The organism is Natronococcus pandeyae, assembly GCF_008122205.1.
GTDB lineage: Archaea > Halobacteriota > Halobacteria > Halobacteriales > Natrialbaceae > Natronococcus > Natronococcus pandeyae.
This window is the reverse complement of sequence record NZ_PHNJ01000004.1, coordinates 224,760-282,430: the sequence shown is the minus strand read 5'-3', so window position 1 is coordinate 282,430 and position 57,671 is coordinate 224,760. Positions and strand designations below refer to the sequence as shown.

Annotated in this window: 47 protein-coding genes (1 of these 47 only partly in view); 23 read left to right on the top strand and 24 right to left on the bottom strand. The window is 62.7% G+C overall.

The genetic code is table 11. The features are described 5' to 3' along the window. Positions 1-137: 137 nt before the first annotated feature. The 6 genes from CV102_RS10205 to CV102_RS10180 all read left to right on the top strand — a co-directional run bounded on the left by CV102_RS10205 (position 138) and on the right by CV102_RS10180 (position 6,237). Positions 138-425 carry a PqqD family protein gene (locus CV102_RS10205; protein WP_148857893.1) on the top strand — a complete coding sequence of 96 codons (288 nt, stop codon included), beginning with the start codon at positions 138-140 and terminating at the stop codon, positions 423-425. Continuing rightward, the gene (locus CV102_RS10200) at positions 418-864 is read left to right on the top strand and encodes a lasso peptide biosynthesis B2 protein (protein ID WP_148857892.1); all 447 of its coding nucleotides are present in this window, start codon (positions 418-420) and stop codon (positions 862-864) included. The genes CV102_RS10205 and CV102_RS10200 overlap by 8 nt, the downstream gene beginning before the upstream one ends. A 395-nt stretch (positions 865-1,259) precedes the next feature. Then, on the top strand, positions 1,260-2,129 hold the full coding sequence (locus CV102_RS10195; protein ID WP_148857891.1) for a hypothetical protein: 870 nt from the start codon (positions 1,260-1,262) through the stop codon (positions 2,127-2,129). A gap of 118 nt (positions 2,130-2,247) precedes the next feature. After that, positions 2,248-2,979 carry a UTP--glucose-1-phosphate uridylyltransferase AglF gene (gene aglF / locus CV102_RS10190; protein WP_148857890.1) on the top strand — a complete coding sequence of 244 codons (732 nt, stop codon included), beginning with the start codon at positions 2,248-2,250 and terminating at the stop codon, positions 2,977-2,979. 822 nt (positions 2,980-3,801) lie between these two features. Further along, complete coding sequence (locus CV102_RS10185; protein WP_148857889.1) at positions 3,802-4,785, top strand: sugar transferase; 984 nt, start codon at positions 3,802-3,804, stop codon at positions 4,783-4,785. Between the two features lie 348 nt (positions 4,786-5,133). Continuing rightward, positions 5,134-6,237 carry a DUF5305 family protein gene (locus CV102_RS10180; protein ID WP_148857888.1) on the top strand — a complete coding sequence of 368 codons (1,104 nt, stop codon included), beginning with the start codon at positions 5,134-5,136 and terminating at the stop codon, positions 6,235-6,237. Between the two features lie 188 nt (positions 6,238-6,425). Here the strand turns inward: CV102_RS10180 and CV102_RS10175 are convergent, their stop codons facing one another. After that, complete coding sequence (locus CV102_RS10175; protein WP_148857887.1) at positions 6,426-7,346, bottom strand: O-antigen ligase family protein; 921 nt, start codon at positions 7,344-7,346, stop codon at positions 6,426-6,428. 477 nt (positions 7,347-7,823) lie between these two features. After that, complete coding sequence (locus tag CV102_RS10170) at positions 7,824-8,975, bottom strand: glycosyltransferase family 4 protein (protein ID WP_187432925.1); 1,152 nt, start codon at positions 8,973-8,975, stop codon at positions 7,824-7,826. A gap of 191 nt (positions 8,976-9,166) precedes the next feature. On the opposite strand from CV102_RS10170, the gene CV102_RS10165 reads away from it, so the two are divergent. Beyond that, positions 9,167-9,982: an FkbM family methyltransferase gene (locus CV102_RS10165; protein ID WP_148857885.1), complete on the top strand. Its 816-nt coding sequence runs from the start codon at positions 9,167-9,169 to the stop codon at positions 9,980-9,982. Positions 9,983-10,013: 31 nt separating this feature from the next. Here CV102_RS10165 and CV102_RS10160 read toward each other — a convergent pair whose 3' ends face one another. Next, on the bottom strand, positions 10,014-11,174 hold the full coding sequence (locus CV102_RS10160; protein WP_148857884.1) for a glycosyltransferase family 4 protein: 1,161 nt from the start codon (positions 11,172-11,174) through the stop codon (positions 10,014-10,016). Further along, the gene (locus CV102_RS10155; protein WP_148857883.1) at positions 11,171-12,028 is read right to left on the bottom strand and encodes a hypothetical protein; all 858 of its coding nucleotides are present in this window, start codon (positions 12,026-12,028) and stop codon (positions 11,171-11,173) included. The genes CV102_RS10160 and CV102_RS10155 overlap by 4 nt, the downstream gene beginning before the upstream one ends. Before the next feature lie 403 nt (positions 12,029-12,431). On the opposite strand from CV102_RS10155, the gene CV102_RS10150 reads away from it, so the two are divergent. The 3 genes from CV102_RS10150 to CV102_RS10140 all read left to right on the top strand — a co-directional run bounded on the left by CV102_RS10150 (position 12,432) and on the right by CV102_RS10140 (position 15,454). Then, positions 12,432-13,445, top strand: coding sequence for a glycosyltransferase (locus CV102_RS10150; protein ID WP_148857882.1), 1,014 nt, complete (start codon positions 12,432-12,434; stop codon positions 13,443-13,445). A gap of 85 nt (positions 13,446-13,530) precedes the next feature. After that, positions 13,531-14,244 (top strand): phosphocholine cytidylyltransferase family protein, encoded by a 714-nt coding sequence (locus CV102_RS10145; RefSeq protein ID WP_187432924.1) that lies wholly within the window; start codon positions 13,531-13,533, stop codon positions 14,242-14,244. Positions 14,245-14,326: 82 nt separating this feature from the next. Next, the gene (locus tag CV102_RS10140; protein WP_187432923.1) at positions 14,327-15,454 is read left to right on the top strand and encodes a CDP-glycerol glycerophosphotransferase family protein; all 1,128 of its coding nucleotides are present in this window, start codon (positions 14,327-14,329) and stop codon (positions 15,452-15,454) included. A gap of 151 nt (positions 15,455-15,605) precedes the next feature. Here the strand turns inward: CV102_RS10140 and CV102_RS10135 are convergent, their stop codons facing one another. From CV102_RS10135 to CV102_RS10125, 3 genes are all read right to left on the bottom strand, one after another. Beyond that, positions 15,606-16,211: a hypothetical protein gene (locus CV102_RS10135; RefSeq protein ID WP_148857880.1), complete on the bottom strand. Its 606-nt coding sequence runs from the start codon at positions 16,209-16,211 to the stop codon at positions 15,606-15,608. 536 nt (positions 16,212-16,747) lie between these two features. Beyond that, positions 16,748-19,759, bottom strand: a complete 3,012-nt coding sequence (locus CV102_RS10130) for a bacterio-opsin activator domain-containing protein (protein WP_148857879.1) — start codon at positions 19,757-19,759, stop codon at positions 16,748-16,750. A gap of 206 nt (positions 19,760-19,965) precedes the next feature. Then, complete coding sequence (locus CV102_RS10125) at positions 19,966-20,571, bottom strand: hypothetical protein (RefSeq protein ID WP_148857878.1); 606 nt, start codon at positions 20,569-20,571, stop codon at positions 19,966-19,968. A 315-nt stretch (positions 20,572-20,886) separates the two neighbouring features. Between CV102_RS10125 and CV102_RS10120 the strand changes: the two genes are divergently transcribed. Both CV102_RS10120 and CV102_RS10115 read left to right on the top strand, forming a co-directional pair. Beyond that, entirely contained in the window at positions 20,887-22,770 is a 1,884-nt protein-coding gene (locus tag CV102_RS10120) for a hypothetical protein (RefSeq protein ID WP_148857877.1), read from the top strand. A 303-nt stretch (positions 22,771-23,073) separates the two neighbouring features. Continuing rightward, the gene (locus tag CV102_RS10115) at positions 23,074-24,360 is read left to right on the top strand and encodes a polysaccharide deacetylase family protein (protein ID WP_148857876.1); all 1,287 of its coding nucleotides are present in this window, start codon (positions 23,074-23,076) and stop codon (positions 24,358-24,360) included. A 90-nt stretch (positions 24,361-24,450) separates the two neighbouring features. Here the strand turns inward: CV102_RS10115 and CV102_RS10110 are convergent, their stop codons facing one another. The 3 genes from CV102_RS10110 to CV102_RS27000 all read right to left on the bottom strand — a co-directional run bounded on the left by CV102_RS10110 (position 24,451) and on the right by CV102_RS27000 (position 25,620). Beyond that, complete coding sequence (locus tag CV102_RS10110) at positions 24,451-24,717, bottom strand: hypothetical protein (protein ID WP_148857875.1); 267 nt, start codon at positions 24,715-24,717, stop codon at positions 24,451-24,453. Positions 24,718-24,802: 85 nt separating this feature from the next. Continuing rightward, a complete protein-coding gene (locus CV102_RS10105; protein ID WP_187432922.1) occupies positions 24,803-25,492 on the bottom strand; it encodes an FxLYD domain-containing protein in 690 nt (229 codons plus the stop codon). After that, positions 25,489-25,620 (bottom strand): hypothetical protein, encoded by a 132-nt coding sequence (locus CV102_RS27000; protein ID WP_267903119.1) that lies wholly within the window; start codon positions 25,618-25,620, stop codon positions 25,489-25,491. The genes CV102_RS10105 and CV102_RS27000 overlap by 4 nt, the downstream gene beginning before the upstream one ends. Before the next feature lie 311 nt (positions 25,621-25,931). Here CV102_RS27000 and CV102_RS10100 point away from each other — a divergent pair, with 311 nt between their 5' ends. Then, a complete protein-coding gene (locus CV102_RS10100) occupies positions 25,932-27,788 on the top strand; it encodes a hypothetical protein (RefSeq protein ID WP_148857873.1) in 1,857 nt (618 codons plus the stop codon). Between the two features lie 230 nt (positions 27,789-28,018). Next, entirely contained in the window at positions 28,019-29,092 is a 1,074-nt protein-coding gene (locus CV102_RS10095; protein ID WP_148857872.1) for a DUF4352 domain-containing protein, read from the top strand. A 278-nt stretch (positions 29,093-29,370) separates the two neighbouring features. On the opposite strand, the gene CV102_RS25900 is transcribed toward CV102_RS10095, so the two are convergent. Continuing rightward, complete coding sequence (locus CV102_RS25900; RefSeq protein ID WP_187432921.1) at positions 29,371-29,547, bottom strand: hypothetical protein; 177 nt, start codon at positions 29,545-29,547, stop codon at positions 29,371-29,373. A gap of 408 nt (positions 29,548-29,955) precedes the next feature. Further along, entirely contained in the window at positions 29,956-32,919 is a 2,964-nt protein-coding gene (locus CV102_RS10090; protein ID WP_148857871.1) for a bacterio-opsin activator domain-containing protein, read from the bottom strand. 586 nt (positions 32,920-33,505) lie between these two features. Between CV102_RS10090 and CV102_RS10085 the strand changes: the two genes are divergently transcribed. Together CV102_RS10085 and CV102_RS10080 are read left to right on the top strand one after the other, a co-directional pair. Then, positions 33,506-33,895 carry a hypothetical protein gene (locus tag CV102_RS10085; protein ID WP_148857870.1) on the top strand — a complete coding sequence of 130 codons (390 nt, stop codon included), beginning with the start codon at positions 33,506-33,508 and terminating at the stop codon, positions 33,893-33,895. A gap of 622 nt (positions 33,896-34,517) precedes the next feature. Next, positions 34,518-36,923 (top strand): S8 family serine peptidase, encoded by a 2,406-nt coding sequence (locus CV102_RS10080; RefSeq protein WP_148857869.1) that lies wholly within the window; start codon positions 34,518-34,520, stop codon positions 36,921-36,923. Positions 36,924-36,987: 64 nt separating this feature from the next. Here the strand turns inward: CV102_RS10080 and CV102_RS27380 are convergent, their stop codons facing one another. Continuing rightward, positions 36,988-37,098 carry a DUF7564 family protein gene (locus CV102_RS27380; protein WP_449289628.1) on the bottom strand — a complete coding sequence of 37 codons (111 nt, stop codon included), beginning with the start codon at positions 37,096-37,098 and terminating at the stop codon, positions 36,988-36,990. Positions 37,099-37,618: 520 nt separating this feature from the next. Between CV102_RS27380 and CV102_RS10075 the strand changes: the two genes are divergently transcribed. Next, positions 37,619-37,954 (top strand): hypothetical protein, encoded by a 336-nt coding sequence (locus tag CV102_RS10075; protein ID WP_148857868.1) that lies wholly within the window; start codon positions 37,619-37,621, stop codon positions 37,952-37,954. Between the two features lie 26 nt (positions 37,955-37,980). Here CV102_RS10075 and CV102_RS25895 read toward each other — a convergent pair whose 3' ends face one another. From CV102_RS25895 to CV102_RS10045, 7 genes are all read right to left on the bottom strand, one after another. After that, on the bottom strand, positions 37,981-38,151 hold the full coding sequence (locus tag CV102_RS25895; RefSeq protein WP_187432920.1) for a DUF7331 family protein: 171 nt from the start codon (positions 38,149-38,151) through the stop codon (positions 37,981-37,983). A gap of 599 nt (positions 38,152-38,750) precedes the next feature. After that, on the bottom strand, positions 38,751-39,050 hold the full coding sequence (locus tag CV102_RS10070; protein ID WP_148857867.1) for a HalOD1 output domain-containing protein: 300 nt from the start codon (positions 39,048-39,050) through the stop codon (positions 38,751-38,753). A 114-nt stretch (positions 39,051-39,164) separates the two neighbouring features. Next, entirely contained in the window at positions 39,165-42,302 is a 3,138-nt protein-coding gene (locus tag CV102_RS10065; protein ID WP_148857866.1) for a PAS domain S-box protein, read from the bottom strand. Between the two features lie 94 nt (positions 42,303-42,396). Further along, on the bottom strand, positions 42,397-44,064 hold the full coding sequence (gene ggt, locus CV102_RS10060) for a gamma-glutamyltransferase (RefSeq protein WP_148857865.1): 1,668 nt from the start codon (positions 44,062-44,064) through the stop codon (positions 42,397-42,399). A 55-nt stretch (positions 44,065-44,119) separates the two neighbouring features. Then, entirely contained in the window at positions 44,120-44,551 is a 432-nt protein-coding gene (locus CV102_RS10055) for a universal stress protein (protein WP_148857864.1), read from the bottom strand. 71 nt (positions 44,552-44,622) lie between these two features. Next, complete coding sequence (locus CV102_RS10050) at positions 44,623-45,681, bottom strand: DNA-methyltransferase (protein ID WP_148857863.1); 1,059 nt, start codon at positions 45,679-45,681, stop codon at positions 44,623-44,625. Positions 45,682-45,801: 120 nt separating this feature from the next. Continuing rightward, the gene (locus tag CV102_RS10045) at positions 45,802-46,356 is read right to left on the bottom strand and encodes a hypothetical protein (RefSeq protein WP_148857862.1); all 555 of its coding nucleotides are present in this window, start codon (positions 46,354-46,356) and stop codon (positions 45,802-45,804) included. A 248-nt stretch (positions 46,357-46,604) separates the two neighbouring features. Here CV102_RS10045 and CV102_RS10040 point away from each other — a divergent pair, with 248 nt between their 5' ends. Next, positions 46,605-47,249 carry a hypothetical protein gene (locus CV102_RS10040; protein ID WP_148857861.1) on the top strand — a complete coding sequence of 215 codons (645 nt, stop codon included), beginning with the start codon at positions 46,605-46,607 and terminating at the stop codon, positions 47,247-47,249. 88 nt (positions 47,250-47,337) lie between these two features. Here CV102_RS10040 and CV102_RS10035 read toward each other — a convergent pair whose 3' ends face one another. Beyond that, positions 47,338-47,925 carry an NADPH-dependent FMN reductase gene (locus CV102_RS10035; protein WP_148857860.1) on the bottom strand — a complete coding sequence of 196 codons (588 nt, stop codon included), beginning with the start codon at positions 47,923-47,925 and terminating at the stop codon, positions 47,338-47,340. Between the two features lie 160 nt (positions 47,926-48,085). Here CV102_RS10035 and CV102_RS10030 point away from each other — a divergent pair, with 160 nt between their 5' ends. Then, entirely contained in the window at positions 48,086-48,655 is a 570-nt protein-coding gene (locus CV102_RS10030; protein WP_148857859.1) for a hypothetical protein, read from the top strand. Between the two features lie 11 nt (positions 48,656-48,666). On the opposite strand, the gene CV102_RS10025 is transcribed toward CV102_RS10030, so the two are convergent. After that, positions 48,667-49,611 carry an A/G-specific adenine glycosylase gene (locus CV102_RS10025; RefSeq protein ID WP_148857858.1) on the bottom strand — a complete coding sequence of 315 codons (945 nt, stop codon included), beginning with the start codon at positions 49,609-49,611 and terminating at the stop codon, positions 48,667-48,669. 123 nt (positions 49,612-49,734) lie between these two features. Between CV102_RS10025 and CV102_RS10020 the strand changes: the two genes are divergently transcribed. After that, a complete protein-coding gene (locus CV102_RS10020) occupies positions 49,735-50,058 on the top strand; it encodes a hypothetical protein (RefSeq protein ID WP_148857857.1) in 324 nt (107 codons plus the stop codon). Positions 50,059-50,080: 22 nt separating this feature from the next. Here CV102_RS10020 and CV102_RS10015 read toward each other — a convergent pair whose 3' ends face one another. Together CV102_RS10015 and CV102_RS10010 are read right to left on the bottom strand one after the other, a co-directional pair. After that, positions 50,081-53,641 (bottom strand): PAS domain S-box protein, encoded by a 3,561-nt coding sequence (locus tag CV102_RS10015; RefSeq protein ID WP_148857856.1) that lies wholly within the window; start codon positions 53,639-53,641, stop codon positions 50,081-50,083. A 141-nt stretch (positions 53,642-53,782) separates the two neighbouring features. Beyond that, positions 53,783-55,687: a DHH family phosphoesterase gene (locus tag CV102_RS10010; RefSeq protein ID WP_148857855.1), complete on the bottom strand. Its 1,905-nt coding sequence runs from the start codon at positions 55,685-55,687 to the stop codon at positions 53,783-53,785. A gap of 116 nt (positions 55,688-55,803) precedes the next feature. Here CV102_RS10010 and CV102_RS10005 point away from each other — a divergent pair, with 116 nt between their 5' ends. From CV102_RS10005 to CV102_RS09995, 3 genes are all read left to right on the top strand, one after another. Further along, positions 55,804-56,301: a Mov34/MPN/PAD-1 family protein gene (locus CV102_RS10005; RefSeq protein ID WP_148857854.1), complete on the top strand. Its 498-nt coding sequence runs from the start codon at positions 55,804-55,806 to the stop codon at positions 56,299-56,301. A gap of 100 nt (positions 56,302-56,401) precedes the next feature. Beyond that, positions 56,402-56,833: an adenylyltransferase/cytidyltransferase family protein gene (locus CV102_RS10000; RefSeq protein ID WP_148857983.1), complete on the top strand. Its 432-nt coding sequence runs from the start codon at positions 56,402-56,404 to the stop codon at positions 56,831-56,833. A gap of 285 nt (positions 56,834-57,118) precedes the next feature. Continuing rightward, positions 57,119-57,671 carry the 5' portion of a YncE family protein gene (locus CV102_RS09995; RefSeq protein WP_148857853.1) on the top strand. Its footprint extends 830 nt past the window's final position, so only the first 553 of its 1,383 coding nucleotides appear in the window; it begins with the start codon at positions 57,119-57,121; its stop codon lies beyond the right edge, outside the window.

Below are 57,671 nucleotides of genomic sequence, written 5' to 3'. Positions count from 1 at the left end.
TGTATTTAACGGTTCTCTCGCTTTCGGGTAAACACCGTATTTACGGGAGGAACACTCCCGAGAGGATCTTTCAAAAACCTGCCTTCTGGTTAGGTTCTTGCCCCGTCGAATGGTTCGCTGTCACGGGGCCGATACCGATGGAAGCGTACTCAGCCGATGCGACCGTGAGAGCGGTACGCGATCACGTATCGACGGAACTCGAGGGTGAACAGGTCATCCTGCAACTCGAGACTGGCACGTACTACGGCGTCGACGGGATCGGCCCGTTCGTCTGGGAGCGGCTACAGGAACCGATAACCATCGACGAACTGTGTCGGAGCGTCGTTGTGGAGTACGACGTCGATCGACGACGCGTCGAGACGGATCTCGAGGCGTTACTCGTCGACCTCGAAAAGGCGCGGTTGATCGAACGAACGGATGGGTGACGGTCGACGCGTCGACCGACGGTTGACGGTAGTCGGGGCGGTGCTTTCGTTCGTCGCGAGCGCCGGCATGCGCGTATCGAACCTTTCGACGGTGACGCGAGTCACGACGACGATCGCACGGATCGGCACGTTCGGATCGACGAAACGGGCGCCGACCGATGTGGCCGCCACAGTAGTCGCTGTCGAGCGCCGGATACCAGGCTCGTCGTGTTTGACCACGGCGATCGTCGCCCGTTCACTCCTCGTCGCGTTCGGCTACGACGTCGACGTACGGATCGGCGTCCAGCGAAACGATCACGGTATATTCGCGCACGCGTGGGTCACAGTCGACGGTCGACCGATCGTCGGCGACGACGTTGATCTCGAGGAGTATGAACCCCTGGGCAGCGGAGGTCTCGGGGACTACTCGGCGCACCGAGATCACGAATCCGGAGCGTGAGCCGAGTCGAATCGGGTGCCCTCCGTGCGATCACGACGAGCGGCGTGTCGATCGACTAAACGGTCGAAAATGGTCGTTTTCGGTCGTCTCCGAACCGACAGTTCTTGGTGTGTGGCTGATTAACTACGGGGGGTCGGCATTCGAACGCGGTTGGACGTTTCCGATACTGTCAACCGGTATCATTCCAGATATTCCACCGTTTCCGGTCGTAATCGACGTGCGGTTTGATTGCTTCGCCTCGGAAGGTGATAGGCGGGCACATGACCGAAAGAACGTACAATCCACCAACCGTAACCGAGTACGGTGAACTCGGAGAGATAACCGAGCAGATGTACCGACCGGACGTTCCACCGCGTCCCCCGGGACCACCCTGGCGTTAATGAACGAGTCCGGTTATGAAAACGTACCGAGCGTTCGGTCTTACCCTCGAGTCGGAGTTCCCACTGCCGGAGTTATGCGAGACGAGGGACGCGCCGGACGCGGAGATTCGATCGGGATCGGTCGAGCCGCGGTCCGACGCGCTCTCGCCAGACGGCCGCGAGATACGGGTACGTCAGGTTGCTTCCGGAACGTATCTCGACGGTGGGGTCGGACGCGTTCTCGTGACCGAGGGGACGACGATCGTCGTCGATGTTGCCCCAGGTGCGACCGGCAAAGCGTTCAGACAGTTTCTTCTCGGACCCGTGCTCCGACTCCTCCTCCACCAGCGAGGTGCACTCGTACTTCACGCGAGCGCCGTCAGGATCGGCGGGCGAGCCGTTGCGTTCACGGGACCGTCGGGGGCGGGAAAGTCGACCGCGGCCGGTGCGTGTTATGCGAATGGACACGGTCTGGTCGCTGACGACATCGTCCCGGTTAGACACGATGGTGGCGACGCCGTCGTTCCACCCGGCTTTCCACGGGCGAAACTCGCGCCCGCCACGGCGCGCGAACTCGAACTGCCGAGGGTCCCCAACTCGCCTCCGAACGGACGCGTCTATTACCGGATAGAGCGTCGTTTTCCGTCGAAGCCGCTTCCGCTGTCTCGGATCTACGTGATCGCGGAGGGAAGCGAGCCTCAAGTAGCCGACGTTTCGCCGGGGGAAGCGGTGTTCTCGATCGCTCGCAATACCTATTCGACGCGCGACGAGGACGCGGAGCACTTCGAGCGGTGTGCGACCCTCGCAAAGCGGGTCGATGTACGGCGGCTGTCTCGGCCTCCTGCACTCGATCGTCTCGACGAACTCGTCGAGGTCATCGAACACGACGGACGGCAAGCCGAGTGAATATGCTGTCGACGACCGCAATGGAGGCCGAAAACTGACAATTCGGATGGTTCGGACGATGGCCTGGTTGCAATTGCAAGGGCTTTCTCTTTGATCCAACTCGGGGTGGTCGAAGAACATGCAGGCTGTGGTACTGGCAGCCGGAAAGGGGACTCGTCTCCAACCGCTCACCGAAACCAAGCCGAAAGCGCTGGTCGAAGTCGACGGGAAACCCATTGTCGAAGACGTTTTCGACAACCTCCTTGCGATCGGTGTCAGCGAACTGATCGTCGTCGTCGGATACAAGAAAGAACAGATCATCGAACGGTACGAGGACGAGTACGAGGGGATCCCCATCACGTACGCCCATCAGCGCGAACAGCTAGGACTCGCCCACGCGATCCTCCAGGCAGAGCCGCACGTCGATGGAGACTTCGTCATGATGCTCGGAGATAATATCTTCCGAGCAAATCTGCACGACGTCATGAACCGCCAGCAAGAAGACCGGGCGGATGCCGCCTTTCTCGTTGAAGAGGTTCCGTACGAGGAGGCTTCCCGATACGGCGTCCTCGACACGAACGAGTACGGTGAGATCGTCGAAGTCGTCGAAAAGCCGGACGATCCGCCGTCGAATCTGGTGATGACCGGTTTTTACACGTTTTCCCCCGCGATCTTCTACGCCTGTCAGCTGGTTCAGCCGTCGGATCGCGGCGAGTACGAACTCCCGGACGCGATCGATTTACTGCTCCAGTCGGGGCGTACGATCGACGCGATTCGAATGGACGGCTGGCGCATCGATGTCGGCTATCCCGAAGACAGGGAGAGAGCCGAGAACCTCTTGACCGACAGAACGCAGGTCGCCGAGGAGTGACAGCCGCAGTTCGGGGACCCCGCTGGTTCTCGGGTGTATGTTTCGGGCCCGTTCGAGCCCGCTGAACGGCCTCGGAACCGGCAAGAGATGGTGTCATCGGATCCCGACTGAAACTCGAGGCGCGAACGACGGCGCGGCGTCCACCGGCGAGAATCGCACGAGAACTCGGTGGAAATCGAACGCACTGTCGAGAGTGCATCATCCGTTGGGCGCGGGTTCGCCTTCGATCTGCAAGGGAACGCATCCTTCGCCATCCCGACTGTCAAAGACGACGTGACAGTCGAACCCCATTACGAGAGGGATGATTGTCGCAACGGATCAGGGTCACGCCGGTGCTTTGTCAAGAAAGAGATAATTGGCGGATGGATGGACTTCGCCCCGGGCGCGTTATGAACTGAAACGCTACAAAACCACACCATTGGACCAACTACCGGCTTCATAGTGCCGAGAAATGTACAGGTGAATCGACCTTCAATCAGCTTATCAACCGCTGATTGCCAATGATCCGATACTTTCGTTTATGGTTATCAGTGACTGAGGAAACTGGGCACGGAACGCTGTAACGACTCTCGCTCTTTTTCACTCGAATTCTGGATGCCACGAACTAGGTTTGATCAGAAACAGTATCGAGGAGTCATCTCTATCTCCTCCGCTATTGCGAGGCCGCGTCCGGGTCGTGCCTCCACTGTTACCCAAATTGGTGAACACGAATTGGCGAAGACGAGGGAGTGAGATGAGTCAGTGGCGTAAGAACGACCCTCGATTCACGTCTGGACTTCCTCTGATAGCAACGCACGAACCAGCATTCCAGGAGGCATCGACATGAGTGTCAAACAGTGGGAAGTATACGACTTGTCGAACCGGAGTTCGGAGAACACCGTCGTCGTCGGTGACGACCGACACCGGATCGAGAGAGCACTCGCCGAATTCTCGAACACGCGCGAATTTTACGTCGACGGCGGCAGCAACGTCAACATCGACGCTTGGCGAGAACGGATCGTCCGAAAACCCTGCGAGTTCGAAAGCGTCCTCGAAGATCGAGACGTCGATCGGGTCGTCCTCGCGTTCCAAGAGACCGATCGCAACGGGTTTTTCGGGATCCTCCGCACATGTCGATCACACACCGTCGAAGCTGCCGTCCACACGGACCACTGTTCGAAAGTACTCGTCGATGACGTGTGTAACGAGTGGGCTACCGTCGTCTTGGAGCCGTTCTCGCGGAGACAGCGAGCCGTGAAACGGGCGTTCGACGTTACGTTCGCAGCGGTCGGATTGGTTGCGCTGGCACCGATCATCGCCGTCATCGCGCTCGCAATCAAACTCGATAGTTCTGGTCCTGTGCTATACTCGCAGCGACGGACGGGGTTACTCGGCGCCACGTTTCAGCTGCACAAGTTCCGGACGATGTACACCGATAGCGAGAACGCGAAACCGGAACACGACGAGGAAAACGATCGGATCACGTCCGTCGGTGCCGTGCTACGGAGAACCAATATGGACGAAATCCCGCAACTGTGGACGATTCTCCGCGGGGAGATGAGCGTCGTCGGACCTCGTGCGGCTTGGGTGAAAGAGGAACGGTTGCTCGAAGAGACGGTCGAGGAGTGGCCAAAACGCTGGTTCATTAAGCCAGGGCTTACCGGTGTCGCACAGATCAACGGCGTTAGCAGCACGGCCAGCGAAGAGAAACTCCGACACGACCTCGAGTACATACGTCGCCAATCGATCGTACTGGACATCCGGATCGTCTGCCGGCAGCTGTGGACTGTCGCAAAAGACATCCGCATGCTGATCGCGACCAAATAAGTTCTACGATGGATTTACTCCACATCGTCACCGATCAGAGCTCCATTACTCGCAATACCGCCGATAGCGGCTATCCGGGCGTCGGACCAGAGCATCCTCAGTGCAAATCTCGACGTTTCGTCATCCTCTCGAGCGGTGCTCGCCGGATCGGCCAAAGCCTTGTTACGGGGTTCGTCAATGCGGGCAAAGACGACGATGTATGTTGGACGGTCCGCGCATTTTTTGTCACACCCGACCAGCGAGGGTAGTGACACCGGTAGCCGGGACGAGCGCCGCTGAACGCGATAGTATTGCAATTGAACGTAGCAGAATGAACACGTACTGGCTCAAACTTCGTGAAAAAAAGTAATGGACGGCAGAATTATGATCTCACTTCGGCGAACGGTAAACGACAGATTCCCGATTCTCGTCGCGGTGCTCGTCGTACTCGCACTGTTCGGCGGTTGGGCGGCGTACGCCGCGTACGCCGCGGAAGAAACACACGGTTCGACCGAATTCGAACACGGCGCGACGGTACAAGTGCCAAACCCCGCCTTTCCGAACGGTACCGATCTGACCGACAGATCGACATACTTTGCGACGGTCGCCCCCGAACTAGACGGTGAATTTGCGTACACCTACGAAACCGACCAAACCGACGAGGTCGTCGTCGAGACCGAGGTTACCGCCGTCACGCGAGTGGTTCCGGACGAAGACGACGAGCACGAGGAGTTCTGGAGCCAGACGCAAACGCTCCAGGAAGACGAGCGAACCGTAGATTCCGGAGAGACCGAACGTGTCGACTTTACCGTCGACGTGGCCCAAGAAAAAGACCGCATCGACGAATACGAGTGGATGCTCGGAGAAGCACCCGGAGATCCTGAGATCTTGGTCATGGTCGAAACGATCGTCGTCGACGCGGACGACGGGAATTCCGAACTCGCCACCGACCAGGACGAAATGCGAATCATCCTCGAAGACGACGTGTACACCGTCGAAGCGGAGGAGCCGGGCGGTCTCGCGGCGTTTTTCCCCCCAGGACTGTTGACGACGATTCAGTTCCTGGTATCGTCCGGCCTTTTAATCGCGAGCCTCGCGGCGCTCGTCCTCGTGGGGATTGCGCGACAGCAGGGAGTGCTTATTCCGCCGGAGCGGGAGCGGGAGACGGCCGAGTTCGAACACGAGAGAAAAGTATTCGACGAGTGGATCTCCCAGGGGCGAATTTCCGACGAGCAACTCGACGGCTCAGGCGTCGAAACGGCGACGCTACGGGATCTCGTGGATGTTGCGATCGACAGCGACAGGAGAGTCGTCGAAGATCCGGAGCGCAGTTCGTTTTACGTCCTCGACGGGGCGGCACACTACAAATTTGCCCCGCCTCAAGAGCGGGCTGACGAGGGGTCTGCCCCGCCAGAGCAGGACATCGACGACGAGGGGGAGACGAGCGACGAGGGAGAAACGAGCAACGAGTGAGCACAAGGGGTCGTCGACTGTCCCAGGTTCGAGGTCGAGGCTCTCCGTCCGCACTACCTCTCGAGTTCGTCGATCGCCCAGCCCGGGCGGGTCGACGCGTCCGATTTCGGTACTGTGCTGACAACGAAGGTCGACGGATACTGCCTTGGCTGTCCGGAATCCCCTCGAAACGTCTTCCGTCCGAGAAGTCAGGGAGATTCGAACCGCTCGTACCGCCGCAGACGGCCTGTGGGTAACTGGACGATGAGGCCGGCGTAGAGGCCGAAGAGAAGCGACATCGTGGTCAGTCCGCCGAACGTAGTCGATTCGGTGAGAAACTGAATGCAGATCACCAGCAACGTCGCGAACACGTAGGCGTCCCACCGATCGCCGCGTATCGACTTCCGCGCAGCCAGGGCTAGCGCTCCGCCGACGGCGAGCAGGTAAAAGCCGCCGGCTACGAACCCGGCATTGAGTAGGACCGAGACGTACGAATTGTGGTGTCTGATCCCGCTATCGAACGCGGCACCGACGAACGGGTCGACGGTAGCTGCCAGCCAGGCTTCCTCCCACACGTCCATTCGACCCGCGAAGCTCTCGTCGGCGAGTCGATAGTACTCTTCGAAGAACGGATGATAGACGATCGCCAGCAGGCCGACGATCGCCGCCGTTCCGACGACGATACCGATCCGTCGGTCTTCTTTGAAGAGGAGTACGATCGTCCCGACGGCGCCGGCCGCCAGCGCCGTCCGCGAGTAAGAAAAGAGGATCGCCACGACGAGGACGGGAATCGCAACCGCCCAGAGCGTTCGTCGCGTCTCGAGCCAGGCGTAGATCACGGAAACGGTTCCGATCGTGGTCACGATCCCGAAGTGGTTCGGGTTCTCGAATACGGAGGTGATTAGTACGGGATAGCCGCCGATCGAATCCCGTCCGGTCCACGAGGCGTCGACACCCAGGTAGTGGTGTGAAAGCAATAACAGGTACCCGATCACTGCAAAGGCGACTACGAGCGTCGAGAGCGAGATCGCGTACCGTAACGGATCGTATCGAATCAGTTGGGGTGCAACGAGCACGAGCGCAACGATCGACAGCGGCGTGAGGAAGACGTAGGGGAGGTACGTCGTCATACCGGTCACGAAAAACTGGTGTATCAGACCGAGCCAGTACAACACCAGTAGCGCGACGATCGCCGACTTTACTCGAGGCATTCTCCCAGCGACCAGTCCGTACGCTACGAGAAAACACAGGAATGCACCCGACAGTACGTACCCGAACAGGGATGGGAACAACCACGTGGTCGGAGCTAATCCCGCAACGACGAGCAGTGCCGGGAGGGACGAACCCGTCTCTCGGAGCCTGGCGATCCACCGTCTCCGTTGCCGTCGGCTCGGACGAGTAGCGCCCATCGGTCGCTCGGTGCGCATATCCGTCGTCCGAAACCGATCCCGAGATCGATCGTATCCGTCGCTCATATCGAACTGGTCCCCCTATCGACGGCACTCGGGCACGGAACCGGTACGTGGCGACTATCGTGGATCCGACTGCAGCGTGTCGCCCACGTCGCACTCGCGGACGGATCACCGGCCGACTCGGAAAGCCGAGAGTTACGCTGGATGAGCGATCCCCTCGCGTTCCGCCGCCACCAGTTCTCGATAGAACGTTCTGTACTCCGAGACCATCCTATCGACCGTGAACTCGTCGCGAGCAGTCCGTCGTGACGCGTTCGCGAACCGCTCTCGCATCGCATCGTCTTCCACCAATCGAGCCGTTCGCTCGGTGAAGGCGCCGGTGTTACCCCGCTCAACGACGTATCCCGTCTCGCCACCTTTCACGGCCTCACGAACGCCGCCGACGTCGTACGAAACAATCGGGATGCCTACGTGCATCGCTTCCAGAAGGGTCAACGGGAACCCCTCGAACCGCGACGTCATGAGAAAGACGTCCAGAGTCGAGAGGACCCGCCCGAGATCGGATCTGAACCCGAGTAAGTGGACGGTTTCGAGATCGTTATGCTCGACGAACCGACGGCAATCGTCCATCAGCGGTCCATCACCGGCAATAATCATCTCGAAATCTATCGATCGATCAGCGAGTCGGTTCGCCACCTCGAGCATCTCGAGTGGATCTTTCTGGTGCGATAATCGGCAGACGGATCCGATTATCGGCTTGTCCGGATCGATCGGTAATTCGCCGAAGAGATCCCCCTCGTCTTCCGCTCGCCACTCCGAGACGCCGTTGTGTATCACCCGCGAAGGAGTGTCGGCGGTGATGTCGTATCTCATGCCCGCCTCCGCGTCGTTTTCCGATACGAGGACGAAGCCGTCGGTGAGACGAGCAAGTGTCCGTTCTCCGCGTCGAATGACGCTACCCATGAAATCGTACTCGGTGTTGTAGAATCCCCATCCGTGGACGGTGAAAACGGACGGAACGTCGTTCAACCGCGCAGCGATACGCGCCAGGACGCCCGCTTTCGTACTGTGGCAGTGAACCAGGTCCGGTTCCAGTTCGCGAACGAGCGTCGTGATTCGATACAGTGATTTTGCATCCTGTATTGGGTTCGGCGGACTCTGTAACGAGTCGACGACGTACACCGGGACGCCTTCATTTCGCAGTTCGTCTACGAGCTTTCCGCCGGGTCCGCACGCTACGGCGACGCTCGCTGGTGACTCGGTCGAGAGGTACTTGACAATCTTCGGGGCCCCGCCCCAGTGGGACCGGGTGATGACGTGAAGAACGCGTGATTCTGACAATCTCATTGGTACGCTGACCTCGGTCGGACCATCGTTCACCCCTCGACTACATAAAAGAGGGACGTGGCATACATTAGCCGTCTTCCGCAATAGACGGCTCGAGAGCTGGTAATTCTCTGTATCTGGAACGGACCGTACGGAAATGAAACGTCTCCGGCGTGTGAGTTCTAAGAGCACCGTTCTCATAGCAGTCTCACATGAAAGACAGCGTTCGAACGTACGGCCGTCTCTTCCAGGATTCGCCGGTATTTCCGGTCATCAAGCGCTTCTATCTCGGGTTCGAGAACGCCACCATTCGGGCCAAAATCGCGCTCGGAGACGATACGACGCGACTTCGCGTCGGCGGTGCTGAGGCATCGTTCTATCAGACGAGCGTCGTCGAGTGGAAGAACGTCAACTACTACGTCGAACCCGAGTATCCGGTGCTGGTGGACCTCGTAGAGCGCGTTCGACTCGGAGACGTGTTTTACGACGTCGGTGCGAACGTCGGAATCTACAGCTGCCTCGTCGCGGACGTCCTCGAGGAGGGGTCCGTAGTCGCGTTCGAACCGCACCGACCGACGGTGGAGCGGTTGGTGGACAACGCCAGGCTCAACGGGGTCGACCTGACGGTCGTCGAGCGAGCGCTCTCGAACCGGTCGAAGCGGGCTCGGCTCATCGCCGACTCGGACAAGCCGGGAATGCAGTACGGAACGGTCGCGACGGACGCTTCGGATCCCGACACCGGCGAAACCCGACGGGTCGTCGAAACTGTCTCGGGGGACGAACTCGTTCGAAACGGCGACGTTCCGCCGCCGGATATTATAAAAATCGACGTCGAAGGAACGGCTCCGGCCGTGCTCGAGGGCCTCGAGGAATCGATCGCGGAGAGCTGTCGATTGGTGTACGTCGAGCCCCACGACAACATGGACGTCGTCCGAGACCGACTCCGAGGGTACGGGTTTTCGATCGAAGAGATCCCGCTCGCCCGCTTCAGGGAGCACGAACCGCCGACCCTCCTGGGTCGGAAGTGATTCGACGAGCCGACGGTCGGTACCGAACCGGTTATCCGCCGTCTCCGGTTGACCGTGACGACGAGTAGGGGATCTTCGCCCGTCCGTTTCTCGCTGTGACCTGTTCGTACAGCCGATAGTATTCGTCCGCGGTTCGGTCGAGGGCGAACGTCGTCCGGGCTCGAGCGCGACCGGTTTCGGCCAGACCCCGGTATTTTACCTCATCGGTCAGCAGCTCCTCGATTCGACGGGCAAACTGGTCCGGTCGCTCCGGATCGGCGAACGTCCCGCCTCCGGAGACCACTTCGCGGAGCACTTCGATATCGCTGGCGACGACCGGAACTCCGAAAGCCATCGCCTCGACTGCCGCGACGCAGAAACTCTCCATGAGTGATGGAACGACGAACACGTCGCTCGCGTCCAGTATCTGATATACGTCCTCGCGCGGGACGTGTCCTGTAAACTCGACTCGGTCGTTCAGCCCGAACTTCGCGACGAGCGCCTCGAGTCGACGTCGCTCCGGTCCGTCGCCGACGAGCGTCAACCGGGTCTCCGGAACCCGCTTTGCAAGGATCCCGTACGCACGTATCAGCGTTGATAGGTTTTTCACGTCGACCATCCGACACGCGGTCGTGATCCGGACGTCGTCGACGCCATAGGAATTGGTCGAAGCGCTGCGGACTCGATCGATGCGATCGACGTCGACGCCGTTGTAAATTACGTCGATCCCCTCCGGTGGAAGGAGTGGCTGTTCGAAGGTGCGAAACGAGCGTCTCGTTTGCCTGGAGTTTGCGATGACCCGGTCGGACTGCCACAACGTTATCGCGTTGACTAGCGTCTGCGGGGCCGAGTAGTAGTCGTGGTGTGCGTGTTCCGTATTGACGACCGGTAGTTTTCGCGGCGCCAGAACGCTGCTGAGTGCGCCGACGAAATTGTGGTGGGTGTGCAACACGTCGTACTCGCCGGTGGTAAGCAGTCGTCGCAGTCGGGAGATCGCCCGGCGGTCGAAGCGCGAGTCAGCACCGAGTGGAACGACATCGACTCGTCCCCTGACGGGGGCTTCGAGTTCGGCGACTGACTTGTCGGCGTACGAGACGACCGTCACGTCAGCGGGCGTCCGTTCGTCGATTCGACTCGCGACCTCGTAGGCGAACGACGTGTACCGAACGCGGTTCTGAATCGAGAGCACCCGGAGCCGCGTGTCGTCCGTCATGTTCGGTTCACGACGTCGCCGACGTTCGTCCCGTTCGTCCTGTCACCGTCGAGGTGCCGGAGGCACAGTCGGAGATCCGGGTGCGTGGCGTTGCGTTTGGCGGCTTTCGGGAGTTGGTCGTACGATTCCGAGTTGGAGGCCGCCTCGCGAAGCGCTTGCCACCGCTTGTGCCTCACGAGGATCATAACTGGAATCTCGTCCACGTCGAGTATCTGGCAGAGAACCAGTCGGTGGATCCCCTCTCGAACGATGAACTTCCCGTCCCTGTCGAGACAGACGAGCGGATCGAGATCGTGATAGTATCCGTTCATCCTGAGATCGGTTTCGGGATACTCGAACGCCTTCTCCGCGTTGGAGACGTAACCCGATTCCGCGATACTCTCGTACAACCGGTCCACGTACGGACACCGCTGCGCCTGGAACTCCTCGACGGTCCTGTACCCCCACAGGTGCATACCGGAGCCGTCCATCCGCTCTCGAGCAGCGGAGATGTACTCGGTGTCCTCCCACTCTCGCCCATCGACGTATCGCTGGTACAGCCCCTTCGAGATCCAGTACTCGTCCAGGGACTGTCGATCGGCGTCCCAGTCTCCGTCGAGAACCCGTCCCAGACCTTTCTTGTTCGTAACGTGTGGTGTGAAGTATTCGACTGTTGATGGGTCGACGTGCAGAACTATGAACGGACTCGTCGGAGCGTCGTATTTCACCTTCGAGCGGTAGTGTCTGTACGTATTCGTGACGGGCCAGACGACCCCGGAAAACTTCCAGAGAAAGTACTTTTTCGAGAGTTCCAGAAGCGATAGCTGTTTCGTCGTCTTGTATAGGCCCGCGATCCGTTCGTAGTGGGGTTTCATGGTAAGGATTGACTCCCGCGAGATCGGTCGAGTGTCTGCTATTCGATCGCACGCGTCGTTCCGGGTGTTCCACCAGATGAGAGGGAATAAACCTAGCCGTCGATCTCTCGTCCGCGCCACTCCGCTCGAACCGGCGAATCGAGTGGAGACGTCGTAACGACTTCGTCTGAGTCGCTTCGTAACCTGCCCTCGATCGATGAACGTACCCTGAAGACGATGGGGTACCTGACTGCGTCGCCGCACGAGCGGTCGACGAATCGAGCGATGACCGCGACAGCAGAATCCGGCCCGTGTTGGGGCTGGAACCGTTCGAAACCGCCCTCGAGCCGATTCCCGGGCACCTAACTATTAGGTACCTGGTTGGCGTTAGACCCGTCGCTACCGCCGAACAGAGGGTGAAAAGATGCTACGACACGTACGACAACTCTTCGCGCGATCGCGACTGTCAACGGGGAAGACCGGCCTACTGGACCGACGGCTGCCGCTGTCCGTCGTCGTCCCGGTCTACAACGATCCCGCGGGGATCGAAACGACGCTACAGTCGCTTACGGACCAGACCCGTTCCGCCTCCGACTACGAAGTCCTGGTCGTCGACAACGGATCCGACGACGGAACCCGCGACGTGGTCCGAACGTACCGCGAGCGCTATCCCGAACTCGTGAGCCTCCTGGTCGAAGACGAAATCCAGAGTTCGTACGCTGCGCGCAACGAGGGCGTTCGGCACGCTCGCGGACAGATAATCGCGTTCGTCGACGCCGATATGACCGTCGACGAGACGTGGGCCGAGTCAGTCGTCGCGTCATTTCGTGAACATGGCTGGGACTACATGGGAAGCGAGATCGAAACCTACGTGGACGGTCCGGAATCGCTCACTGCGCTCTACGACCGAACGCTCGGGGGATTCCCGGTCGAGTTCTTTCTCGAGGAGCGTAACTTTACCGTGACCGCCTGTCTGGCCGTCCGACGAGAGGTGTTCGAGGAGGTGGGACTCTTCGATCCACGGTTCACCTCACAGGGTGACGGCGAGTTTGGAAAGCGCGTCCACGCGGCCGGATTCGATCAGCACTTCGAGCCCGGTATCACCATGTATCACCCGACTCGGACGACGCTATCGGCGTGGCTACGAAAACAGATCCGCATCGGTCGCGGCGCGATGCAGAAGCGAACGTACACCCCCGAACGGGTCGACCGGGCAGAACGCAGTCACCCGCTTTCCCCTCGAAAGTTTCTGCCGCCGCGACCGGGGCGCTTTTACGCCCGACTCAGCGACGCGACGAATCCGAATCTGCAGACGGCCGTCGGACTCTACGCGCTCGATTACCTGACCAAACTCGCCCGGGCCGTCGGCGCCGTCCTTGAGTGGCTCGAGCAGTCCCGGACCGGAACCCGTCCCAAACCGCCGTACGTGAAAGCGTGAATCGTCCTGTTATCGACAGTAGTAGTCGCTAACTGGTCAGTTCGCGTTGGCACGGGTATAATAACCCCATCGGTGTGGGAAGGCTATGGTCAGCCACCGTCGAGCAGTCATCCTCGCGGCCGGACAGGGAACACGACTCCAACCGCTCACCAACGGAACGCCCAAGACGCTCCTCGAAGTGAGCGGTCGGCCGATCCTGGATCACATCCTCGATTCGCTCGAAAAGAACGGGTACGAGGAGGTGATCGTAGTCACGGGATTCGAGAGCGAGCAGATCCGGAATCACTGTGAGCCACGAGCGAACTCCGGACTGGAGTTCGAGTTCGTCCACAGTGACCGGTTCGCGTCGACCAACAACATCTACTCGCTGTGGCTGGCGAGAGAGTACGCTGCCGGCGGTTTCACTCTCATAAACTCGGATACGCTCGTTCCGAGCCAGAGTCTGGGGAAACTGCAGCAGAAAGACGGTAGTGCTCTCCTCACCGATACCGAAAAGGAACTCGGGGACGAGGAGATGAAGGTCGCACTCGAAAACGGGTACGTCGAGGAGATTGGCAAGCACCTGGACGAAGCCGACGCCGAGTACACCGGTGTCTCGAAATTTAGCGCCGAGGACGCGCCGTCGCTGTTCGAGCGTATCCACCGCTTCATCGAACACGATGACGTCAACGAGTGGTACGAAAGTGCGTTCGACGATCTGTTCGACAGGACGGCAGTCGAACACGTCTCGGTCCAGAAGCCGTGGATAGAGATCGACACGCCGGCAGATCTCGAACTGGCGCGGGAGCGATGGGGATAACCCCGCCCTCTATTACAGGATGGTCCCCGTTCTCTCTCCGATCGTTCGATACGCACTTCGTGCGGTACTCTTCGTAGTCTCGTTGGTCGTCCCGCGAACGGATACCGTCTGGGTATTCGGAGCGGACGGTGGCCAGCGGTTCGTCGACAACTCGAAGTATCTCTACCTGTACGCGAACGCTCACCGCGGACATCTCAGAGCGGTTTGGCTCTCGAGGAACGACGACACCGTCAGGCGTCTACAGGAGATGGGGTACGAGGCGTATCGAACCGATTCCCTTTGGGGAATGTGGTTGAACCTTCGTTCGCAGTACGCGTTCGTGACCCACGGGATGCCCGACGTAAACAGGTGGTGTTCCGGCGGTGCGACGACGGTGGTTCTCTGGCACGGCGTCGCGCTGAAGCGGATCGGCTGGGACTACGATTACAGCGAATTTCGCGGAGTCCTGGCGAAGGGAAAGACCATCATCAAGCAGAATCTCATCGACCGGTTCGACTACGTCACCGTAACGAGCGACGCGATGATCGAGCCGTTCTCGTCTGCGTTTCGAATGGACCCGAATCGGATTTTGGTGACCGGCTATCCCCGAAACGACGTCTTGACTGAATCGCCAGCCGAGTCTGATCCCGGACCGAACGTGGAGGACGACGATGATCTCCGACGGCGCTGTGTTGACGAGACAGTACTGTTGTACGCCCCGACCAAGCACTGGGAAACGGACGGGAACGTCGTCGACCAGTTGGAACTGGCCGAACTCGAGCGACAGATGACCGAGATCGATGCACACCTCCTTTTCAAACCACATCCGGCAGAACCGTTCGATCTGGATGGAGCAGAGCGACACCGCCTCAGTCTGGTGCCAGAGGGAACCGATATCTACCCGCTATTGAAACACGTCGATGTGCTGATCACCGACTACTCCTCGATCTACTTTGATTATCTGCTGGTAGACAATCCGATCGTCTTCTATCCGTTCGATCTGGACGAGTACCGTTCGCACAGAGGATTCTACCTCGACTACGAGTCCGTTACGCCCGGACCGATCGCAACGACGTTTGACGGGCTGTTGCAGGGAATCGAGGAAGCACTCGACCACGACGAGTTCGCCGAAGAACGACGAGCGGTGCGTGAGACGTACCTTCGACCACCGAACACAGGACGGTGCGAGGCCGTCTGTGATCTGTTCGACCCCGCGGTGGAACGCGGTTGACCCGACCACAGGACACTCGTACACCGGCGGTTCACGGGCAGAACGTGGGCCAAAGGTCCACCGTCGGAACGAGGTCTCTGATCGATAGGACGGGGCGACGGCTGTGACGAATACGGTATTTTTGTTCGACAGCGACGAGATTAGGTGTTCGTCAGAAGAGATTACGGAGGTCGGGGTGATCGGCGTACCGTTCGATCACGTCGCTCCGATTAGGCGAGAAGTTCGTCTTCCGAAGTTCGTCTCTCAGGTCTTGCCACTCGACGTGTCGTCCGCGGATCATCACCGGTATCTCTTCGATTCCAGCGAGTTGCGCGATGACCAGTCGATGCCTCCCGTAGGACGTCTTCGAGAGTTCGCCGTTCTTGTACACGCTCACACCCACCTCGTTCAGCGCTGGGTGAACCGTGTCGTAACAGTGTTCGATCGCGCTTTTTTTCTCTTCTCTGAAGAGTTCCTGCTGTGATTTGAATCCTTCCTCGTGTATTTTGTCGTACAGCTCGTCGATATGATCGAAATACGCGCGAAGTTCGTCCGCCGTCTTACACCGGTGGTATGGAACGGAATCTCCCTGTAGCGCATCGGAGTAGGTCCGATACAGTTCCGTCTGCTCCCAGTCGATGCCGCGCTCGAAGTGTCTGTAGAACGACCTGTAGAACGTCCGTTGATTCATCTCGAGCAGTTCCCAATCTTCTTCGACGATTTCGCCGGGAGCGTGGTTCTCGGTGTCGTAGTACCGTATTTCGTTGGGATCGACCATGACGAGATTGAGGGGATTTGCGTCGCTTACCGTGGGAAACACTCTCGACCGGAGTTCGTAGTAATAGTAGACGACCGGGAGCGGAACGAACCCAATGGTCAGATGTTTTATTAGCCGGCGTCTCACGAACCTGTGCGCGATCGACAGTGTCCTGAGGGCCCCTTTCTCTGAGAGCGTCTTGAGGAACTTGTGAATCATTTCATCGACTTCGCAACCGGTAGCAGTAGTTCGGTTGCGTTCGACGTCTCACCGATGTCCCTGGCGAGAGAGTCAAGGGATCGAATCGCGTCGAACTGTAGCGATCCAAAAGGAGGTGATTTCGTGGTCTGTCCTCGTCGCGGATTCACCGCACTGGACCGGCGCCTGAACACGGAAACACCGAGAGTCCGGGAAGTGCTCGACGATAGCATGGAATCGTAGACATCCCTGTCGCGAGATACCGTCTTAATGCTTCGGGGGCGTCTAGCGACGGTTTCGGATCTGTTTCGAATACGAAGGAATCAGGGACATGTCCCGCTCGAGCGCGTGTCGATCGGTTACGCCGAGTCCTCGAAGAACGTAGATAACAGACACCAGTTGCCCCGCCGAAGGTGCTGGTGGAGCGTCGACGAGGAGACGCCGAGGGAGTCGGCGAGTTCCTCCGCGGTGATCTTCCGCGGCCAGTCGTAGTAGCCGGCGAAGTACGCCGACTCGAGCGCTGCGCGTTGCTTTTCCGTGAGCCGGTTCGCGACCGACTCGCGGAACGTGTCCGCGGTCGTCACCGGGTGTTCGCGGTCGCGCTTCGCGACGAGTTCGAGCGAGTCGAACTCGCGCTGGAACGCCGTGACGATCTCGCGGACGTCCGCCGTTTGCGGCGCTTCGACGATAACCGTCCCCTCACCGTTTTCCGCCACTGCGGAGCGGACCGTCGTCCCCATCTCGAGTCCGAACCGAACCATCGACCGCGACGTAACCGTCTGGAGGACGAATCTCCCGTCCTGTTTCGAGACCACGCGAGCGCGTTCGATGTTGGGTGTGTCCTCCGCGACCTCGAGAACGTCGGCGGGCTCGGCACCGGAGATCACGTCGTAGGTGATGATCCGGCCGTTCTCGATGGGGACCGCGCGCTGGAACTCGCAGCGGCAGTCGAGTTCCGCCGACACCTGCACGTAGAACACGCTGGGATCAGACAGGATGAACTCGAGTTCGACGATCGAATCCGAGAGGAGCAGTTCCCGGCTTTTGATCGCGTTCTTCGCGAAGCCGACGATCTTGCCGAGCGATTCGAATCCGGCGATCGCGTCCTCACAGAAGACATCGTCGCGGACGCTGTTGACGACGAGGACGCCGACCGTGCGCTCGCCGTACATGAGTGGAATCGCCGCGATCGCCTCCACGTCCTCGTCGGACTCGCCCGTCCCGTTGATGTCCGTGACGTGGTACTGGCGGACGACCTGCATCTCCGCGGTTTCGATCGCTCGTTCGACGGTCCCGCCGGCGATTCTCGAGAGCGGTGTTTTCGTGACCGCGTCGAGGTAGCTGTCTTCGATGCCGACACCGATGGCCATCCCGATCCGATCTCCGCTCCCTTCGATTCGACCGATCCAGGCGCTCCGGTAGAAATCCGACTCCACCAGGTGTTCACAGATCGTTCGATCGAGTTCCTCGCGGGTCGTCGCCGCTATCAGACCGGTACTGATCTCGTTGTTGACGGCGTTGATTCGGTTCAGCGTCTCGAGTTGGTCGTGCTGCTGGCGCAGTTCCCGTTCCTGTGTCCGGAGCAGGCGCGTTCGATCGGCCCGCGCGAGCGCCGCACCGATGGCCATCGCCAGCATCTCCGTGAGGTGGACGTCGCTGCCGTCGAAGGCTTCGTCGTCCCGGACGAGAACGCTGAGCACACCGTAGGAACCGATCGGAACGTGGAGGCTCGAGTTCTCGAAAACCGATGCAGGTTCGGACAGGTCGGTCTCCGGAATCACGTTGACCAGCGTCTCGTCGTTTCGGAACGCGCGTCCGGCGAGCGTTCCCTCCAGGTCGTAGGCGGCGCGGGTCTCGAGAAGTGTTTGTCCCCCCTCGGTCAGGGCGACGCACCTGAGGCGGTTCGCGTCCCGGTCGAAGAGTCGAACGCACGCGATCTCGAAGTCGAGGACGTTCTCGACCGCCTCGACGCCGATCTGGCCGATTTCGTCGCGCGTCTCCCCGCTCATCAGCTCGCGGGCGATCTCGTTGAGCCCCTCGAGTTGTTGTTCCCACGATTTCCGCTCGGTAACGTCGCGGGTAACGCAGACGATCCCGTCCTCGAGGAGCGTGAGCGAGTGTTCCTGATGGAACTGCGAGCCGTCCGCACGCTCGCCGAGGGCTTCACCGCGCCAGGACCCCTCCTCCAGAACGACCGGCATAACCTCCCGTTCGAGGCGCTCGACTTCGCCGTCCGGAAACAGGACTTGCCACGACGTGCCGACGAGTTCCGCGGGGTCGTCGTAGCCGTGCAGGTCGGCGAGTGCACGGTTTACGTAGCGAAATACACCACGGTCGTCGGAGATCCCGATTCCGTCCATCGAAGATTCCATCGCCGCCGAGCGGTGTCGAATCGCCGCTTCGGCGGCGAGGCGATCGAACGCAGCCAGGATCGTCGACGCAAGGGTGTCGACGAGGTTTCGGAGCGAATCGTCGATCGTATCGTCGCCGGTCGACCCGACAGTCAACAGACCGTACTCCCCGAGCGGGACGACGAGTCGTTTCTCGAGCCCGATTTCGGGATGTGCCGGCCGATCGATCTCGTGGTAGCCGTCGATGAGCTGCTCGTCGCCGTCCCGGAAGATCTCCATCTCGATCGTGCCCGAGCGAATCGGTGCGATGGCGGTCACGGCACTGTCGTCAGTCGCCGACGAGACGACCGGACTACTCGCGGCCGCAGGTTCGAGCACCTCCTCGTCCCGCTCGCACAGCCACACCGCCGCGTACGACCGACCGAGAATCGTCTGGACGAGCTCCACGGAAATCTGTGCGACAGCCGTTTTCGTACTGGCGGTGTACAGTTTCCGACTCGCGTCGGAGAGCGCCTCGAGTTGTGCCTCGTAGACCTCCTGTTCGAAGTCATCGTGGGCGATTTCGAAGACGGACGGACGGCCGTCGATCTCGATTTTCGTCGCGGTACGGGAATCGGTCTGCTGTGGCGTTCGGTCGCCCGTTGTGCGGTTACCAGTGACCTGAAACGTCACGGCGAGATACTGGTTCCGCTCGTCGTCGACTTCTGCGGCGGTGAGAGCGACCGGAATCTTCTCGCCGGACTCGTGGACGAGCGAGCACTCGACGCCACGAGGACGCTGGTCGGTGCTCGACGCCGCCTGTTTGCGAATCGTCTCCAGTGGGGCAGACCCACGGTTCGGAAAGAGAGTCGCGATCGGCTGTTCGAGCAACGCTTCGGATTCGTATCCCAGAAGTTCAGTAACGTGCGGATTCGCAAAAACGATCGTCCCGTCACTATCCAGTAAAACGACGCCGTCGGTGACGGTAGCAACCACGTCGTTGAAGAACGGGTCGGCAAGGCGTGTGTGAATGTCTACCATAGTCAGTGAATAGAAGGCTCTCACAGTTCATAAACGTGTGACTATCGTTACATTATTTTGGTGATAATTTATTCGGGAACAGTCGTTCGAACTCGCAAAACCGCCGGCTCGCGTTTTTTCGTTACCGATATTTGTAACGTACTCCGTTCGTCAGCCGTGACGATTCCGTCTCGCGTTCGCCCCTGTTAGGGTCGCCGGAACGGAGACTATTCGTCGGTTTCGACGACGATTCGAACGTCGTCACCGTCCTGGAGCACGTACTGTTCCGGATCGACCGGTTCGCCGTCGACGGTGACGGAGACGGTCGTTCCGTCGTCGTCGGTCGTGAACCGCTCGCCGTCGACGACGAGGGTGTCCTCCGAGACGTCCATTCCGAGCGTCATCATCGCGTACTCGAGGGTCACGTTCTCGCAGTGGACGTGCCACATCTCGGCGTTGTCGTGGGCGTGGAAGTGGAAGCAGCCGTCCTGCTCGATGTACTGGACGTCGTCGAAGTCGACGACCGTGTCGTCGTACTGGACGACGATATCGCCGTGAATGTGTGTCTGTGCATCCGTCGCAGGTTGTTGGACGGCGGCGTTCGCCACCGGCGCGGGCGTCACGAAAATTGCCAGGTACGCGACGGCGAACAGGACGAGAACGGCGATGCCGAGCACGTACGGTTTGAAATTTCGCGGCGCGGACGCTCGCTTGCGCTCGTCGACGAGCCGTCGGTCGAGTCCGTGGAGTTCGTCACTGTGCGCGCGCTCGAGGTGCGTTACGTACTCGTCTTCGGCTACCGAAGTACTGCAGTAGGGGCATGTTTTCGTCATCGCTGTTCGATACGAAGAGTCACTGCTCGAACGGACATCAACGGGAGACGAAAAACGGAGACGATGATTCCCGATTCTTCGCTCACCGTCGATCTCGGTCTACGTCGGCGCCCGACGCGCGGTCTATTATAAAGTGGTTTGGAGCCAATCGCGGGGACGACAACTGCTCCAAAAACGGGCGCCGATCGCCGTCAAATAGCGAGAACCGTCCCGTTTCTTCCCCAGATTTCGTCGCCCGTTCTTGAGCGCACCGGGCGGAGAATGGGGTAAGCTGCCCGAGAGAGCAGTCTACCCAGATGAGGCTACGAACAGGAAATGATACACGAATTTGGCATAATCACAGCCATCGCCCTCATCGTGTTGGCCGGTGCGATCGGTGCGGGTGGCGTCGTCGGCCCCGATGATCACGTTGTCGTCTACACCCTGGACGACGAGCGATGTGATGTGAGCGAACAGACGGACGAGGTTATCGCGTACGAAAACGACCTCGACGAACGAGATAGCGAGAGCGAGAGTGATCGGGAGCGCGGGAACCTCGATCACAGCGAGAGCGATAGCGAGCGCGACCTGAGTGAAAGCGATAGCGCGAGTGCGAGCGCGAGCGACAGCGATCTCTCGGAGAGCGAACGCAGTGACCGCGACAGCGCGAGTGAGAGCGCGAGCGACAGCGACCGGGTCGATTCGGAGGTGAACGACCGGGACGAACAGCGCGATAGCTACAGCGAGCGCGACGCGAGCACCGTCGACGAAAGCGACACCGACCGGTCGGAGAGCGAGGTCGACGACAGAGACATCGAGAACACCCAGGACGACCGCGAGAGCGAACGTGACTCGAGCGACGCGTCCGACAGCGAAAGCGAGAGCGACAGTACCCAAAGCGAGAGCGAACGCAACGACAACGACAGCACGTACGACGAAACCGAGAGCGACTCGAGCGAACGCGACGACGAGGCCAGTTCGAGCGACAGCGACTCGAGCGAGAGCGAGCGCGACGCCAGCGAGAGCGACGTCGACAACGATCGGACCGATCTCGACGAGAGCGAGTCCGACTCGAGCGACTCCGCCGAAAGCGAACGCGACAGCGCGTCCGACTCGAGCGACCGCGACGAGAGCGAGCGCGACAGCAGCGACAGCGAACGGTCGGAACACGACTCCGACCGCGACGAGAGCGAACGCGGCGAAAGCGAGAGCGAGAGCAGCGAGAGCGACGAGAGCGACGAGAACTCCGAGTCCGACGAACGGGACAGCTTCGACGGCGATTCCGACCGCGAGAGCTTCGACCGCGTCGAGAGCGAGAACGTCGGCGACCGCACTGCCCGCGACGAGATCGACCGCGAAGAGGTCGAACGCGATCTCAGCGAGAGCGAGAGCGACGCCGAAGAGAGCGCTTCCGACGAGAGCGAGCGCGACAGTAGCGAGAGCGACGACAGCAACACCGAAAGCGAACGCGACGGTGAAGCGAGCAGCGAGAGCGACGCGGAGCGCAGCGAATCGAGCGATCAGGGCTCCGAGAATAGCAGCGACGAGAGCGAACGCGAAAGCAACGACAGCGACAGCGATCGCGAGAGCGCCTCGAGCAGCAGCGACGAGAGCGACCGCAGCGTCAGCGAGACCGCCAACGACAACGCCGAGAGCGAACTCGACGCCGCCGACAGCGAGAGCGCGCGCGACTCGAGCGAGTCGAGCGACAGCGAGCGCGGCAGTTCGAGCAGCGAGAGCGAGCGCGACGGCAGCACGTACACCGACGAACTCGACGAAAGCGAGCGCGACCGCAGCGAGGACAGCGAGTCCGAACTCGAGGCCGACAGCGAGAGCGATACCGGCACCGACGAACGGCTCCAGTCCGAGTCCGCGAGCGACAGTGAGAGCGAACGCGACAGCGCGTCCGACTCGAGCGACCGGGACCTGAGCGAGAGCGAAAGTGAGAGCGCGAACGAGAGCGAACGCGATCTGAGCGAAAGCGATAGCGACCTCGACACGCGCGAGACGACCCGGAACGACAGCGACCGCGACCGCGATACGCGGACCTCACAGAGCGAGACCGAGGATACGACCCGCGAACAACAGTCCGACGAGGACTGTGAAACGGTCTCCGAACGCCTCCTCGTGACCGACGAGAGCTACGACGAACTGCGAGAGAAGGGCGCGATCGAGGAGAACGACGACGGGACCTTCGACATCGACGTCTCCAAACTCTGAGGAAGCCACACTTCCGCCGATCGTCTTTTTATCGAAACGCGATACTCGGGGAGCGGTAGGTGTAGCATTCCTGGCATTCTGACCAAGTGAACGAGACGATGCGACGAATCGAGACTGCGCCGATCGCTGGACTTCCCAACGGCGACCGACTGGCCATCGTCGAAGTCGGAGGATCGGTTCTGCGGCGGACGTGCCGATCACGGTCGCCGATCACCTCGAATTATCGTCGCAGTATAGACGGCTGCGCTCGTGATACCGAGAGCATAACAATCCATCAGTTCAGGGTGTAGTTTCGATGTTTCGATGGATCGACGAACCTATCTTGCAACGGGAGTCGCGATTGCCCTCGGCGGGTGTACGGAGCTCGGCGGACCAGGGGAATCAGACACGAACGACGAGCACTCGAGCGATAGCGACGAGTCGACCGGCGGTACCGCCAGCGATTCTGACGACGCCGACGACTCCGACGAGGACGACTATCCGGAACTGGTCGGGACGTTCGACGACTTCGAGGATCTCGACGAGTGGTGGACGTGGCAGGACATCGGCTCGCTGCAAGCGGACGCGAGTCGCTCCTACGACGGCTCGCAGTCGGCGCTCCTCACGTCGTCGACGGAATCGGACGGGCAGGTCCGCATCCGTCGCGAACTGGACGAACCCATCGACGTCCGAGACGTCGCACCCGGGATCGCCACGGCCACCGATACGGACCAGGGAGTAGTGCGGATCCAACTCCAGGACGAAGACGCCCACTACGTCGAGTACAGCCAGCAGATTCAGGGCGATATGCCGCTGACTCGCACCAACTTCGGCATTACCCGCGTGCGAGGGGAGCCGGACCTGAGCAAGGTCGTCGTCCTGCAGATCATCCGCTGGTTCGGCGACGACGCCGAGGGCCAACAGTGGGTCGACGACTTCCACTTCGTCCCCAATATCGATCCGGGTAAAGTGATGCTCCAGTTCCACGGCGGCTACGAGACCCACTACACGGAGGCGCTGTCGCGCCTCGAGGAGTACGACTTCCCGGCAACCGCGTTCGTACCGACCGGCCGACTCCGGTCCGATCCCGCCGTCGAGGGCGACCGGCTCACGCGCGACCAACTCGACGAACTCGCCGCCGCGAACTGGACGATCGGTGCGCAGCCGGCTACCGGCATGCCACTCGGAAACGTCGATTCGGACCGGTTAGAAGACGTCATCGTCGATCCGATCGACTGGCTCTCCGGCGAAGGCTACGAAGATGGTGCCCGCTTCTTCGCGTTTCCCGCCTCCCGGTACACCGAGGAATCGTACGAACTCGTCAAAGAGCACTACGACCTCGCGTTCGCGGGCCGCTCTCGATCCCAGGGCTACGCGGGTAATCCGCACCTCTGTTCGAGAGCCACCGCTTCGTCCCCGGAGGAGGCGACGGAACTGCTCGACTGGACGGTGGAGTGGGGCGGGATCACGACCATCGCATTTCACCAACTCGACGATCCGACCGCACTCGAGGCGCTCGACGAGACGCTCGCCTCCCTCGAGGAACACGCGTCGGCGGGCGACCTCGAGGTGATCACGCCCGCGGAGATGGCCGACGAGTACGTCTACTGAGGGGGACGTTCCTGATTCGGTCGGCGATCGGGCGCGAACTCGGAGACCGTCGGTTCGGTGCGGGACGTGAGATCACGATCTCACGGGTACTTACAGCGCCTCGCCACAGAAGCGACAACTCTCACGGCCCCGCTTCTCGAGCGAACGACAGTGCTCACACGTGACGTTCTGCTGGGTGCGTCTCCTCTCCTCGCGACCCCGTTCCCGCTCGCGGACTCGTAAAACCAGACCGCTGCCGATGAGAAGGACGCCGAGCACCGCGACTAACAGCAACGAGGGCGGCAACGCCAGCATGAGGTACGACACCGGTATCGCGATCGTGATCACTCCGGAATAGATGAGGGCGTTCGGGTTCATGCGTGCTAACTTATAGTTATACTATCGTGAATGTTCGGTCCGAAACGTCCCTCGGCGCGTTCGAATGGACGTCGGTTCAGAACCGCTAGAAGGCTGAACTCGTCACGATCGCCGTGTGATCGGCCACGTCGTCCGCCCGATCCCGACCGTCCCAGACGCACTCGAACGAGCGCGTCTCGCCGTTCGGCACGTCCGTTTCGTTCACCCACCCGTCGCCAAGGACGACGCCCTCGTCGTCGAAGAGCAGCGCGATCACGTCGACGTTCGGCTGCGTTTCGCCGGTGTCGTTGCCGAACCGACCCGTAACGACGACGTCGTCGCCATCGATCTCCACGTCGCTCTCGATAACCTCGAGCCCTCCGGGAACGGTCAGCGGGTCGGGGTCGACCCGGCCGTCGACCGTGAAGTCGGTGACCGAGGTCGCGTCCGAACCGTCGTAGTAGACACGGGCCTGCCAGGTCTTTCCGGCGCTGAGCATCCCGAGGTGCGCGAGGTCGGTGTCGAGGTAGTCGCCGCGGGAATCGTACCAGTCGGTCTCGAGGGTGATCCAGCCCGACGCGACGTCACCGACGTTTTCGACCGTCACCGCGAGGTAGGTGACGGACGCCTCGTCGTCGACGACGAGTTCGTGGTCGGTGATATCGAGAATCGCTTCGTCCGAGTCGTCCTCACCGTCCGTCGACTCCTGGGCCGCCATCACCGGAGTCATCCGACTGGAGATGCCTGCCATCCCGATCAGCGCCGCGGCACCGACGAGGAAGTCCCGACGGATCATCGCCGGTCTCCGCAGCCGAGCGTCCGCCGTCGATCCGTCCAGCCGCGGGTACAGTACGCGGGGTCGAACGGTTTCGTTCGCTCGAGTGGATCCGAGGCGATTCCCGATCCGATCAGTATGGTCGTCATTACCCGACGTGTAAGGAGAGTGTCGTCTTGACCAGTGGGTGAACGATGGCGGCTGAACGGGTCGAATCGGGTCGATCCTCTCGAGGTGGAGGAGCTCTGGCGACAGAGCACGCTCGAGGGCGCGAGCGACCATCCGGCCGAGCGCCGGCTTCGCGATGGGTCCTATCGGACCCGGAGTGATGCCAAACGGCGTCGATCGCCCCCATTCTTCGCCGGCCTTCGTCTCCGGTTTTTGTAGCCGTTGCGCCGATGTTCGGGTAGCCTAGTGGGCCGACCAGTATGCGGTGGACAGCTAGGTACAGAGAACACAGATGAGACGAGAATTTGTTATTATCACACTCATCGGCCTGATCGTGTTAGCCGGCGCAGTCGGCGCAGGCGGCGTTATCGGAAGCGACGCCAGCCCGGAAGCACTCAACACGAGCGACGTCGATCGATGTGATTCGAGCGAACACGACGACGAGGACAGTAGTACCGTCGACGAATCTGACGAGAGCGACAGCGACAGTCAGAGTGAGTCGGAACGATCCAGTAGTGACAGTAGTGAAAGCGACAGCACTCACGACGTGTCCGAACGCGACAGTTCGAGCGACAGCGACAGCGACCGCGAACTGAGCGAGAACGACGCCTCGGACAGCGACAGCGCGAGTGACAGCGCGAGCAAGAGTGAGGAGTCCGACTCCGAGATCAACGACCGCGACGAACAGCGCGACAGCTCCAGCGAGCGCGACGTCAGCAACGTCGACGAGAGCGAGCGCAACGTCAGCGAGGACGAGACCGACGAGAACGACATCGAGAACATCCAGGACGACCGCGAGAGCGCGTCCGACTCGAGCGACTCCTCAGACAGCGAGAGCGACAGCGACAGCACCTCAAGCGAGCGCAACAGCAACAACAACGACAGCACGCTCGAGGAGAACGAGAGCAACGAGAGCGACAGCGACGAAGCTGCCAGCTCCAGCGACAGCGACGAGAGCGAGAGCGAATTCGACAGCAGCGAGAGCAACGTCGACAACGACAGCAACGACCGCGACGAGAGCGAAAGCAGCTCGAGCGACTCGAGCGACAGCGAGCGCGACGCGGCGGCCAGCTCCTTCGACAGCGACGAGAGCGAGAGCGACAGTAGCGAGCGCGACAGCGCCTCGAGCGACTCCGAGACCGACTCCAGCGAGTCCGATCTGAGCGAGAGCGACGAGAGCGAGAGCGACGAGAGCGAGAGCAGCGCCGAACACGACGAACGGGATTCCGTCGAACGCGGCGACTCCGACCGCGACAGCTTCGACGTCATCGAAAGTGACAGCGACAGCGACAGCAGCTCCAGCGACTCGAGCGACCGCGAGGAGAGCAGCAGCGACCTGAGCGAGAGCGCCTCCGACGACCGCGAGAGCGCCTCCGACGAGAGCAGCAGCGACCTGAGCGAGAGCGACGACCGCGAGAGCGCGAGCGAGAGCGACTCGAGCGACTCCGACGAGAGCGAGCGCAACGTCAGCGAATCCAGCGACCAGGGCTCCGAGAGCAGCGCCGACGAGAGCTCGAGCGACAGCAGCGACAGCGACAGCGACCGCGACAGCGCCTCGAGCAGCAGCGACGCCAGCGACCGCAGCGTCAGTCAGTCCGACAACGACAACGCCGAGAGCGAACTCGACAGCAGCGACAGCGACAGCGACCGCGAGTCGAGCAGCTCCGACGACAGCGAGCGCAGTAGCTCCAGCCTCACCAGCGAGCGCGACGGTAGCACGAACACCGTCGACAACGACCTGAGCGAGAGCGACCGCAGCGAGAGCAGCGAATCCGAACTCGAAACCGACAGCGAGAGCGACGACGGTATCGACGCGATCGAAAGCTCCAGCTCGGAGAGCGAAAGCTCGAGCGACAGTGACAGCTCCAGTGACGCCAGCGACCGCGACGTCAGCGAGAGCTCGAACGACAGCTCCAGCGACAGCGAACTCGACGAGAGCGAGAGCGACAGCGAGCGCGACGAAAGCGAGACGACCAGAAGCAGCAGCGACAGCGACAGTGACAGCGAGCGCTCGGAGAGTGTGAGCGAGGACTCGAGTTCCTCCTCGGGCTCCGACGACGACTGTGACTCGTTCGGCTCGGGCGTCGACTCCATGACGATGCCCTACGTGGGCACCGCCGTGCCGATCGCAGCTGTCTACCTGAACTGAGACCGTCCAGCGGCGGACGCGAACCAACCGACTCCCCGTCCGGGGATCATTTTTGTGACCATGACACCAGTACCAGTTACCGACAGGGTCGTCCGTATCGATCGGTATCAGACGGCCAACTGGTTTCGCCCGTATCGCGAAAGCGATCCGATCCTCCCGTCGTCACCGACCCCGGATCGACGCCATTTTTCACCGACTCTATAGGCTTGCTGACCGCGTTCGTACGCCAAATGAGACGAAGGACGTTCGTCGGCGTTGCTGGAGTGAGCCTCCTCGGACTCGCGGGCTGCACCGGAACTCGCAGCGAGACCGAGCCAGCGGCCGACTCGAGAGACGACGAGACGAGCCAGCCGACCACCGAGAACAGTGTACCGAACGATCGCGACGGCTCGGAAGCGGACGACGAGTCGACCGACCGGACAGTTGCCGTCGGCGAACTCGTCGAGGGAGACGAAGTACAGTTCGTCGTCAGCGACGTGGGCCGTCGGGACGCCTTCGACGGACTCGTCCTCGAGGAGGACCGGTTCGGCGCCGGTATCGACGATGACGACGAACAGCGGCAGGCCAGCGACGGCCACGAGTTCGTCGTCGTCGAACTCGCCGTTCAGAACACGACCGACGAGACCTTCGTGCCGCTGGGCAGTGCATTCCAGCCGGTGCTGCAGGACTACGAGGAACAAGCGTACGAACAGGTTCGATCGGTGAGTAGCGTGGCGCTCGCGGAGGGGTCGCTCGCACCCGGAGAAGTCGAACGCGGCGAACTCGCGTACGAAATTTCGACCGGCCGGTCCGTCTCGACGCTCACGCTCGACGACGACGCGGCCGAACCGTTCGGCGTCGACGGACTCGCCGTCGATCTCGAGGACGAAGCCGACGAGATCGCGACCCTCGAGCAGGAGCTCCGGGTTCCGGTCCACGAGTTCGGAACGGTGGTCGACCACGACGGCCTCGAGATCGCCGTCGATCAGCTGGGGTCCGGGAACAACCTCGGCCCGTTCTTCGAGCCCGAAGACGACCACGAGTTCGTCGTCGTCGGCATCACCGTGACGAACGACTCCGGCGACGACCAGGAGGTTTCGATCGCGGATTACGGACGGCTCAAGGACGACGCCGGCTGGAGCTACCCGGAGGATCCCGACGTGCTGTCGTCGCTCGAGCAGTTCGACGAGCCGGCGCAGCTCAAAGACGGCGACAGTGAGGAGGGGGCGGTCGCCTATCAGGTCGAACAGGGCCGCGGCCAGCTGTACTGGACCCTCGAGTTACCGGAGTGGGACGATGGAAAGGAGTTCTGGCAGCTCCGGTAGCCGACCAACAGTCTCGGCGCGGCTCGTTCGCGGCCCCGATGCTCCGTCTGCGAAAGCAGAGGGACAACGACGTCGAAGCGGACGCGATTTCGGGGCGGTTTCGATCGAAGACTCGAGTCTGCAGCCGGTTACTGTTTCAAACTCAGCGAGGTGCGCTCGCCGGATACTGTGGGATCTGGCGCTCGGTAGACGCGGGGGACGTGGAAAGCTTCGGCGACCGCGTAGAATCAGGATATCTCACCCGTAATAGGGGGTAGTCGCTGCCGAATCGGGAGCATTCACAGACGAGGATGGGTCATCTGGAGGCCGTCTTTGGTGTTGAGCTCGTACGTTGCCATCATGAGCCCAACCACCTCGGGGTTCGATGGTTCGTAGCCGAGTTGCTCCTCCATCGTGTGCTTGATCTCCTCAAATCGGTTACTCTTCGATCCGTATAGCTTGATGTGTGACGTCATTGTTCTGTTCCTGTCGTGTCGTTTCGGTTCTGTTCAGTGGATCCCAGTCGTGGTCCGTTCGGTGTCGATACCCCGCGGTTCCGTTCTCGGCTGGATTACTTGCGCACGCGTGATCAGTCGTCGATCCGTACTGTGCCACCGTCAGTGACCGTCGTTCCGCCCGCCGCCGATGCGCCGCGAAACGACGAGCGAGTCGAGCAGCCACGTGTTCGATGGATCGAAACGGTTCGCTTCGGATGAGGAACGAAATTCCCCTCTCACGTGATCACCGATTACTCAGATGCCCCGTATGACAAAGAACAGGGGGCCTATGTAGTGGGAAGTTCCCTACCCTACGTCTCTCGGTAGGAGATGACGGAGGACGTCCACCATCGTCGACGGCTCGGTCGAAGGAGCAGCCAGTGCAAACTACTCATCGTCGAACAGTATCGTCAGGAGCTTTCGCTGGGCGGCGTGGAGGTGGTGGTTGAACGTCGGCTGGGCGATGTCCAGCATCGCCGCGACCTCCGCCCCGCTGCTCTCCCGCGGCGTCTCGTAGTAGCCGCTGGCGTACGCCGTTCGGAGGACCTCGTACTGCCGGTCCGTGAGCCGCCGTTCGACTTCGGCCAGAAACTCGAACCGCGTGTGAGGGACCCGGTCGCAGTGGTGACGGCGAACGAGCTCCGCGTCGGGGTAGGCCGCCGAAAACGCCGCGATGAATTTCCGAACGTCGGTGTCGGCCGGCAGCTCGACGATGAGCGTCCCGCCGTCGGGCTCGAACACCATCGACCGGAGCACGGCGCCGTACTCGAGCAGGCGCGAGACGACGCTATCCGAAGTAAAGAGGCACGTAAAGAGCCGTTTGTCGCCGCGTTCGGTGACGAACGTCGTGTCGGTCACCACCGAGGCGTGGCTCGCCAGTTCGAGCACCCGTTCGACCTCCAGGTGCTCGATCGTGAACAGCCCGCGGATCGAGCCGTCGGTCTGTGAAAAGACGTTCTCGAGTTCGAACCGGCCGTCGGCTTCGGCCGCCCACTGTACGAACGGGATGTCCGTGTCCCGGACCCAGAACTCGAGTTCGACGACACCGGCGGTACCGAGGTGCGTCCGCGTGACCTCGAGTCTGTGAAACGCGTGGCCGACCCGCTTCCCGATGGCCTCGACGATCCGTCGCTCGTCCGCGGTCAACGCGGCGGGGCGGTCGGCGTAGATCGTCAGTCCGCCGTACCGAACGTCCCCGTAGCTGATCGGTACGCTCAACGCCGATCGATAGCCGCGTCTGGTCGCCTCGCGCCGCCACTGTTCGGCCGCATCGCTCGCCAGTAGCCGTTGGATGAGCTGTGGTTCGCCGGTCTCGACCGCGGCGCCCATCGGTTCCTGGTCGTCCGTCGAAGCGGTCGTGTCGATCGACACGCTGTTGAGGTAGCTCCGCTCCGTACCGGCCCACGCGCGCGGCTCGATCGTCTCGCCGACCTCGTCGTACGCGCCGATCCAGGCGAAGACGACCGGGTCGCACTCGACGAGCCGGTTGCACACCGCCGTTTCGAGTTCCTCGCGCGACGACGCGGTGACGATCGCGTCGTCGATCTGCCGCGTTAGCTCGGCGACCGCAGCAAGTCTGGTGACCGCCTCCGTCCGTTCGTCGATCGTTTCGTCACGTTCCGCTAACTGCCGTTCGTGATCGAGGCGCAACAGCGCCGCTCGAGTGAGCGACGCGACGATCGCCAGACTCTCGAGGGCGGTATCGGCGCGGCCGGCACCGTCGATCGCGGCGACGAAGACGCCGTGTCGCCCGAGCGAGAAGACGGCGCCTCGAGCGAGCGACGGGTCGGAGACCGGCATCGCCGGCCGAGGCGAGAACTCGGCGACGAGCGTTCGTTCGTGATCGACGAACGCCTGCCAGGCCGGACCCTCGTCGAGCGTCCCAGCCGGCCGATCGACGCTCCGTTCGGTGATCTCCCGCGTTCGGCCGGACAGTCGAAGCACGTCCTCGTCTTCGTCGTACAGGTAGATCGCCGCGGCCGAGACGCCCTCGAACGAGTCGGCCGCGTCGACGACCTGATCGGAAACCTCCCGGGGCGACTCGTCGCGGTCGAGACGGGACGGTAGTTCGCGGAGCGTCGTCCACGTCGTATTCGCCCGTTCGCGCTCGACGACGACACCGAGTAACGCGACGACGCTCTCCGCGAACGCGATCTCCGGATCCGAGTAGCCGCGTCGCTCCGTCACGTAGACGCCGAGAACACCCCACGATCGATCGAACGGATCGATCGGAAGTTCGAGTCCGCTATCGATGGCGGATTCGACCAGCAAGGGCGACTGGGCGACCCAGTCGTGGGATCGACGATCGGCGAACCGGACGGGAGCGTCGGACTCGAGCGTCGCGGTCAGGTGGGACTGCGTCTCCGATCGCGCGACGGTCCGCTCGACGCCCTCGTCCCAGCCGGTGCCGGACCGGAGGACGAACGTGCCGTCCGGTCGCCGTTCGAAAATCGCACAGCGATCGGCATCGAGCGCGTCCGCGACGGACGTGACAGCCGATTCGAAGAACGCGTCGGATTCGATCTCGTCTCGGACCTCGAGCGAGAGGGACGCGAGCACCTGCCGTTGGCGAACGTATCGTTCGATCGGCACGCCGCCCCGACTGGTACCGGTCAGATCCAGGACGCTACACAGGTACGTCTCCGAGTCGATCGCCGCGATCGACCGCTGGACGGGGACCGTTCGTCCGTCGGATCGAACGCTGAGGGCATCGTCGACCGACGGTCCGTTTCGACGAACCGCTTCCAGCAGTCCCTCGGTCGTTCGCGTCTCCCGGTCGGCGGGGAACAGCCTCGTCCATGACTCGCCGATCAGTTCGTCCGGCTCGTACTCGTAGAGGTCGGCGAACAGTTCGCTGATGTCGCGCACGCGCAATCGCGCGTCGAGCAGACAGCTGCCGCCGGGAGTCGGGAGCGCCTCCCCGATATCGTCGGCCGCGATACCGACGTCCTGCTCGGCGACGACGGTGGCGATGCGCGACGCCAACCACCGATTCTGGGCGGTACCGTCCGTGCGCAAGATATCGGTCGCCCCCGCCGCTCGCGCCCGCTCGACGAAGGATTTGGGTGCCGTCCGGACCAGCAGGACGACGGGGAGATCGGGACGCCGCGTCCGGACCGCCTCGAGCAGTTCGACGCCGTTCGTTCCGGGCAGTCGCACGTCGCTCACGAGACAGTCGAAGGGCTCCGTTTCGACGTACTCGAGCGCCTTGCTCGCCCGTGTCGTCCTCGTGACGTCCATCGAATACTCCGTCTCGAGAGCGGTCGCTGTCGCGGCGGCTGCCTCGCGGTCCGGGTCGACGTAGAGGAGCTGAATGGGCTTGCTCGACTGCGGACTCGTGTACGTTGCCATTATGACGGTTCGACCCTCTGGTCACTGCACGCGGGACTCGACCACGTTGCGACGACCGCTACGTCGCTGGACAATCGGTGCCGAGCACTGTCGGAGAAACGCCGATCGCGCTTCTCGGCGAACGAGTAGGGACGGAGCACGGGCACCGGTCCACGAAGTGAAACCAGTCTCGATTTCGGGTCGTCCCGGGCAGATTCCTGTAGTACTGCGCGCTAGACAACGGTAACACCGCGACCGTCGAGAAACTACAACCTCTGCCCGTTGGCGATCGCGACCGACGTGGCTAGGTGCCCGCGACGCTCGGCCGACTTCGTTCGACGCTGGGAGCCGCGCGATTCGAGCACTGGACGGCGTATCGCGCGGTTCGCTCCGAGGAAAACCGTCGGATCCGGTGCTACCGTCGTGGACGGGCGAGCCGAGCGAGTACCGACGTACGTACTGCATACTACTGGTCGGTGGCCGTCCGATCGGTACGCTACTCACGCAGCTATCGCCGTTTTCTCGATGCCGGTCCTATCCTGACCAGAATCAGGCGATGACGACAAACCGTGATGACACTACGAACCTGGCACCGAAATCGAGTGAGTTGCAACAGACGATCGCGAAGACGATTCGGGACGTTGCTGAGGGGCACTCCTTCAGTCCGGAGTTCCTCGACGGTACGCGCGCTCCGGTCGAACGAGCCGAACGGAGCTCGCGGCTCGACGACGAAGCGAGAACGACTCACACAGGAACGTGTTTCGCACTGGGAACGTCCGAGGGGCTCGTCGTGATCTGTCCCGAGAACGTGCTCCCCAGCGCAGTTCGGGGCACTCCCTCGATCCTCTCGAAATCGGAGTTCGCCACCTCGGTACAGCGTCTGGTTCACAGCGCGTGTCGGAACGACGTCGACGTTCGCGGGAGTTGGCCGTTCCGAACGGAGGCTGACCTTCCCGATTTCGAACTCGAGATCCTCGAGGTCGAGAAGCCGGTGTAATATCCGGCCCGCAGTAACCAGCGAGTACAACTCCTCACAGCTCGCGAACTCCTTGCAGAAGATGGTGCGGCCGCAACTGCCGTGCACCGCCACGAATCGGACGAGACGAGTCGTCGGGCTCGGTCTCCGGCCCCATCAATAGGAATAGCACACGGCCACCCGGGTGGGCTATCTATTCAGATATCACTGTTTTGGCAATCGCTCTAGTTGCACCGAATAGCGACGAATCGGGTAGATTAGCGACGAAACGACGACTGATCTCCGGAACGGTGATCTGCATTCGCCGGATTGGCTCGGCGAATCCGCTCACCGACGTTCGGTGATCGATAACGACGCGGTATCCACGATGAGCGAACCGAGACACACGGTCGGTTGCACGTCGTCCGGGGCGTGGCCGTCCGAACCAAAAGCGCGTGTACGCCCTCTCCCGAGTTTCGATTCGGCAGTCCGGTCCGTCGTCGATCCGGGAGCCTCGACACGCACGAGCTGGTCTGTCCCTCCCGTACTGCGACGACTCCGGGACGAATTCGGGAACGCCCTCGTCAACCCTCCGTTGCTCTGGTTCCACCTTCACTGAATAATGATCCCCATGAACGCTTCGCGGCGAGAGATACTCAAAACGATGACGGCCAGCACCGTGGCCGGCACCGGCATCGGAACGGTCAGCGGCGCGGACGACGACTGCCACCGATACGTCGTCGGCGCGGCGCCGAACGCATCGACCAGATCGATTTCTTCCGACGCGAAAACGGTCCACCGAACGCTCGAGTTCGGCTCGATCGGCACTGCGACGGTCTGTTCGTGTACCGACGACGTGGCGAAACGCTACGCGGCGCGAAGCGACGTCCGGTACGTCGAACGCGACCACGTCAGGCGAGCGATCGAAACCGTCTCCGCCGCGAGCGAGCGAACGGCCACCCAGGTCGAACCGGATCCCAGCGAGGAGCAAGTCGTCCCCTGGGGTATCGAACGGCTCGGCGTCGAATCGCTGCCGGACAAGACCGACTCCAGTCGCCAGGCCAGCATCGCCGTGCTCGACACCGGTATCGACCCGGAACACGAGAGTCTCGAGGTCGACGACGGAATCTCCTTCGTCGACTGCTCGGAAGACGGCTGCGACAGCGACTGGGAGGACGACGGCCTTCACGGGACCCACATCGCCGGAACGGCGGCGGCCGTCGACAACGACGTCGGCGTCGTCGGGGTCACGCCGAACGCCGAACTGTGTGCCGTCAAAGTGCTCGACGGAGACGGGAGCGGACACGACTCCGAGATTGCCGCCGCCATCGAGTGGTGCGCGGACGAGGGCATCGACGTCCTCACGCTGAGTCTGGGCGGGCCCGAGCCCGGCCCCATTCTCGAGGACGCCATGGAGTACGCCTACGAGAACGGGGTGCTCGTCTTCGCGGCCGCGGGGAACGCCGGGCCGGACGAGGGTACCGTCGACTACCCCGCCGCCTACGACTCGTGTATCGCCGTCGGGGCGACCGATTCCCGGGACAACGTCGCGGACTTTTCCGCTCGCGGAGATGGCATCGAACTCGTCGCACCCGGCGTCGACATCGTCTCGACGACGCCGGGGGACGACTACGAGGTGATGGACGGAACGTCGATGGCCGTTCCCCACGTCGCCGGTCTCGCCGCGCGGCTGATCGGCTCCGGGATCGCACACGCCGACGACACCAACGACGCCGACGACCCCGGCGGCGTTCGCGGAATCCTCCGGGAGACCGCCGAGGATCTGGGCGCCGACGAGATGGAACAGGGGTACGGGCTGGTAGACGCCGCCAGCGCAGCCGAGGAGATCGGCACCGTCGCTACCGATGCGGCGACGAAGGTGCGAGCGACCACGGCGACGCTCACCGGGACGCTCCGGTCGCTCGAGGACGCCGACGCGGCCGACGTCTTCTTCCACTGGCGTCCGGCCGAGAGCGACGAGTGGACGGAAACCGATCCGGAATCGGTCCCCGAGGACGAGGCGTTCAGCGCAGAGCTTACCGATCTCGAGCCGGAGACGGCGTACGAGTTCCGGGCGGCCGTCGACTCACCCGACGCGAACGAGATCGGCGAAACCGCGACGTTCGAAACCGGACTCGACTCGCTGGTCGTCGAGACCGGAGACGCGAGCGCTATCGATCACGAGTCGGTGCAGTGCGTCGGGACACTCGAGGGCATGGGCGACGCCGACGCCGTCGAAGTGGCGTTCCAGTGGCGGGACGCGGACGACTCCTCCTGGACGGACGCCGACGGCGAAGAGCGCGAGGAAATCGGCGAGTTCGACGACGAGCTGTCCGGCCTCGACTACGAGACCGAGTACGAGGTTCGGGCCGTCGCCACGGCCGGCGACGAGACGGCCACCGGCGACGCCGTGTCGGTCGAAACCGATCCCGAGCCGGGACTGCCGGAGATCGAACAGTTCGAGATCGACGACAGCAGCTCCCAGAACTTCGTCGGTGCGTCCGTCCAGTGGACGGTGACCGATCAGGACGGCGACCTCGTCGAGATCACCTCCGAACTTCGGTACGCCGACGGCGACGAGGTCCTCCACAGCGTTACCTCCGAACTCGAGGGCGGGGAGGAAAGCGGGACGCACACGCTCAAAAACACCGATCGGCTCGAGGGCGCCGGCGAGGAGTACGAGATCGCGACGGCGGTCGCGGACGGGGAAGGTAACGTCACCGACGTCTCCGAGCAGGTAACCCTCGACGAAAAGTCACCGTCGCCGTCGATCGATCGGTTCGAGGTTACGCCGACCGACTTCCTCGGCGACCCGAGCGCGGAGGTCGAGTGGGCCGTCTCCGACGAAGGCGGCGAACTCTGGGAGCTCGAACTCGAGCTGTGTCTCGCCGGCGACGACGAGGTCCTGGACGACGCGAGTACCATGGCCAGAGGCGACGAGAAATCGGGGAGCCACCGGCTCACCGACGGCGACACTGACGGTGAAACGGAGTACGAGGTCACGATCACGGTCGCCGACTACTTCGAGCAGGTGACGACCGAGACGACGACGATCACGCTCGGTGAGTGACGTCGATCACACTCGGCGAGTGACGTCGACCGTCCGTTCGGCGTTCGTTCATCGGTTTCGCCCGTTACTCGTTCAGTCTCGGGCGGCAGTCGATGCAGTAATAGCCGTGGTACGCACTCATTCTATCGAAACGGTCGCCACAGTTGATACACAGCCAGTTCGTCTTGTTGAACATTCAGTTCACCTCGTCCACGCTGCCTGGTGTCGATGGGGGCCAGGTAAGAGTGGTCGCTACGGGAGCGTCAGTTGTCAGTGGTCCTATAGAGTCGGTGAACGATCGCGTCGATTCGGGGTGAAAGGGGAACGACAGGTCCTCGGTAGCGATCAGCGTTTGCCACCGATACCAGTGGTCACGGACGAGTGCACCTCTCCGGCAGCCAGTCGCACGGACTCGACAGGCGACAGCCGGTGAGCGAACGGCGGGGCGATTCCTAGAGATCGGTATCGGCGCTCTCCCCGACTGACGCACGTCGGTTCCGTCGGAAACACGGCGTAGGTATCTAACTGAAGCAGGCAGCACTCGTAGTACTCGTGTATGAGAAGAACCGACGTGTACACTGACGTCGTGACGCCGCGAACGGCTGTTGCTGGTCGACGCGAGAGCACCGAGAGCCGAGATCGAGCGGTCGGTCGACCGAGAATCTCGCGACGAACTCGAGATCTTCGGGAACACCCGTTCGAGGGAGGTGGTGCCGATGAGCGCCGGTGAGGAGACCGAGCACGCCGTTCAGACGACCGAGAGTGCGGCCGAAACGCTCGCCCCGCTAATCCAACCGGCCCCCGCCGAGAGCGATTCTATCGAAACGTCGCGTTCCCACGGCTGGACCAGTCAGATGGACGACCCGCCGACGGGGTCACGGAACCTCGGCGGCAGCTGTCCTCGCTGTAACGTACAGATCGAGAGTCGCCTGAAAACGCGCTACGACGACGAGCTGACCGCTCGGCTCGTTCTCGTCGGGTACTGTCACAACTGTGCCTACTACGCCGAGGGCGCGATGGGCACGGTTTCGATGAACGAGCAGCATTTGTAAACACGGTAGCGGACGCAGTCGGAGTATCAGTCCGCATCGGCGATCGAAACCGAGTACGTCGAACTGATCCACGCATCGGCGATTCGTTCGTCGTAAATGACGGTCCGTCCGTCCGTCGTGTGGTACGTCCCGATATCCGGAGAGGGTCCGGGGAGTTCCGGCTCGGTATCGATCGAGGAGGAATCATGCGTTTTCATAGGATATCATTCGTCAGGTCTTGGGGCGGAATTGAGTCGGGAGCGGTTCGGTGCCGTGGTCGGTCGATTTCCGGCTCCTGACCGAAGTGGGACAGGTCCGACCGACCGACGAGATGGCGCGTCCTCGAGGCTAACTCCGTACGTTGTTCGACGCGGGCCAGTACGAAGAACCTGGAGCCAAGGCACCGATTCGAGAGCGACCGAAGTACGTCAGCGAGCCGCAGCCAGTGTGAGCACTCGACGGCTTCCGGTACTGACGGAGCTCAACGCATATCACATCAAAAATGGAATCGGAACGAAAGAGCGGGAATCCGATGTGTCCCACCGACCGCGAACGCGGACCCGACGGTTACTCGTCGCGGCTGCCGCGGTGCCAAACGTTCGTCACTGACTCGCCCGCTGGTGGCGTATGGCTCACGTCTTTCATCGTTTGTACGGTATCCTTTGTCATGGTAACGTGGTACCTACCACGAATACATATCCGTTTCGGTGGGTGGATAATTACAATATAATGTGTTTATATCACACTCAGGGTCGTGTGAGGTCGACGATGCGACAGGTCGGTGCGGCAGAGAAAACCGGTCGTCTCGTTTCGCTTCTCAGGCAGATTCGATGTGGATCTTGCCGTCAGCTCTGACGGAGACGGTGCAATCGTTGTAGTTGAACGTTACCGAGCCGCCGGTTCGAAGCCCGTTCGATCGTGGTTCGAACAACCGCTCGAGCGCGTCAGCGTTGATCGCGTAGTGAAGCGGTTCGAGCTCTGTAACGTCTACACCCCGGTGAGTGGCGACGGCATCAGCGATCGTCACGCTGAGTGGCTCGTCGCCGAGTCGATCGTACTGTACTGTATAGCAGTCCTCTAACGAGGAGGAACGTCGTCGCGGCGTCATCTCTGTCATTGGTAGTACATACCCCCAGTTCGATCGGTGGGAAGACAGTATCTCGTTCTCGGGTTTCCGTAAAGAAGCTGATCGTTAACTGTGTAACGACCTCGCTGAGGGGAAGTTAACTGATTAACCATCAGTTGTTATCCTCTCGAGTAGGGCCCTGAAGATCTTTTGTTCGACGGCCCGGATATGCTTATGAAACGCCGGCGGCGAGATATTCAGTGAGGCAGCAATCTCTTCGCCCGTCGTCTGCCGCGGCCACTCGAAGAACCCGCCGTGGTAGGCCGTCCGAAGGACCTCCTGCTGTCTCGTCGTGAGACGGTCGAGCATCGCGTTTCGAGCGGGAGCGTCGAGCGCCGAAACGCCGCTCGAAGCCTGTTCGCGCCGTGCGACCATCGATGCCGAGAGCCCACGGCGGTTGATATCCGAGAGAACTTCGCGAATCTCGACGCCGTTCGGAACGTCGACGATCGCCCGGTTCTGGCCCGCTTCGCTGACGAACTCCCGTAACGTGCCGCCGTGGTCGTTGACGATCTTCCCCAGGAACGGGCCGGTAAGCCGGAACTGTAACAGCGTCTGGGTCTCCGTTTCGGCGATCACCACGATGTCGTCGATGCCCTCGAGACTCGCGTCGATTCCGGAGTCGGCGACCGGCGGTTCGACGGCGACGAACACGAGCGCCGATCCGTCGGCCTGCAACGTCGCACCCTCGAACGAGACGCGGGCCTCGAGGCTATCGGCGAATCGACACAGCGCCGAGTCGGTCGTGAGTTCGAGTTCGATCTCCGTGACGCCCGCGTCGAGGAGCGCGTTCTTTCGCTTGACCGCGTCGATCGTGTACGCGATGGTTTCACCGAGGTCCGCGAGCATCGACCGGAACGTCTCACAGAAGGCGTTCCTGTCGTCGCCGTAGATCGAGAGCACACCGTAGAGGTAGTCGTCGTAGACGAGCGGAACGGTGTACACCGACTGGAAGCTTCTGGAGAGCGCGTCGGTCCGCCACGTCCCGTCGTGAACGCTGGTAGCGACGTTCTCGACGTGGATCGGTCGCCGGGAGCGAACCGCTCGACCGGTCGGCTCTGCGGCGGAGTCGTCGACGGTGGTCATGGCGACCGCGTCGAGATAACCGCGCTCGAGACCGGCGTGTACTCGCGGTCGAATCTGGCTCCCGCTCGGGTCGGGTTCGCCGATCCAGGCGAACGAACACGCGTCCATGTCGGCGAGTCGATTACAGATACCCTGTTCGATCGCCTCCCGCGAATCGGACAGCAACAGGTGTTCCTCGATCTTCTGTCTGACCTCGTTCGCGCGGTTCAACCGCTCGAGGTGGCGGTTCTGTCGTTTCAGTTCCCGCTCGCTATCGTGGAGCCGCTGGGTCTGTCCGATTCGATCTAGTGCCGCTTCCGCCGTCGCAGCGAACAGCTTCGCCAGTTCGAGGGTGTCCTCGTCGTACTGTCGCTCGGCCGTCGAGGTCGCCACCAGTACGCCGTGTTCGCCGAGCGGGACGCAGAGTCCGCTTCGGACAGTCGCCCCCTCGATCTGGCACAGTTCGAACTCGCTGACGTCGTCGAAGGTGGACGGTGACCTGGTGACGAACGACTCCCACGCCACGTTGCTATCCGGTCCGAGTCGCGGGGGAGGACCGATCTCCGACTCGAGAACTGACGAGTACGCCGACGGAATCAGTTCGTTGTGTCGCTCGTCGAAGCCGTAGACGATGCCGTCGAGGTCGAGGACGTCGTCCGCCACGTCGACGATGTACTCGGCAGCGTCCCGCTTCGAGTCGACGGTAAGCAGGTGAGTGGTCGCCTCGTGGAGGGTGTTTAGCGCGTCCTGATACTGGACGCGCTCCGTGACGTCGACGGCGACGCCGATAACGCGGTCGACCTCGCCCTCGTCCATGATCGGCTGGTACCACGATTCGAAGACCCTGTCGAGCACTTGCCGCTGACTGTGGACGGCGGTCCCGTCGAGGGACGTCCTCGCGTCGGCGCAGATTTCGGGGTACTCCTCGAAGACCGTGAAGAACGATTCGCCGGTGGACTCGCTCGACTCGAAGCCGATGTTCTCGAGTCCTCGACCTTCCGAGAGCGTGATCGTCCCCTCGTCGTCGATAACGTAGTGGATGACGGGTGCGTTTTCGACCAGCACCTGCAGTTGTTCCGTTTGCTCGGCTAGTTCCTGCTTCTGTTCGATCCGCTCGGTGATATCGCGGAAGTACACCGATAGACCGGTCTCCGAGGGGTACGCGTGGATCTCCATCCAGATGTCGAGCGATTTCGAGTACCGCTCCCAGGAGACGGATTCCTGTCGTTCTATCGCCTGCTCGAACCGATCGAACAGCTCCGATCGGAAGCCGTGCGGGAACATCTCCCTGACGTCTTCCCCGAGCAGTTCCTCCCGCGAGTAGCCCAGCAGCGTTTCGGCTCGGCTGTTGACGTACGTGAACCGCCACTCGGTGTCGAGCGCGTAGAACGCGTCGGTCACCCGGTCGAGGGACTCCCTCAGTTCGTTCTCGACCCGGTGGTACCGGGTGACGTCGTGAATCGATCCGACGACGCCGCCGACGATCGGATCGTCCAGACAGTTGGTGAGAACGACTTCGTGAACTCGCCAGGATTCGTCATCGCTGCGACAGCGGTACGTGACGGTTCTGGACGCACCCGGCGGATCGGTACAGACGTTGTCGAACGATCTGACGACGGCGTCTCTGTCCTCGGGGTGAACGGCGTCGAAAGCGTGCTCGACGTCAAACTCGTTCGTCTCGAGCCCTGTGATTCGCTCGGCCGCGGGACTGACGTCGGTTACTCGCCCCGACGTATCGAAGACGACCAGCAGATCCGACGAGTGCCCGATCATCGACTGGTACCACGCTTCGTGTTGTTCGATCGCCGGTCGCGTCGACGAACTGCGAATCGCCTGTCGAATGCGGTGCTCGAGGAGCGCCGGCCGCTCGCTCGCGGTCTTCTCGACGACGTCGGCCGCCCCGTCGGCGATCAGCACGTCGACGTCGGTGTCCATCGCGTCGTCGACGGCGCAGACGACCGGACAGTACGCGCCGACCGACGCACAGACCTCTCGGTCGTCGGTAAGAACGCAATCCATCGACTCGGGTCGGTCCTCGAGTTCGTCGGCGGACTCCTCGACCGTGACGGTCCCGTCGCGGTCCTCGAGCACCGTCGTTACGGTCCGGGTCCAGGACGGCGACCCGACGACGAGGACGCGAACCGGCGTCGTTCCGGGGACCTCGAGTCCGGAGTTCATACGTTCGCTGCGTACGGTGTGCGTAAAAAGTTCGCGACGGTTCAGGCGGTGAGCGAGGACAGTGACACCGGAGACCGTTCCGAGCGAGAACGGCTTAGAAACCGCTAGCCGTCCCGTCCTTTCGCGGCTCGGTCGCGCCGGACAGCGTCTCACCCCGCCGGCGAACGGCCTGTGCGCCGCCGAACATCACCGGCGGGAGGACGCTCACGTCGTGGCCCTTCCGAGCGAGCTTCGCCGCGTTCGGCAGCCGCTCCTCGATCCCGAGGCTGCCGTCCTCGCGGTAGCGCCAGCGCGGCGCGTCGAGGGCGGCCTGCAGGTCCATCCCGTAGTCGACGAGGTTCGAGAGCACCTGGACGTGGCCCTGGGGCTGCATGTAGCCGCCCATGACGCCGAACGCCAGCCAGTCGTCCTCGTCGAGTTTCGCGATGGCGGGAACGAGCGTGTGGAACGGTCGCTTTTCGGGCTCGAGGCTGTTCGGATGGTCGGGGTCGAGCGAGAACGACGCGCCGCGGTTCTGGAGCGCGATGCCGGTGTCACCCGCGACGAGGCCGCTGCCGAAGCCGGCGAACCGGGAGTTGATGTAGGAGACGAGGTTCCCCTCCTCGTCGCCCACCGTCAGGAGGACGGTGTCGGCGTCCTCGGCCGCCTTCGTCGGCACGCCGACCTCGGGATCCTGAATCGGCGAGTCGCCGATCGCTTCGGCGCGCTCGCGGGCGTACTCCTTCGAGCCCAGCGGCGGGATCTGCTCGAACTCGGGGTCGGTGACGTAGTGGTGGCCGTCGACGAACGCGAGCTTCATCGCCTCGGCGAAGGCGTGGACCCGTTCCGGCGAGTCGTAGTCGTGCTCGCCCGCGCCGATCTCCTCGGCGATGTTCAGCGCCTCGAGGGCGAGCAGCCCCTGGTTGTTCGGCGGCAGTTCGTACACCTCGGCGCCGTTGTAGGTCGTGCTTACGGGGTCGACGAACTCGGGTTCGAAGTCGGCGAGGTCCTCGTGAGTCAGAAAGCCGCCCGCGGACTGGATCTCCTCGACGATCTCGTCCGCGATCTCGCCCTCGTAGAATGCGTCTGCGCCCTCGTCGGCGATCTTCTGCATCGATTCGCCGAGTCGCGGCAGCGTCACGGTCTCACCGACGTCGGGGCTCTCGCCGTCGAAGAGGTACGCCTCGCGGGCGTGATCGTCGGTGAACAGCTCCTCGGCACCCTGCCAGTAGTAGGCGATCACCGGCGAGACGGGGTAGCCCTCGGTGGCGTAGTGGATCGCCGGCTCGAGCGCGTCCGCGAGCGACAGTTCCCCGAGTTCCTCGACGGTGGCCTCCCAGCCGCGGGCCGTCCCGGGGACGGTCACCGCGTGCGGGCCGAGGAAGGGCATCTCGAGGTCGGCGCCGCTGGTGTCGCCGTCGACGGCGTAGCCGCGAGATTCGGGGTAGTAGTCCGAAATGTCGTCGGCCTCCTCGAGCGCGCCTTTCACGTTCTCGATCGTCGCGTCGGCTGGCGCGCCGCCACAGGAACGCATCGCGCCGACTTCGTCGTCGGCGGTGCGGTAGAGCGCGAAGACGTCGCCGCCGAGCCCGGTCGAGGTCGGTTCGACGACGTTGAGCGCGGCCGCGGTGGCGACCGCCGCGTCGAAGGCGTTCCCGCCGTCTTCGAGGATCGATACGCCCGCCTGGGCGGCGAGCGGCTGGCTCGTCGCGACCATGCCGCGGTTGGCGTAGGCTGTCGAGCGTCTCGAGTCGAACCGGTCCAGATCGACGGACATGTTCATCGATCGTGTACGAGTCGTCCGCGATAAAAACGCTGGTGGCTTCGGTTTCGGCTCGCTACACGATCGTCACGGGGATCGACGTGCGTTTTGCGACCGCCTGAGAGACGCTCCCGAGGGAGACGCGACTCGTAACCGACTCGTCGTGGGTACCGACGACGAGGCGATCGACGTCGTGGTCGGCCGCGTAGTCGACGATCGTCTGGGTCGGTGGTCCGTCCTCGAGTGCCGTTCGAACCGGTCGTCCGCGATCCGCCGCGAGATCCGTCGCATCCCCGAGCAGTTCCATGCCGTGCTCGCGGTTGGCCAGTTCGAACTCCTCGTACTGTTCGGCCGAGCCGCCCGTGGCGTCGGCGTAGATGTTGGGGTGTGTCGAGTCGAAGACGTGGAGGACGGTAATCCTCGCCTCCGGGTACTCCTCGAGCGCGTACTCGAACGCCGCCCGTGAGGCTTCGGAGTCGTCGATTGCGACGAGAACGTGCCGGCTCATACCCCCCGTTCACCTCGTAACTGTAAGACGACCCGGCTTCCACGTGAAAGCACTCCGCGAGTATCGCCCGGCTACTCGAGCGAGAGCGGGTCGTGCTCTGCCCGGTGGCCGTCCCCGTCTTCCAGTTCCTCGACACCCGTCACCTCTCGGAACCGGATCTCGCGTTCCATCTTCGTCACGACAGGGGTCTCGTAGTGGACGGCATCGTAGGAGGGCTCCTTTCCTCCCTCCCGACGGTCGGCGACGAACTCGCGATGGCGCTCGAGGCGCCTGCGGCCGATCGATCGCGAGAGGGCCGGGGCGTCGGCGACGCGATCCGCGAAGACCTCCCGGAACGCCGGCTCGAGTTCGTAGCCGATCGAGTTCCGGCCGGCACAGATCGCGGCCAGCGAGGTCGTTCCGGTCCCCCAGAAGGGGTCGAGAACGGTGTCGCCGTAGGCCGAGTACATACAGCACAGCCGGTAGGGGATCTCGAGCGGGTAGGCGGCCGACCGCTCCCGCAGATCCTCGTGGCCGCCGTCGAGCGCCTGTAACTCCCCGCGAACCTCCGTCCAGACGTCGGAGAACCAGCGGTTGCGCTCCTCCCAGAAGTAGGCGGCCTCGTACCGCCGGTCGGCACCCGGCTCGAACGACCGGCTGTCGCCTCCCTTCCGGAAGATCAGGACGTACTCGTGCTCGAGCGTGACGTAGGCGTTCGGCGGAATCATCCCACTACCCATGAACTTGGCCGCACTGTTGGCCGGTTTACGCCAGAGAATATCGGGGAGCGGATCGAACCCGCGGGACTCGAAGGCGTCGAGCACGCGAGCGTGATTGGGGTAGACGCGAAAGCTGTCGTCGACCGATCGGGTCGCGTCACCGACGTTGATGCAGGCGATCCCGCCGTCGACGAGGACGCGCTCGAGTTCGTCCCAGACGCGGTCGAGCTGGGCGTGCATCGCTTCGAAGGCCGTGCGACCGTCGCCGGACTCGAGCGCGTCCTCGATAGCGGGATCGAGCTCGACGAAGAGCTCGTCCCACATCTCGATCATCGGGTACGGCGGGGACGTGACGACGAGTTCGACGGATTCGTCGGCTACCTGCGAGAGTTCGCGGGCGTCGCCGACGACGACGCGGTGGGTCGTCTCCATTGGGTGCACAGTGTCGGCGTCGCCCCCTTAGCTCCTTCGTCAACGGACTCGGCATCACAAAAAAACGGAACGAGAACCGCCGCGGGCGCAGACCTCCCGGCGGAGAAAACAGCCGGTACTCTACTCCTCTGTCTCGTCGCCCGTCTCGGCTTCGACTTCCTCGCCCTCCTCGTCGTCCTCCGTCTCGTCCTCGTCGAGATCGGTCGCCGGCTCGAACTCCTCGATCGGCTCCCACTCTTCGTCCTCGCCGCTCGCGAACCGACGGCGGAGGACCGCGATACCCGCGAGGATCCCAAGAACGAGCAGAAGCCGCGAGAGACGGCCCGAGGAAGACTCGGGCTCCTCGGCCTCGGCTTCCGCTTCCGCTTCGCCGTCCGCCTCCTCGGCTTCCTCCGAGTCCTCCGTGATGTCTTCGATGATTTCGGGCTCCTGGATGTCCTCGAGCGACGTCTCCTCGAGTTCGGGGGACTCCCGTCCCGCGAGGTAGCCGACGGCAGCGCCCAGACCGAACAGCGCCCCCGCCAGCGGAAGACTGCTCGATCCGCCGGTGGTGTCACCCTCGGACGCCTCGACGGCCTCGAGGATCGAGTCCCGCATCGGCGAATCCATTCCTTGCTCGACCAGTTCCGTGACGACGATCTCCGATAGCGTTTTCTCCTCTTCTGTGTCGGCCATAGTCCGGTCGTCCACATCCCCATACATAGGTTTATCCAATGTTTTCTCCCAGTCCGTTCGGAAATCGAGAATTAAACGGATTGCAACCAGTATCCGAGCGGAATAAGCGGCGGCTACCGATCGCGGAACGCCGGCGGAACGCACCGCAGTTGGTCGCGAGACCGTGATCCGCGATCGGAACCGACACAGCCTCGAGTCGAGTGAGAAGGAATCACATAACGAAACGGGTAGCCCACGAACGACCCTGTATGAGCGTCATCCGGCAACCGGGCGTCCTCGGTCGGACGACACGACAGCGCCTCGTCGGGGTGACCGCGGCGTTCTCGGCTGCCACGGTCGAAACGGCCACCGTCGGGCTCTGGTTCTGGCTCGTCGTCGGGTCGCGGAGCACGTCGACGGCGCTCGTCGCGCTCGGAGTGCTGTTCTGCGGGTCGCTCCTGCGGACGAGCGTCTTCGGCGCGACGGTCGGCGGACTCGAGACGGTCCTCGAACCGCGTCGGCTCGGTGCCGCGCTCGCGCTCACGACCGGCTGGCTCGTCTGGCTGTTCCTCGCCGAGCAGATCGGCGGCGAGGTCGGCGTTCTCGCCGCGACCGTCGCGCTGGGCGCGGCTCTCGCCGTCCAGTTCTCGCTCGAACAGCGCGTCTTCCGGCCCTGGTCGACCGACCGCGAGATGCTGGCGTCGATCGTTCCGAGCGTGTTGCTGGCCGCCGGTGCAGCGGTGTTGCTCCTGTCCGTGTGGTTCGTCGACTGGGCGATCGTCACGCCCCCCCTGTCACTCGGCTTCACGACACTGGTGATCCGAATCGAAACGATTCAATTGGGCGTTCTCGTCTTCGGGCTCTTCGCAGTCGTCGCCCACCAGCGACGGTTCCAGCGCGTTCTCGGCGGTTGATACGGTCTGTTGTAACGATTTACCGGGGCAACCGCAGACGTATCGCGGTTGCCCCGGCGATGACTTACAACAGACCGTATAAAAGACGCTACTTGCCCTTGGCGCCGACGTTGTGGTCGCTCTCGAAGGAGTCCGGCTCCGGTTCGATTCTCGCGTACTGAACGACTCGACGGCCGAGCGTGGCGACGCGCTCCTCGAGTTTCGAATCGACGAACGAGCCGTCCTCGAAGGCGGCGCTCGAGCGAGGAACCGCCGCCTCGTGGGGGAGTACCCAGGCATTGAGCGCCCGACAGACCGAGCGCATGTGCTCGAGCGCCGGGACGGGAAACGCCCCGCCGGAGACGGCGAGCAGGCCGACGGTCTTGTCGGCGAACTCGTCGAACCCGGAATAATCGAGGGCGGTCTTCAGTGGCGAGGAGTACGAGCCGTGGTAGACCGGTGACGCGAGAACGATGCTGTCAGCCTCTCGGATACGCTCCGCGATCATCGCCGCGTCGCCGGCGTCCTCCCGGTCGCGGTCGGCGTCGAAGACGGGAAGTTCGAACTCCCGGAGGTCGAGCAGTTCCGTACTGGCTCCGGCCGCTTCGGCCGCGTCGAGGACGTGCTCGAGCGCGATGCGGGTGTAACTCTCTTCCCGAAGGCTGCCACAGAGTGCCACAACGTGAACGTCGGTCATGACCGAATCGACGGCGTCCGGGCTCAAATAGGCACCCGACAGCCTGGTGTCGCTGCCGTCCTCGCGACTCGCCCCTCGACGACCACTGGTGGAGAAGACGGCCTGCCTTACCTTACCGCGTCAACACTTTTCAGCGTCGATCGGGTTAGGTTGGGATAGCATGAGTACACAGTCAGAAACCGCGTCCGGATACGGGTTCGGCGGTCGGCTGAATTGGTTGTTCGGCGGTGCGATCGGCGGGCTCGCCGGATCGCTGCTCTTCGGCGGGTTGTTGTGGGTCGTCGACCCCGAAATCGTGATCGAGACGATCCCAGCGATATACGGGTTCGACCCCGCACAGACCGTCGGCTGGACGTTCCACCTGCTTCACGGGCTCGTGTTGGGGGTCGTCTTCGGATTCCTCGTTACCCGCAGGCCGATACTCGGAACGATCACCGCCGATACCCAGATCGGCTTCCTCGCGAGGAGCGGGCCGCTAGTCCGGCTCGCGCTCGCCGGATTCGTCTACGGGCTGGCAGTCTGGGCGCTCCTGCCGGTGATCGCCGCGACCGTCTGGGCCGCGGTCGGCGGGATAGCCGACCCTGGCTTCCCGGCGATGGCGTTCGAGGGTCTCGTGGGCCACCTGCTGTACGGGACGCTCCTCGGCGCGCTGTTTGCAGTGTTCGTCGACATCGAATCGGACGCAGAACGAACGGACGCGCCGTTCGACGACGCCGACGAATCCGCGTAGGAACGCACCGACTACCGCTCGAGTCGCGCAACCGTTTTTTCGCCCGTCTCGTCGACGTCGACCAGTCCGTCGTCCGCGAGGTCGGAGAGGAGCCCCTCGAGCCACTCGCGGCCGTACTCGCCGCCCGGCGCGTAGTCGACGCGGATGCGATGACCCAGCGTGTCGAGCTCGAGTTCGTCGTACTCCCGGAGCGTCCCGATCACGCGGCCGCGGAACTGCCTGCGGCTCCCCTCGAAGGTCGGCTGCGTCGGGACGTCGGGAGCCGTAAAGTCGCCGCTGGCGTAGGCGCTACACCACTCGCGCCAGGGGCAACCGACTTCGTCACAGCGCGGCGTCTGTCGGCAGGCGACCCCGCCGAGTTCCATGATCGCGTTGTTCCAGACGCGCGACCGCCCCTCGGGCATGAGTTCGTTCGCGGCCTCCTCGAAGGCCGCGTCGTCGTCCGGAACGCCGAAGGCTCGATAACAGACGCGCTTGACGTTGGTGTCGACGACCGCGTCGCCGTTGTTGAACGCAAAGCTCGCCACCGCATTGGCGGTGTAGGGACCGACGCCCATCAACTCCTGGAGTTCGTCGGGCGTCTCGGGGAACGTCCCATCGTACTCGTCCTCGACCTGTTGGGCGGCCTCGTGAAGGTACTTCGCCCGGTTGTTGTAGCCGAGGCTGTGGCCCGTCCAGAAGCCGACCACGTCCGCCCGATCCGCCGTCGCGAGGTCGGCGGTCGTCGGCCAGCGCTCGAGGAACTCTTCCCAGGCGTCGACGACCCGGTCGAGCTGGGTCTGCTGGCTCATCACCTCGCTGACGAGGATCGCGTACGGATCGTCCGTCTCCCGCCAGGGAAAGGATCGGTGGTCGTCCTCGTACCACTCGATCAGCGACTCGCGAACGGCCTCGAGGTCGTCCGGAAGCGACGGCGCGTCGGTGTCGGCATCGACGTCCGCGTCGGCGTCACTCATCGCCCGTCCTAGCGAGCGGGCTGGCTTACGTGTACTGGATTCGTCCGCCGACTCGAGGGCGACCGACGTGCCCGCCGAGACGAGCACGAAAGGTCTATCTGACGCGCTCGAGTCCGCCCTCGTATGAGTCTCGACGACCTCGACGAGGAAATACAGAACTCGTACGCCGGATTCGACGACGAACTGACGCTCTCTCTCGACCGGGAGACCCGCAACGAACTCGCGCTGCTCGAGGCGGCACTCGAGCCCGACGAGACGGACGAACTCGTCCGCCGGGCGATCCACATGCTGTTCCAGCGGACCGTCGACACCGGGAAGCTGGACTTTCAGCTCCGCTCGAGCTACGACGTGACCTACGACGAGTACCTCTCGGGGATGACGTTCGAGGAGATGACCGGCGCCGACCAGTATCCGAGCATGGACGACGAACGCCGCTACCAGTTCTGAGACCGGTCGGGGCTCGAACGGGTCACGGCTGGTCGTCCGTCACGGCCGGCAGCGTAACCGAGAACGTCGAGCCCTCGCCGGGCTCGGAGTCGACCCAGATCTCGCCGCCGTGCCGTTCGACGATGCGCTGGCAGAGCGCGAGTCCGATACCGGTCCCCTCGTGCTCGTCGATCGTGTGGAGCCGTTCGAACACCTCGAAGATGACCGCGGTATCGTCCGCCGGGATCCCGATACCCCGGTCGCTGACGGAAACGACCCACATCTCGCCCGCCCGTTCGGCCGAGACGTCGATCGTCGGCGGCTCGTCGCCGCTGTACTCGATCGCGTTGTCGAACAGGTTCTGGAACAGCTGCCGGAGCTGACTGGGGTCGCCCTCGACGCGGGGCAGGTCCGCCACCGTAAGCGCCGCGTTGCTCTCCTCGAACTGAAGCTGCAGGTCGGTTCGAACGTCGTCGACGACGTCGTTCAACGCGACCGATTCGAGCGGTTGTCCCTGTGTTTCGATGCGAGAGTACGTGAGCAGACCGTCGATCATCTCGCGCATTCGGTCGGCGCCGTCGACGGCGAACTCGAGGAACTCCTCGCCCTCCTCGTCGAGTACGTCGCCGTACCGGCTCTCGATGAGTCGGAGGTAACTCGAGACCATCCGTAACGGCTCCTGGAGGTCGTGTGAGGTCGCGTACGCGAAGTGCTCCAGGCGCTCGTTGGACTTCTCGAGCCGTTCGTTGGAGCGTTCGAGGCGCTCGTTCGCCCGCACGAGGCGCTCGTTGGTCTCCTCGAGTCGCTGCTGGTACTCCTTGCGCTCGGTGATATCGATAACGACACCCTCGATGGCCTCGATCGCACCGTCTTCGAAGATCGCACGACCGGTCTCTTTCACCCAGCGGGAGTTCCCGGCGGCGGTTTCGATGCGGTAGGTCGCCGAGAACGGCTCCCGGTCGTCGATATTCGTCTGAATGTGTTCCCAGAGTTCAACCTGATCCTGTTCGGCGACGATGTCGGTTCCCCACTGGACCTCGTCTCGCTCGAGCGCCGTCGGGTTGTAGCCGGTCAGTTCCTCGCAGCCGTCGCTGACGAACTTCATCGGCCAGCCACGCTCGTTCCGGCAGCGGTAGACCATTCCGGGGACGTTGCTCATCAGCGTCGAAAGCTCGCGTTCTCGTTCGCGGAGTTCGCGCTCGACCGTTCGCTGCTCCGTGATGTCGCTCGCGATACCGACGATCCGGTAGACGTCGCCGTCCTCGTCGTGAATCGGAACGGCACGGTCTCGGACCCAGCGCACCTCGCCATCGGGTCGGACGACGCGATACGTCTCGTCGTACTCACCCCCGGGCTGTTTGGGAAGCGCCTCGCGGACGCGATCCCTGTCGTCCGGATGAATACCGTCGAAAAACGACTCGGGATCGCGGTACAGCGACTCACAGCTCCGACCCCAGATCTCTTCGTAAGCCGGGTTCACGTAGAGCATCTCGCCCTTGTGAGGCGTGCTCATCCAGATGACTTGCTCGAGGTTCTCGGCGACCTGCCGAAACTTCTGCTCGCTCGCCCGAAGATCCGCCTCCATCCGTTTGCGCTCGGTGATGTCGGCGAACGTAAACACCGCGCCGCTACTCTCGCCGTCGTCCCATAGCGGCGTCCCGCTCAGCGACAGCCACACCCGCTCGCCGTCCGCTCGCAGTAACCCGATCTCGAGGTCGTGAATCGTCTCGCCGTCGGCCAGGACACGCTGGGTCGGAATCTCCTCGGCCGAAAACTGCTCCCCGTCGGGTTTGACGGGATCGAGTCCCGCCGTCCCGCCGACGAGTTCCTCGAGTTCCGCCCCCGAGTAGCCCATGATCTCCTCGGCGCGTTCGTTGACCCGCTCGAACGAGCCGTCGGGACCGACGGTGATGATCCCGGTCGGACTGGTTTCGACGATTCGGTTCGTGAGGTCTCGTTCCTCGCGCATCCGTCGCTCGTGTGCTTTTCGCTCCGTAATGTCGCGAAGAATGCCCGTAAAGAACCGTTCGCGCTCGTACTCGACCTCGCTGAACGAAACCGCCAGCGGGATCTCCGAGCCGTCTGCGCACAGCCCCGGAAGCTCGACGTACTCCCACTCGAGCGTTCGCTCTCCGGTTTCGAGGTACTGTTCGAGTGCCCGAAAATGCCCGTTCTCGAGGCGATCCGGCATGAGCGTCGTCAGCGACTCGCCGACGAGCGCGTCCCGGTCGTAGCCGAAGACGTCCTCGACCGCCGGGTTCACCGACCGGATCGTGCTCTCCTCGTCGATCGTCACGACGACGTCCTGTGCGGCCTCGGTCAGCGCCCGGTACTGCTCGAGTTCCTGTTCGCGTTCTTTCTGTGCGGTAATATCGCGGAAGTAGACCGAGACGCCCGACTGGGAGGGGTAGAGGTTCGCTTCGACCCAGAAATCCAGCGGATCGAAGTACAGTTCGTAGCTGGTCGGCTCCTGTGTGTCCATCGCCGTCTGGAAGCTATCCCACACCTCCGCCTCGTCTGCCGCCTCCGGAAAGACGTCCCAGAGCCGTTCACCGAGGAGTTCCCGCTCGGAGTGCTGAAGCAGCTCTTCGGCACGGTCGTTGACGTGTGTAAACCGGAACTCGTCGTCGAGCGCGTAGAAGGCGTCCGTAACCCGGTCTAGCATCTCCTCGAACTCGTTCTCGAGACGCTTTTGCTCGGTGACGTCCGTGAGTGCGAAGACGCCACCGGTGAGGGTTCCGTCGGACCGTAACGGGGTACCGTCGATCGAGAGCCAGATCCGCGTCCCGTCGGGTTGGTGTACGCCGACCTCCATATCGGTGATCGACTCGTCGGCATCGAAGACACGATTGAACGGAAGATCGTCAGCCGACAGGGTGGTCCCATCCGTATCGATGAGTCCCCAGCGCGAATCGTCGTGAGTGAACTCGCCGATCTCCTCCCGGCTTCGCCCGAGGATCTCCTCTGCGCGCTGGTTTGCGAACTGCATCTTCCCGTTCGTGTCGACGACCGTGATTCCAACCGGACTGCGTTCCAGGAACTGCTCTTTGCCAGTCCACTTCTCGTCGAGCAGCAGCTCAGAATCGGTGGTTTCGAACGCGGTAGCCAGGACGTTCGCGATCGTTCGGAGGACTGCGGCGTCGGCCTCGTCGAACGCCTGAGGCGCGGCAGTGTGTGCCTCGAGAACCCCCAACGGCTCGTCGTCCGGACCGACCGGGACACAGAGGCTGCTTCTGGCGCCGTGCTCGAGGAGCCGATCCGGGGAGTCGAACCGATCCTCGGCTCGTAGATCGTCGACGACGATCGGCTCCTGATGTTGCAACGTGTATCCAACGAGCGAGCCGTCCGACTCGGTCGCGACCGTCGTCGGTGCTCGTTCGTCCGTCCAGCCGTTGGCCTCTCGACAGACGGCGCGGTCGCCGTGTGGCAGCCGTTCGAAGAAGCGACAGGCGTCCGCATCGAGCGCGGTGCGGACGGCGTCAGAAACCGCTGTCAGTAGTTCGCTGGAGTCGTCCGTATCGAGTACCCGGTCGCCGAGGTCGGCGACGACCTCCTGCTGGGCCACGCGTTTGCGGAGTTCGGCTTCGACTCGAGACGAACTCATTCAGGAATCATTAGGAGTTGTGACGGATAAGTATTCGGCCCTTCCGGATATCGATCCGTCCGTCTGAACGGGACGTCGACGGATCCCGTCGGGGTAACCCGTGCGACGGGCGCTGTGCAGACGGACGGAGTCCGAGACGCTTCAGTCGTCGATCAGCGCCGCACTCGAGAGCTCTTCGTCGATATCGGCGTCGGCCATCTTCTCGACCAGGGCGTCGATGACGTCCTCGCGCTTGCCCTTGACGAACTTGATCGATCCGACGACGAGGTGACCGCCGCCGGAGACGCCGCCGCCGGGGATCTCCTCCTCGAGTTCCGAGACCATGTTGGGGATGTCCAGTCGGACGCCGTCACTGCGCAGGACGGCGAAGTCCGGGCCGTAGCCGACCGTGATCACCGGATCGCCGGTCTCCTCGATCTTGCGGTCGTGGATCTCGCCGGTGGTCTTGCCCGGTGCGGGATACGTAAACCGGTGGGCGTGGTTCTCGACGTCGATCCGGTAGAGGTGGGCGTCGTTGTCCAGTTCCTCGCGTTCGACGTGGGGCATGGCGGCGTCGAGCTGTTCGTCGACCTCCTCGCGGGCGCGGTCCGCGAAGAAGGAGACGAGTTCGCGGTGGCGCTCCTCGTCGTTGCCGTCGACCTGAAGCAGGTCCTGGATCAGCTGGTCGCCCGAGTTGTATCGCAGCCAGAAGGCGGCGTAGTCGAGCGCCTCGCTCAGGTCCTTCAGGCGATCCTCGTCGTACCCCTCCTCGGCGGCGAGTTCGAGGTAGTCGTCCATCGCGTTGGCCTTCGACCGGTCCGAGAGGCCGGCGACGGCGGGAACGTGGCGGAGTTCGTCGGTCAGATCGGGGTAGATCATCCGTGCGAGTTCGACACAGCACATTCCCGTCGTGATCCGGTAGTCCTCGTCGTGCAGGTAGGGGTTCACGTGGGCGTCGAGCAGTTCACCCACCGCGTCGGGGTCGGGGTGGTGGTGGTCGACGGCGACGATCGGGATATCGTAGTGGGCCAGCGTCTCGTAGGCCGGCACGTCCTCGGCCGTCGAGCCGTTGTCGAGCATCAACAGGAGCGGAAGCTGCTGGCCGTGTTTCTCGCGGTCCTCGAGCGCGAAGTTGAGGTCCCGCGTGGCGTCTTCCATCTCGTAGAACGGCGCCTTCGCCGGAAGGCGCTTGATGAGGTGACGGGGAGCGTCCTCGTCCTCGTGGACGTCGGCGATGAATCGCTCGAGTGCGATCTGGACCGGAACGGCGGCGCACATCCCGTCACCGTCGGCGTGGTGTCGGACGCGGATCGGGCGCCCTTCGAGGACCGTCCGTCGGAGCAGCTTCGCGACCTCCTTCAGGTTCGGTCGGAGCTTCTCGAAGGCGGGCCAGTCGATCAGCGGTTCGACGTCGTGGGGCTCGGCGCGCTCCTCGAGGGCGTCCTCGAGTCGCTCGCGGGCCTCCTCGGCGTCCTCGCCATCGAGCGTCGAGAGACCGTCGACCTCGATCTGGACGGAGCCCTCGCGGTGTTCGGGCGTCCCGGTGACGCGGACGACGTCGCCGACCTCGACGGCGGGGAAGGCGCGGACGCCGGCCTCCTCGAACGCCGCACAGGGGACGACGCCCTGCTCGTCTGCGACGTGGAAGATGGTCGGTCCGGCGGTCTGTTTGACCTGGACGATCTTCCCCTCGAGGTGGATCTGGTCGCCGACGTTGCCCTCGAGCCGGTCGGTGCCGGTCAGCGTGTAATCGTGGGAGACGGGTTCGACCGTGTACTCCTCGATGTCGACGGGTTCGAACGCCATGTCGCCGTTGTCGCGAACCGCCTCGAGTTCGACGACGAGTTCGTCGCCGACGGCGTACGTTCCCTCGAGAACCGATTCGTGGACGAGACCGGAGACGGAATCCGAGAGGTCGACGAAGACGCCGTAGTCGACGATGCCGTTAATTTCAGCGAGATACGGCTGGTCCTGTTCGACGTCAGTTTCGGTACAGTCCGAAGCGAGATCGTATACGACGGAATCCCCGTCGTCTTCGCCGGATTCTCCGGCGGGCTCAACAGTCATCTTTGCACGTAGTTTGGGATGGGCGCCTATAACCCTTGTTAAGCAGAAGTGGCAGAACCCCCTCCGGGGGGTCGCCTTTCGGAACGTTTAGCAACCGCAAGCCCGGATGGGGAGATATGGGGCTGTTCGACGCGCTGTTTCGCTCGAGTGAGATTCTCGGTATCGCCGAGGAGACGCTCGAGTTCACGCTCGAGTCCTCGGAGGCGTCCCATCCGAACGAGTATATGGGATTTCTCCGGGGAACCGAGGCCGACAAACTGGGACTCGATCGAGACGGACTCGTCATCACGGACGTGCTCGTCGTTCCGGGAACCGAAGCCAACAGCGTCAGCGCGACCGTCAAGACGAGCCAGATTCCGAACGACGTGAAGGCGCTCGGCAGCGTTCACTCGCACCCGAACGGCGTGATCAGTCCGAGCAGTGCAGATCTGGAAACGTTCGGTCGGGGAAGCGTCCACATCATCATCGGCGCTCCCTACCGGCGAAACGACTGGAAGGCCTTCGACTCGCAAGGGCAGCCGACGAACCTGAACGTGATCGATGTCGATCTTCCCGAGACCGACGACTTCTTCGACTTCACGCAGGCCGATATCGACGAGGACCTGCGACGATGAGAAGAGGATCGACCGCGTTCGAGGCGAAATACTGCTCGTATCGATGGCCGGCGGCGCCGACCACGAACGCACGGACGAGAACGACACGGAGGGCTCGAGCGTGACACGAACCGTCATCGCACAGGGGACCTTCGACATCCTCCATCCGGGACACGTCCACTACCTCGAGGAGGCGGCAGCGATGGGCGACGAACTGTACGTCATCGTGGCGCGCAAGACGAACGTCGACCACAAGGAGGCCCCGATCTGTCCCGCGACCCAGCGCCGGGACGTCGTCGCCGCACTCGAGGCCGTCGACGAGGCGATCCTCGGTCACGAGGAGGACATCTTCGTCCCGATCGAGGAGATCGATCCCGACGTGATCGCGCTCGGCCACGATCAACACCACGACGCGGACGCGATCCGAACGGCGCTCGAGCGCCGCAGAATCGACTGCGAGGTTCGACGCGCGAGCGGGCGAGAAGCGGCGAGCGACGACGAACTCCTGTCGACGCGGCTGATAATCGATCGCATTCTCGAGCGTCGCGGCTGAACGCGAACTTCAGCGTCGCGTCGGCCCTGATAGGCGGACACGCATCGTTCTGTCGGAGTGGACAGTGAACCGGATCCGACAACGTAGCTACCGGCAACATTTTCATTTCATTCGGGGGCCAATTCTTTCGAGACAACGAGGATCGCCGTTAGTTCGCCTGTCAGGAACGGGGGCGACTCGAGCCGAGTCAATTTTTGCCCCATTCTATGGCTAAATGCCGGAATTCTCCAGGTAGAGAGCCTAAAACCCGCAAACTTTTGAACGAGCAGTCCAGAGTAGTCAGATATGCAAACGAATCCAACCCGCAGGACGTTTCTTGCAGGAGGAACGGCTGCTGGAATCGTTGCCGTCGCTGGTTGCACTGGCGACACGAGCGACACCGAGGAAGCAGCGGACAACGACACCGAGAACGGTGCGGACGACGACACCGAGAACGGTGCGGACGGCCAGGAGGACGTCGAGTACGAGGTCTGGGCGCTCGACCAGGGGCAGGACAACATCCACCTCTACGAACCCGGCGACGGTGAAGACGAGTTCGAGGAGTCGACGACGATCGACCTGAACGAACTCGAGGGCGTCCCCGAAGAGGGCGTCGTCCCCCACATGATCGACTTCAGTTCGGACTACGAGTACGCCGCCGTCGCCTGTACGGCCGGCGAGCGCGTGCTGGTCTTCCGCACCGACGGCTGCGAACTCGTCGGCAACGTCGAGACGGGCGCCGGCTCGCATATGGCCATCTTCTCGCCGGACGACGAGTACATCCACGTCGACGTCATCGGCGAGAGCAAGATCGTCCGCGTCGACGCCGACCTCGAGGACGAGGAGTTCGACATCGAGG

Bases quoted from the DNA above. Each gene is read 5' to 3' on its own strand.
- CV102_RS10205 (WP_148857893.1), top strand. From the start codon at position 138: ATGGAAGCGTACTCAGCCGATGCGACCGTGAGAGCGGTACGCGATCAC.
- CV102_RS10200 (WP_148857892.1), top strand. From the start codon at position 418: ATGGGTGACGGTCGACGCGTCGACCGACGGTTGACGGTAGTCGGGGCG.
- CV102_RS10195 (WP_148857891.1), top strand. From the start codon at position 1,260: ATGAAAACGTACCGAGCGTTCGGTCTTACCCTCGAGTCGGAGTTCCCA.
- aglF (WP_148857890.1), top strand. From the start codon at position 2,248: ATGCAGGCTGTGGTACTGGCAGCCGGAAAGGGGACTCGTCTCCAACCG.
- CV102_RS10185 (WP_148857889.1), top strand. From the start codon at position 3,802: ATGAGTGTCAAACAGTGGGAAGTATACGACTTGTCGAACCGGAGTTCG.
- CV102_RS10180 (WP_148857888.1), top strand. From the start codon at position 5,134: ATGGACGGCAGAATTATGATCTCACTTCGGCGAACGGTAAACGACAGA.
- CV102_RS10175 (WP_148857887.1), bottom strand. From the start codon at position 7,346: ATGACGACGTACCTCCCCTACGTCTTCCTCACGCCGCTGTCGATCGTT.
- CV102_RS10170 (WP_187432925.1), bottom strand. From the start codon at position 8,975: ATGAGATTGTCAGAATCACGCGTTCTTCACGTCATCACCCGGTCCCAC.
- CV102_RS10165 (WP_148857885.1), top strand. From the start codon at position 9,167: ATGAAAGACAGCGTTCGAACGTACGGCCGTCTCTTCCAGGATTCGCCG.
- CV102_RS10160 (WP_148857884.1), bottom strand. From the start codon at position 11,174: ATGACGGACGACACGCGGCTCCGGGTGCTCTCGATTCAGAACCGCGTT.
- CV102_RS10155 (WP_148857883.1), bottom strand. From the start codon at position 12,028: ATGAAACCCCACTACGAACGGATCGCGGGCCTATACAAGACGACGAAA.
- CV102_RS10150 (WP_148857882.1), top strand. From the start codon at position 12,432: ATGCTACGACACGTACGACAACTCTTCGCGCGATCGCGACTGTCAACG.
- CV102_RS10145 (WP_187432924.1), top strand. From the start codon at position 13,531: ATGGTCAGCCACCGTCGAGCAGTCATCCTCGCGGCCGGACAGGGAACA.
- CV102_RS10135 (WP_148857880.1), bottom strand. From the start codon at position 16,211: ATGGTCGATCCCAACGAAATACGGTACTACGACACCGAGAACCACGCT.
- CV102_RS10130 (WP_148857879.1), bottom strand. From the start codon at position 19,759: ATGGTAGACATTCACACACGCCTTGCCGACCCGTTCTTCAACGACGTG.
- CV102_RS10125 (WP_148857878.1), bottom strand. From the start codon at position 20,571: ATGACGAAAACATGCCCCTACTGCAGTACTTCGGTAGCCGAAGACGAG.
- CV102_RS10120 (WP_148857877.1), top strand. From the start codon at position 20,887: ATGATACACGAATTTGGCATAATCACAGCCATCGCCCTCATCGTGTTG.
- CV102_RS10115 (WP_148857876.1), top strand. From the start codon at position 23,074: ATGGATCGACGAACCTATCTTGCAACGGGAGTCGCGATTGCCCTCGGC.
- CV102_RS10110 (WP_148857875.1), bottom strand. From the start codon at position 24,717: ATGAACCCGAACGCCCTCATCTATTCCGGAGTGATCACGATCGCGATA.
- CV102_RS10105 (WP_187432922.1), bottom strand. From the start codon at position 25,492: ATGATCCGTCGGGACTTCCTCGTCGGTGCCGCGGCGCTGATCGGGATG.
- CV102_RS27000 (WP_267903119.1), bottom strand. From the start codon at position 25,620: ATGACGACCATACTGATCGGATCGGGAATCGCCTCGGATCCACTCGAG.
- CV102_RS10100 (WP_148857873.1), top strand. From the start codon at position 25,932: ATGAGACGAGAATTTGTTATTATCACACTCATCGGCCTGATCGTGTTA.
- CV102_RS10095 (WP_148857872.1), top strand. From the start codon at position 28,019: ATGAGACGAAGGACGTTCGTCGGCGTTGCTGGAGTGAGCCTCCTCGGA.
- CV102_RS25900 (WP_187432921.1), bottom strand. From the start codon at position 29,547: ATGACGTCACACATCAAGCTATACGGATCGAAGAGTAACCGATTTGAG.
- CV102_RS10090 (WP_148857871.1), bottom strand. From the start codon at position 32,919: ATGGCAACGTACACGAGTCCGCAGTCGAGCAAGCCCATTCAGCTCCTC.
- CV102_RS10080 (WP_148857869.1), top strand. From the start codon at position 34,518: ATGACGGCCAGCACCGTGGCCGGCACCGGCATCGGAACGGTCAGCGGC.
- CV102_RS27380 (WP_449289628.1), bottom strand. From the start codon at position 37,098: ATGTTCAACAAGACGAACTGGCTGTGTATCAACTGTGGCGACCGTTTC.
- CV102_RS10075 (WP_148857868.1), top strand. From the start codon at position 37,619: ATGAGCGCCGGTGAGGAGACCGAGCACGCCGTTCAGACGACCGAGAGT.
- CV102_RS25895 (WP_187432920.1), bottom strand. From the start codon at position 38,151: ATGAAAACGCATGATTCCTCCTCGATCGATACCGAGCCGGAACTCCCC.
- CV102_RS10070 (WP_148857867.1), bottom strand. From the start codon at position 39,050: ATGACAGAGATGACGCCGCGACGACGTTCCTCCTCGTTAGAGGACTGC.
- CV102_RS10065 (WP_148857866.1), bottom strand. From the start codon at position 42,302: ATGAACTCCGGACTCGAGGTCCCCGGAACGACGCCGGTTCGCGTCCTC.
- ggt (WP_148857865.1), bottom strand. From the start codon at position 44,064: ATGAACATGTCCGTCGATCTGGACCGGTTCGACTCGAGACGCTCGACA.
- CV102_RS10055 (WP_148857864.1), bottom strand. From the start codon at position 44,551: ATGAGCCGGCACGTTCTCGTCGCAATCGACGACTCCGAAGCCTCACGG.
- CV102_RS10050 (WP_148857863.1), bottom strand. From the start codon at position 45,681: ATGGAGACGACCCACCGCGTCGTCGTCGGCGACGCCCGCGAACTCTCG.
- CV102_RS10045 (WP_148857862.1), bottom strand. From the start codon at position 46,356: ATGGCCGACACAGAAGAGGAGAAAACGCTATCGGAGATCGTCGTCACG.
- CV102_RS10040 (WP_148857861.1), top strand. From the start codon at position 46,605: ATGAGCGTCATCCGGCAACCGGGCGTCCTCGGTCGGACGACACGACAG.
- CV102_RS10035 (WP_148857860.1), bottom strand. From the start codon at position 47,925: ATGACCGACGTTCACGTTGTGGCACTCTGTGGCAGCCTTCGGGAAGAG.
- CV102_RS10030 (WP_148857859.1), top strand. From the start codon at position 48,086: ATGAGTACACAGTCAGAAACCGCGTCCGGATACGGGTTCGGCGGTCGG.
- CV102_RS10025 (WP_148857858.1), bottom strand. From the start codon at position 49,611: ATGAGTGACGCCGACGCGGACGTCGATGCCGACACCGACGCGCCGTCG.
- CV102_RS10020 (WP_148857857.1), top strand. From the start codon at position 49,735: ATGAGTCTCGACGACCTCGACGAGGAAATACAGAACTCGTACGCCGGA.
- CV102_RS10015 (WP_148857856.1), bottom strand. From the start codon at position 53,641: ATGAGTTCGTCTCGAGTCGAAGCCGAACTCCGCAAACGCGTGGCCCAG.
- CV102_RS10010 (WP_148857855.1), bottom strand. From the start codon at position 55,687: ATGACTGTTGAGCCCGCCGGAGAATCCGGCGAAGACGACGGGGATTCC.
- CV102_RS10005 (WP_148857854.1), top strand. From the start codon at position 55,804: ATGGGGCTGTTCGACGCGCTGTTTCGCTCGAGTGAGATTCTCGGTATC.